Source organism: Streptosporangium sp. NPDC001681 (assembly GCF_040298085.1).
Lineage (GTDB): Bacteria > Actinomycetota > Actinomycetes > Streptosporangiales > Streptosporangiaceae > Streptosporangium.
On sequence record NZ_JBEOZN010000016.1, the window covers coordinates 56,114 to 112,187 of the forward strand.

46 protein-coding genes and 1 pseudogene (1 of these 47 only partly in view) are annotated in these 56,074 nt (G+C 70.5%); 24 read left to right on the plus strand and 23 right to left on the minus strand.

Annotation, left to right across the window (positions count from 1 at the left end; translation table 11 throughout):
- A protein-coding gene (locus ABT130_RS10470; protein ID WP_350954515.1) for a heme o synthase crosses the window boundary here: on the minus strand, nt 1-681 show its 5' portion. 273 nt of this gene lie to the left of the window's left edge; only the first 681 of its 954 coding nucleotides appear in the window; the start codon lies at nt 679-681; its stop codon lies off the left edge, out of view.
- 312 nt (nt 682-993) lie between these two features.
- On the opposite strand from ABT130_RS10470, the gene tkt reads away from it, so the two are divergent.
- From tkt to ABT130_RS10505, 7 genes are all read left to right on the plus strand, one after another.
- Entirely contained in the window at nt 994-3,090 is a 2,097-nt protein-coding gene (gene tkt / locus ABT130_RS10475; RefSeq protein ID WP_350954518.1) for a transketolase, read from the plus strand.
- Between the two features lie 2 nt (nt 3,091-3,092).
- Nucleotides 3,093-4,196 (plus strand): transaldolase, encoded by a 1,104-nt coding sequence (tal, locus tag ABT130_RS10480; protein WP_350918910.1) that lies wholly within the window; start codon nt 3,093-3,095, stop codon nt 4,194-4,196.
- Nucleotides 4,197-4,204: 8 nt separating this feature from the next.
- Entirely contained in the window at nt 4,205-5,836 is a 1,632-nt protein-coding gene (locus tag ABT130_RS10485; protein WP_350954520.1) for a phosphoglucose isomerase-related protein, read from the plus strand.
- 19 nt (nt 5,837-5,855) lie between these two features.
- Nucleotides 5,856-7,508 (plus strand): glucose-6-phosphate dehydrogenase, encoded by a 1,653-nt coding sequence (gene zwf / locus ABT130_RS10490; RefSeq protein WP_350918904.1) that lies wholly within the window; start codon nt 5,856-5,858, stop codon nt 7,506-7,508.
- Nucleotides 7,509-8,420 (plus strand): glucose-6-phosphate dehydrogenase assembly protein OpcA, encoded by a 912-nt coding sequence (locus tag ABT130_RS10495; RefSeq protein WP_350918901.1) that lies wholly within the window; start codon nt 7,509-7,511, stop codon nt 8,418-8,420.
- A gap of 54 nt (nt 8,421-8,474) precedes the next feature.
- A complete protein-coding gene (gene pgl, locus ABT130_RS10500) occupies nt 8,475-9,248 on the plus strand; it encodes a 6-phosphogluconolactonase (protein WP_350954522.1) in 774 nt (257 codons plus the stop codon).
- 131 nt (nt 9,249-9,379) lie between these two features.
- Nucleotides 9,380-9,520 (plus strand): hypothetical protein, encoded by a 141-nt coding sequence (locus ABT130_RS10505; protein WP_350954525.1) that lies wholly within the window; start codon nt 9,380-9,382, stop codon nt 9,518-9,520.
- A gap of 60 nt (nt 9,521-9,580) precedes the next feature.
- On the opposite strand, the gene add is transcribed toward ABT130_RS10505, so the two are convergent.
- Nucleotides 9,581-10,594, minus strand: a complete 1,014-nt coding sequence (add, locus tag ABT130_RS10510; RefSeq protein ID WP_350954528.1) for an adenosine deaminase — start codon at nt 10,592-10,594, stop codon at nt 9,581-9,583.
- A 188-nt stretch (nt 10,595-10,782) separates the two neighbouring features.
- Here add and ABT130_RS10515 point away from each other — a divergent pair.
- A pseudogene (locus ABT130_RS10515) lies at nt 10,783-11,238 on the plus strand (Clp protease N-terminal domain-containing protein); the annotation flags it as partial.
- Between the two features lie 306 nt (nt 11,239-11,544).
- Here the strand turns inward: ABT130_RS10515 and ABT130_RS10520 are convergent.
- A complete protein-coding gene (locus ABT130_RS10520; RefSeq protein WP_350954531.1) occupies nt 11,545-12,576 on the minus strand; it encodes a GNAT family N-acetyltransferase in 1,032 nt (343 codons plus the stop codon).
- A 177-nt stretch (nt 12,577-12,753) separates the two neighbouring features.
- Between ABT130_RS10520 and ABT130_RS10525 the strand changes: the two genes are divergently transcribed.
- The 4 genes from ABT130_RS10525 (at nt 12,754) to ABT130_RS10540 (ending at nt 18,045) form a co-directional block, all read left to right on the plus strand.
- A complete protein-coding gene (locus ABT130_RS10525) occupies nt 12,754-14,154 on the plus strand; it encodes an NAD(P)/FAD-dependent oxidoreductase (protein WP_350954534.1) in 1,401 nt (466 codons plus the stop codon).
- 156 nt (nt 14,155-14,310) lie between these two features.
- Nucleotides 14,311-15,924: an amidohydrolase gene (locus ABT130_RS10530; protein ID WP_350954536.1), complete on the plus strand. Its 1,614-nt coding sequence runs from the start codon at nt 14,311-14,313 to the stop codon at nt 15,922-15,924.
- A gap of 21 nt (nt 15,925-15,945) precedes the next feature.
- Nucleotides 15,946-16,752 carry an MBL fold metallo-hydrolase gene (locus ABT130_RS10535; protein ID WP_350918880.1) on the plus strand — a complete coding sequence of 269 codons (807 nt, stop codon included), beginning with the start codon at nt 15,946-15,948 and terminating at the stop codon, nt 16,750-16,752.
- A gap of 39 nt (nt 16,753-16,791) precedes the next feature.
- Complete coding sequence (locus ABT130_RS10540) at nt 16,792-18,045, plus strand: MFS transporter (protein ID WP_350954539.1); 1,254 nt, start codon at nt 16,792-16,794, stop codon at nt 18,043-18,045.
- A gap of 128 nt (nt 18,046-18,173) precedes the next feature.
- Here ABT130_RS10540 and ABT130_RS10545 read toward each other — a convergent pair whose 3' ends face one another.
- The 3 genes from ABT130_RS10545 to ABT130_RS10555 form a co-directional block, all read right to left on the minus strand.
- Entirely contained in the window at nt 18,174-20,129 is a 1,956-nt protein-coding gene (locus ABT130_RS10545; protein ID WP_350954542.1) for a Xaa-Pro dipeptidyl-peptidase, read from the minus strand.
- A gap of 256 nt (nt 20,130-20,385) precedes the next feature.
- Nucleotides 20,386-21,498 (minus strand): hypothetical protein, encoded by a 1,113-nt coding sequence (locus ABT130_RS10550; protein ID WP_350954545.1) that lies wholly within the window; start codon nt 21,496-21,498, stop codon nt 20,386-20,388.
- A 198-nt stretch (nt 21,499-21,696) separates the two neighbouring features.
- Nucleotides 21,697-22,140 (minus strand): hypothetical protein, encoded by a 444-nt coding sequence (locus ABT130_RS10555; protein ID WP_350918835.1) that lies wholly within the window; start codon nt 22,138-22,140, stop codon nt 21,697-21,699.
- Nucleotides 22,141-22,344: 204 nt separating this feature from the next.
- Between ABT130_RS10555 and ABT130_RS10560 the strand changes: the two genes are divergently transcribed.
- The gene (locus ABT130_RS10560) at nt 22,345-25,209 is read left to right on the plus strand and encodes an AfsR/SARP family transcriptional regulator (protein WP_350954548.1); all 2,865 of its coding nucleotides are present in this window, start codon (nt 22,345-22,347) and stop codon (nt 25,207-25,209) included.
- A 168-nt stretch (nt 25,210-25,377) separates the two neighbouring features.
- On the opposite strand, the gene ABT130_RS10565 is transcribed toward ABT130_RS10560, so the two are convergent.
- A complete protein-coding gene (locus ABT130_RS10565) occupies nt 25,378-26,007 on the minus strand; it encodes a hypothetical protein (protein ID WP_350954551.1) in 630 nt (209 codons plus the stop codon).
- Between the two features lie 317 nt (nt 26,008-26,324).
- On the opposite strand from ABT130_RS10565, the gene ABT130_RS10570 reads away from it, so the two are divergent.
- Complete coding sequence (locus ABT130_RS10570; RefSeq protein WP_350954554.1) at nt 26,325-26,597, plus strand: GlsB/YeaQ/YmgE family stress response membrane protein; 273 nt, start codon at nt 26,325-26,327, stop codon at nt 26,595-26,597.
- A 249-nt stretch (nt 26,598-26,846) separates the two neighbouring features.
- Here ABT130_RS10570 and ABT130_RS10575 read toward each other — a convergent pair whose 3' ends face one another.
- A complete protein-coding gene (locus ABT130_RS10575; RefSeq protein ID WP_350918826.1) occupies nt 26,847-27,587 on the minus strand; it encodes an SDR family oxidoreductase in 741 nt (246 codons plus the stop codon).
- An 86-nt stretch (nt 27,588-27,673) separates the two neighbouring features.
- Between ABT130_RS10575 and ABT130_RS10580 the strand changes: the two genes are divergently transcribed.
- On the plus strand, nt 27,674-28,276 hold the full coding sequence (locus tag ABT130_RS10580; protein ID WP_350918823.1) for a TetR/AcrR family transcriptional regulator: 603 nt from the start codon (nt 27,674-27,676) through the stop codon (nt 28,274-28,276).
- A 62-nt stretch (nt 28,277-28,338) separates the two neighbouring features.
- On the opposite strand, the gene ABT130_RS10585 is transcribed toward ABT130_RS10580, so the two are convergent.
- On the minus strand, nt 28,339-29,481 hold the full coding sequence (locus tag ABT130_RS10585) for an ROK family protein (RefSeq protein ID WP_350954557.1): 1,143 nt from the start codon (nt 29,479-29,481) through the stop codon (nt 28,339-28,341).
- A gap of 105 nt (nt 29,482-29,586) precedes the next feature.
- Between ABT130_RS10585 and ABT130_RS10590 the strand changes: the two genes are divergently transcribed.
- From ABT130_RS10590 to ABT130_RS10620, 7 genes are all read left to right on the plus strand, one after another.
- Nucleotides 29,587-30,315 carry an amino acid ABC transporter ATP-binding protein gene (locus ABT130_RS10590; RefSeq protein ID WP_350954560.1) on the plus strand — a complete coding sequence of 243 codons (729 nt, stop codon included), beginning with the start codon at nt 29,587-29,589 and terminating at the stop codon, nt 30,313-30,315.
- A gap of 31 nt (nt 30,316-30,346) precedes the next feature.
- The gene (locus tag ABT130_RS10595) at nt 30,347-31,264 is read left to right on the plus strand and encodes a glutamate ABC transporter substrate-binding protein (RefSeq protein ID WP_350918815.1); all 918 of its coding nucleotides are present in this window, start codon (nt 30,347-30,349) and stop codon (nt 31,262-31,264) included.
- Complete coding sequence (locus ABT130_RS10600) at nt 31,264-31,908, plus strand: amino acid ABC transporter permease (RefSeq protein ID WP_350954563.1); 645 nt, start codon at nt 31,264-31,266, stop codon at nt 31,906-31,908. The genes ABT130_RS10595 and ABT130_RS10600 overlap by 1 nt, the downstream gene beginning before the upstream one ends.
- A gap of 94 nt (nt 31,909-32,002) precedes the next feature.
- Nucleotides 32,003-32,830: an amino acid ABC transporter permease gene (locus ABT130_RS10605; RefSeq protein ID WP_350918809.1), complete on the plus strand. Its 828-nt coding sequence runs from the start codon at nt 32,003-32,005 to the stop codon at nt 32,828-32,830.
- Nucleotides 32,823-33,773 (plus strand): asparaginase, encoded by a 951-nt coding sequence (locus tag ABT130_RS10610; RefSeq protein WP_350954565.1) that lies wholly within the window; start codon nt 32,823-32,825, stop codon nt 33,771-33,773. The genes ABT130_RS10605 and ABT130_RS10610 overlap by 8 nt, the downstream gene beginning before the upstream one ends.
- A complete protein-coding gene (locus tag ABT130_RS10615) occupies nt 33,770-34,516 on the plus strand; it encodes a copper homeostasis protein CutC (RefSeq protein WP_350954567.1) in 747 nt (248 codons plus the stop codon). Before ABT130_RS10610 ends, ABT130_RS10615 begins: the two co-directional genes overlap by 4 nt.
- A gap of 364 nt (nt 34,517-34,880) precedes the next feature.
- A complete protein-coding gene (locus ABT130_RS10620) occupies nt 34,881-35,405 on the plus strand; it encodes an SPW repeat protein (protein ID WP_350954570.1) in 525 nt (174 codons plus the stop codon).
- Between the two features lie 264 nt (nt 35,406-35,669).
- Here ABT130_RS10620 and ABT130_RS10625 read toward each other — a convergent pair whose 3' ends face one another.
- The 3 genes from ABT130_RS10625 to ABT130_RS10635 are packed head-to-tail and all read right to left on the minus strand — an operon-like array spanning nt 35,670 to nt 36,742.
- Complete coding sequence (locus ABT130_RS10625; RefSeq protein ID WP_350954573.1) at nt 35,670-36,119, minus strand: hypothetical protein; 450 nt, start codon at nt 36,117-36,119, stop codon at nt 35,670-35,672.
- 35 nt (nt 36,120-36,154) lie between these two features.
- On the minus strand, nt 36,155-36,442 hold the full coding sequence (locus ABT130_RS47760; RefSeq protein ID WP_502992115.1) for an NsdA family TPR-like regulatory protein: 288 nt from the start codon (nt 36,440-36,442) through the stop codon (nt 36,155-36,157).
- 57 nt (nt 36,443-36,499) lie between these two features.
- The gene (locus ABT130_RS10635) at nt 36,500-36,742 is read right to left on the minus strand and encodes a DUF6343 family protein (protein WP_350954579.1); all 243 of its coding nucleotides are present in this window, start codon (nt 36,740-36,742) and stop codon (nt 36,500-36,502) included.
- 181 nt (nt 36,743-36,923) lie between these two features.
- Here ABT130_RS10635 and ABT130_RS10640 point away from each other — a divergent pair, with 181 nt between their 5' ends.
- A complete protein-coding gene (locus ABT130_RS10640; protein ID WP_350954582.1) occupies nt 36,924-37,922 on the plus strand; it encodes a dihydroxyacetone kinase subunit DhaK in 999 nt (332 codons plus the stop codon).
- Nucleotides 37,923-38,074: 152 nt separating this feature from the next.
- Nucleotides 38,075-38,692 (plus strand): dihydroxyacetone kinase subunit DhaL, encoded by a 618-nt coding sequence (gene dhaL, locus ABT130_RS10645; RefSeq protein WP_350954585.1) that lies wholly within the window; start codon nt 38,075-38,077, stop codon nt 38,690-38,692.
- 139 nt (nt 38,693-38,831) lie between these two features.
- Here dhaL and ABT130_RS10650 read toward each other — a convergent pair whose 3' ends face one another.
- The 11 genes from ABT130_RS10650 to ABT130_RS10700 all read right to left on the minus strand — a co-directional run.
- The gene (locus tag ABT130_RS10650) at nt 38,832-39,575 is read right to left on the minus strand and encodes a response regulator (protein WP_350954588.1); all 744 of its coding nucleotides are present in this window, start codon (nt 39,573-39,575) and stop codon (nt 38,832-38,834) included.
- Nucleotides 39,576-39,770: 195 nt separating this feature from the next.
- Entirely contained in the window at nt 39,771-39,977 is a 207-nt protein-coding gene (locus ABT130_RS10655; RefSeq protein WP_350954591.1) for an MbtH family protein, read from the minus strand.
- Nucleotides 39,978-39,981: 4 nt separating this feature from the next.
- Nucleotides 39,982-41,094, minus strand: coding sequence for a low-specificity L-threonine aldolase (gene ltaE / locus ABT130_RS10660; RefSeq protein ID WP_350954594.1), 1,113 nt, complete (start codon nt 41,092-41,094; stop codon nt 39,982-39,984).
- Complete coding sequence (gene argH, locus ABT130_RS10665) at nt 41,081-42,613, minus strand: argininosuccinate lyase (protein WP_350954597.1); 1,533 nt, start codon at nt 42,611-42,613, stop codon at nt 41,081-41,083. The genes ltaE and argH overlap by 14 nt, the downstream gene beginning before the upstream one ends.
- Nucleotides 42,603-43,841: an ATP-grasp domain-containing protein gene (locus ABT130_RS10670; protein WP_350954600.1), complete on the minus strand. Its 1,239-nt coding sequence runs from the start codon at nt 43,839-43,841 to the stop codon at nt 42,603-42,605. The genes argH and ABT130_RS10670 overlap by 11 nt, the downstream gene beginning before the upstream one ends.
- Nucleotides 43,838-44,902 (minus strand): cysteine synthase family protein, encoded by a 1,065-nt coding sequence (locus ABT130_RS10675; RefSeq protein ID WP_350954603.1) that lies wholly within the window; start codon nt 44,900-44,902, stop codon nt 43,838-43,840. The genes ABT130_RS10670 and ABT130_RS10675 overlap by 4 nt, the downstream gene beginning before the upstream one ends.
- Nucleotides 44,903-44,907: 5 nt before the next feature.
- Nucleotides 44,908-45,864 carry a GHMP family kinase ATP-binding protein gene (locus ABT130_RS10680; protein WP_350954606.1) on the minus strand — a complete coding sequence of 319 codons (957 nt, stop codon included), beginning with the start codon at nt 45,862-45,864 and terminating at the stop codon, nt 44,908-44,910.
- A gap of 9 nt (nt 45,865-45,873) precedes the next feature.
- Nucleotides 45,874-47,100: an MFS transporter gene (locus ABT130_RS10685; RefSeq protein ID WP_350954609.1), complete on the minus strand. Its 1,227-nt coding sequence runs from the start codon at nt 47,098-47,100 to the stop codon at nt 45,874-45,876.
- On the minus strand, nt 47,088-47,810 hold the full coding sequence (locus ABT130_RS10690; protein ID WP_350954621.1) for an aspartate/glutamate racemase family protein: 723 nt from the start codon (nt 47,808-47,810) through the stop codon (nt 47,088-47,090). The genes ABT130_RS10685 and ABT130_RS10690 overlap by 13 nt, the downstream gene beginning before the upstream one ends.
- A gap of 52 nt (nt 47,811-47,862) precedes the next feature.
- A complete protein-coding gene (locus tag ABT130_RS10695) occupies nt 47,863-55,116 on the minus strand; it encodes a non-ribosomal peptide synthetase (RefSeq protein WP_350954612.1) in 7,254 nt (2,417 codons plus the stop codon).
- 2 nt (nt 55,117-55,118) lie between these two features.
- The coding region (locus ABT130_RS10700; RefSeq protein WP_350954615.1) for a non-ribosomal peptide synthetase at nt 55,119-56,074 on the minus strand (956 nt) is incomplete at its 5' end.

The window sequence follows — 56,074 nt, forward strand, 5'->3', positions numbered from 1 at the left end:
GGTGGCGACCACCGGGAGCATGGGGACCTTCGCCGCGGCGTAGTCCTCCTTGTAGCGCATGGCGAGGGTCCAGGTGTGCGGAGGCGTCCAGAAGAACACCACGCCGAAGAGCACCACGGGGGCCCAGTCGAGGCTGCCGGTGACGCCGGCCCAGCCGATCAGCACCGGCATGCAGCCCGCGATACCCCCCCACACCACGTTCTGCGAGGTCCGCCGCTTGAGGATCATCGAGTAGACGAGCACGTAGAACAGGTTCGCGGCCAGCGACAGGCCGGCGGCGAGCCAGTTCACGGTCAACCCGAGGCCAAGGGTCGACAGCACCCCGAGAATGACTCCGAAGATCAGCGCATTGGTCGGCGGCACCAGGTCGCGGGCGAGCGGGCGGCGCCGGGTGCGGCGCATGGCCGCGTCGATGTCACGGTCGATGTAGCAGTTCAGGGCGTTCGCGCTGCCCGCCGACAGGGTGCCGAACACCAGGGTGTTGACGGCGATCCACAGCGGTGGCAGGCCCTTGGCCGCCAGGAACATCACCGGCAGCGTCGTGATCAGCAGCAGCTCGATGATCCGCGGCTTCGTGAGGGCGACGTAGGCCTTCACGACGTCGCCGAAGGAGCGAGGCACGACGCCTGCGGCCGTGCCCGCCTCGGGCGGGACCGTCGATTGCTTGTCGGTGAGCACCATCTAAGGCGCTTCCAGCACGTGCGGGGTCAACGCGTAACCTCTGATTAGAGCGGATCCGTGAATGCGGGCACCAGCCAGCCTTGAGGACTCACTGTAGTTGCAGGGGAGGCCGGTCCCGGCACGGGGTGCGGAAGCGGCGCGAGACGACAACCGCCGGGGAACCGCCCATGAGTCCCGTGGACCCGCACCAGGTCGACCTACGCCACGGTAGCGCGGCCGAAACCGTTAGGGTCCCATGTGGGCGGGAAATACCAGACCGGCGCCACCATCACACTATTAGATCCGGAGACCGAGCAGTTGAGCAGCGAACTCGTGCCAGCCCTTGAATGGAGCGACCTGGACCGCCGCGCGGTCGATGTCGTACGGGCCCTGGCCATGGATGCGGTAGAGAAGGCGGGCTCGGGCCACCCGGGCACCGCGATGAGCCTGGCGCCCGCCGCGTACCTGCTGTTCCAGCAGGTGATGCGGCATGATCCGGCAGACCCCTCCTGGGTGGGCCGTGACCGGTTCGTCCTTTCGGCCGGTCACACCAGCCTGACCCTCTACATCCAGCTCTACCTGTCGGGCTATGGCCTGAGCCTGGACGACCTCAAGGCGCTGCGCCAGTGGGAGAGCCTGACCCCCGGCCACCCCGAGCACGGCCACACCGTCGGCGTCGAGACCACCACGGGGCCGCTGGGCCAGGGCCTGGGCAACGCGGTCGGCATGGCCATGGCCGCCCGCCGCGAGCGCGGCCTGTTCGACCCGGACGCGGCGCAGGGCGCGAGCCCGTTCGACCACCACATCTGGTGCATCGCCTCCGAGGGGGACATCGAGGAGGGCATCAGCCACGAGGTCAGCGCCCTCGCGGGCCACCAGAGGCTGGGCAACCTGACCGTCGTCTTCGACAGCAACCACATCTCGATCGAGGACGACACCCAGATCGCGCTGAGCGAGGACGTCGTCAAGCGCTACGAGGCGTACGGCTGGCACACCCAGACCGTCGACTGGACGCGGACCGGCGACTACGTCGAGGACGTCGAGGCGCTGCACCAGGCGCTGGAGGCCGCCCGCGCCGAGACCGGCAGGCCGTCGTTCATCCGGCTGCGCACGATCATCGGCTGGCCCGCCCCCAACAAGAAGAACACCGGCAAGATCCACGGCTCGGCGCTGGGCGCCGACGAGGTCGCCGCCACCAAGAAGATCCTGGGCCTTGACGAGACCAAGAGCTTCGACGTCCCCGCCGAGGTCCTCGAGCACGCCCGCGGGGTCGTCGAGCGCGGCCGCGCCGCACGGGCCGAGTGGGACAAGCTCTACCAGAGCTGGCGCGAGGCCAACCCCGAGCGCGCCGCCGAGTTCGACCGCATCTCCGTGCGGCAGCTCCCCGCCGGCTGGAGCGAGGCGCTGCCGATCTTCGAGGCCGGCTCCTCCATCGCCACCCGCAAGGCCTCCGGCGAGGTGCTCAACAGCCTCGCGCCGGTGCTGCCCGAGCTGTGGGGCGGCTCGGCCGACCTGGCCGAGTCCAACAACACCACGATGAAGGGCGAGCCGTCCTTCATCCCCGAGGAGTTCCAGACCAGGGACTTCCCCGGCAACCCCTACGGCCGCACGCTGCACTTCGGCATCCGCGAGCACGGCATGGGGGCGATCCTCAACGGCATCGCGCTGCACAACGGCACCCGCCCCTACGGCGGCACGTTCCTGGTCTTCAGCGACTACATGCGTCCGGCCGTGCGGCTGGCGGCGCTGATGAAGCTGCCGGTCACCTACGTGTGGACGCACGACTCCATCGGCCTGGGCGAGGACGGCCCGACGCACCAGCCCGTCGAGCACCTGTGGGCGCTGCGCGCCATCCCCGGCCTCGACGTGGTCCGCCCCGCCGACGCCAACGAGACCGCCGCCGCCTGGCAGGTCGTGCTCGAGCACAACGACCGCCCGGCCGCGCTGGCGCTGACCCGCCAGAACCTGCCGGTCTACGAGGGCACCCGCGACGCGACGAAGGTCGCCCGCGGCGGCTACATCCTGCAGGAGGCCTCCAACGGGCAGCCCGCGGTGGTCCTGATCGGCACCGGCTCCGAGGTCGAGCTGGCCGTCGAGGCCCGCGGGATCCTGGAGGCGGAGGGCATCGCCACCCGGGTCGTGTCGATGCCGTGTGTGGAGTGGTTCCACGCCCAGGACACGGCCTACCGGCAGACGGTGCTGCCCTCCTCGGTCCGCGCGCGCGTGGCGGTGGAGGCGGGAATCTCACTGGGCTGGCGGGAGTTCGTAGGAGATGACGGGGAAGTGGTCAGCCTGGAGCACTTCGGTGCCTCGGCTCCCTACAAGACCCTCTATGAGCAGTTCGGCCTGACCGCCGAGCGCGTGGTCGCCGCAGCCAAGGCGAGCCTCGCCAAGACCGGAGCCGACAAGGGCGAGACGACAGGAAACTGATCATGAGTGAGATCCTGAGGAAACTCTCCGAGCAGGGCGTCTCCATCTGGCTGGACGACATCAGCCGCGAGCGTCTGCGCACCGGCAATCTCCAGTCGCTGATCCGCGACCGGCAGGTGGTCGGCGTCACCTCCAACCCGACGATCTTCGCCTCCGCGCTGAGCAAGGGCGACGCCTACGACACCCAGCTGCACGATCTGAAGATCCGCGGCGTCGACGTCGAGGAGGCGGTGCGCTCCATCACCACCTACGACATCCGCTGGGCCGCCGACGTGCTGCGCCCCGTCTACGACGCCACCGGCACCGTGGACGGCCGGGTGTCGATCGAGGTCGACCCGCGCCTGGCCAGGGAGACGGAGAAGACCGTCGCCGAGGCGCGCGCGCTGTGGTGGCTGGTCGACCGGCCCAACCTGTTCATCAAGATCCCGGCCACCGTCGAGGGCCTGCCCGCGATCACCCAGGCGATCTCCGAGGGCATCAGCGTCAACGTCACGCTGATCTTCTCCCTGGAACGCTACCGCGCCGTGATGAACGCCTGGCTGAGCGGCCTTGAGCAGGCCAAGGCCAAGGGCCTCGACCTGTCGAACATCGAGTCGGTGGCCTCGTTCTTCGTCAGCCGGCTGGACGGCGAGATCGACAAGCGCCTGGACAAGATCGGCACCCCCGAGGCCCTGGCGCTGAAGGGCAAGGCCGCGCTCGCCAATGCCCGGCTGGCCTTCGCCGCCTTCGAGGAGGTCGTCGCCTCCCCGCGCTGGCAGGCGCTGGCCCTGGCCGGAGCCCGGCCGCAGCGCCCCCTGTGGGCCTCCACCGGCACCAAGAACCCCGAGTACCCCGACACCCTCTACGTCGACGGGCTGGTCACCTCCGGCACCGTCAACACGATGCCGGAGAAGACCCTCGAGGCGGCCGCCGACCATGGCAGGATCACCGGTGACACGGTCCGCTCCTCCTACGAGGAGGCCTGGAACACCATGGCCGCGCTCAAGGAGATCGGCATCGACTACGACGACGTCGTGAGGTTCCTGGAGGAGGACGGCGTGGACAAGTTCGAGGCCTCCTGGACCGACCTGCTGGCGACCGTCGCCGCCGAGCTGAAGAAGGCATGAGGGAACACATGTCAGTGTCCGTAACGTTCGGCGAGGACGACCTCACCGAGCAGGCCTCGGAGACGGCCGGCCGGCTCGTCTCCGAGGGGGTCCCCCAGTCCCTGGCCGCCGGCGACCCCACGCTGTGGGGCCCGGAGGCCGAGCCCGAGGCGGCCGTCCGCCTCGGCTGGCTCAACCTCCCGCTGACGAGCAGGCCACTGCTCGGTGAGATCGGCGAGCTGGTGGAGTGGGCCCGCGCCGAGGGCCTGGACCACGTGGTCCTGGCGGGCATGGGCGGCTCCTCCCTCGCTCCCGAGGTCATCACCGGCTCCGCCGACGTCCCGCTGACCGTCCTCGACACCACCGACCCCGGCCAGGTGCGCCGCGCGCTGGAGGACCGGCTGGAGAGCACGCTCCTGGTCGTCGCCAGCAAGAGCGGCGGCACCGTCGAGACCGACAGCCACCGGCGGATCTACGAGAAGGCCTTCCGCGACGCCGGGATCGACCCGGCGAGAAGGATCGTCGTCATCACCGACCCGGGCTCGCCGCTGGAGCTCAGCGCCCGCGAGGCGGGCTACCGGGTGGTCCTGGCCGACCCGAACGTGGGCGGCCGCTACAGCGCCCTGACGGCGTTCGGGCTGGTGCCCAGCGCGCTGGCGGGCGCCGACGTCGAGCGGCTGCTCGACGACGCCGCCGAGGTGCTGCCGCTGCTGTCGCGCTCAGAGGGCAACCCCGGCCTCGACCTGGGCGCCGCCCTGGGTGCCGCCGCGGTCGCCGGGCGCGACAAGCTCGTGATCGAGGACGGCCTTTCGGAGATCAACGGCCTGCCCGACTGGATCGAGCAGCTGGTCGCCGAGTCCACCGGCAAGTCCGGCAAGGGCATCCTGCCCGTCGTGGGCGCCGACCCCGGCGACGCCGACGACGAGCTGCTCGCCGGGATCGACACCGACGGCGTGGTGACCGTCGCCGGCCCGCTGGGCGCGCAGTTCCTCATCTGGGAGTACGCCACGGCCGTCGCCGGGCGTGTCCTGGGCATCGACCCGTTCAACCAGCCGAACGTGGCCGAGTCCAAGGAGAACACCGCCAAGCTGCTCGACCAGAGCGAGCTGCCGGTCGGCACCCCGATCCTCGTCGACGGCCCGGTGGAGGTCTACGGCGAGCTGCCGCCGGGCGTGGAAGCCCCCAAGAACCTGTCCGACGTGCTCACCGGGCTGTTGGAGGCGATCCCCTCCGACGGCTACCTCGCGGTGATGGCCTACCTCGACAGGGAGGCGGCCTTCGACGCCCCGTACCCCGAGGGCGCCTCGTTCGAGGAGATGACGGATGTGTGGAGCGCGGCCGACCCGGCCACGCTCCGCGGGATGCTCGCGGTCCGCACCGAGCGGCCGGTCACCTTCGGGTGGGGACCCCGCTTCCTGCACTCCACCGGCCAGTACCACAAGGGCGGCCCGCAGAACGGGGTGTTCCTGCAGATCACCGGGGCCGTCGAGAACGACCTGGAGGTTCCCGGCAAGCCCTACACCCTGGGCCGCCTCCAGCTCGCCCAGGCGCTGGGCGACCTGGGTGCCCTGGCCAGCCGGGGGCGCCCCGCCGTGCGACTGCACCTGACCGACCGTGCCGCCGGTGTCGCGCACCTGCTCGCCGCCTCACGGGAGGTCTGATGGGTCGCCGGAGGTTCGAATGAGCAAGGAGAACTCCCCGCCCCAGGCCGACCGGCCTCGGGCCGAGGAGCTCACCACCACGGGCACCGCGCACGAGGGGGCGGTCACCACGGCCACCGCCGCCTCGACCGCCGGCATCACCGAGGCCCTGATCGAGTCCAACCCGCTGCGCGACCCGCGCGACAAGCGCCTGCCGCGCGTGGCGGGGCCGTGCGTGCTGGTGCTGTTCGGCGTGACCGGCGACCTGGCACGCAAGAAGCTGCTACCGGCGATCTACGACCTGGCGAACCGGGGGCTGCTGCCCCCGGGCTTCTCCCTGGTCGGCTTCGCCCGCCGGGACTGGGAGGACCAGGACTTCGCGCAGCTGACCCACGACGCCGTCAAGGAACACGCGCGCACGCCGTTCCGCGAGGAGGTCTGGAAGCAGCTGTCGGAGGGCATCTTCTTCTGCCGCGGTGAGTTCACCGACGACGGCGCCTTCGACGCGCTGGCGATGATGCTCAAGGAGATCGACGAGACCCGGGGCACCGGCGGCAACTACGGCTTCTACCTGTCGGTGCCGCCGAAGTTCTTCCCCGTCGTGGTCCAGCAGCTGAAGCGGACCGACCTGGCGGACGGCCCCAAGGGCTCCTGGCGCCGGGTGGTGATCGAGAAGCCGTTCGGGCACGACCTGCGGAGCGCCCAGGAGCTCAACGCGATCACCAGCGCGGTCTTCCCGGAGAGCTCGGTGTTCCGCATAGACCACTACCTGGGCAAGGAGACCGTCCAGAACATCCTGGCGCTGCGGTTCGCCAACAACCTGTTCGAGCCGATCTGGAACCGGGGTTATGTCGACCACGTGCAGATCACGATGGCCGAGGACATCGGCATCGGCGGCCGGGCCGGCTACTACGACGGCATCGGCGCGGCGCGCGACGTGATCCAGAACCACCTGCTGCAGTTGCTGGCCCTGGTCGGCATGGAGGATCCGACGTCGTTCGGGGCCGACTCGCTGCGCAGGGAGAAGGAGAAGGTCCTCAAGGCGGTGCGGCTGCCGTCGGACCTGTCGCTGACCACCGCGCGCGGCCGTTACGGGGCCGGCTGGCAGGGCGGCGAGCCGGTCATCGGCTACACGCAGGAGGAGGGCATCCCGCCCGACTCGATCACCGAGACCTACGCCGCCATCAAGCTGGAGATCGCCAACCGGCGTTGGGCGGGGGTGCCGTTCTACCTGCGCACCGGCAAAAGGCTCAGCCGCCGGGTCACCGAGGTGGCCGTGGTGTTCCAGCGCGCGCCGCACCTTCCGTTCAGCAAGGACGACACCGAGATACTCGGGCAGAACGCCCTGGTCATCCGGGTACAGCCGGACGAGGGCATCACTGTGCGGTTCGGCTCCAAGGTTCCGGGCACCGCCATGGAGGTCAGGGACGTCTCGATGGACTTCGCCTACGGCGAGTCGTTCATGGAGTCCTCCCCCGAGGCCTACGAGCGGCTGCTGCTCGACGTGCTGATCGGCGACCCGCCGCTCTTCCCGCACCAGCGCGAGGTCGAGCTGTCCTGGAAGATCCTCGACCCGATCGAGGACTTCTGGAGCACCCAGGGCCCGCCGGAGGAGTATCCCGCGGGCACCTGGGGGCCGGCCTCGGCCGACGAGATGATGGCCCGTGACGGGCGCGTCTGGAGGCGGCTTTAGATGACCAGCTTCATGCTCAGCGGCACGACCGCCTCGAAGATCTCCTCCCAGCTCACCCACCTGCGCCACCAGATGGGCACCCCGGCCGTCGGCATGGTGCTGACCCTGGTGGTGGTCTGTGGCGAGAGCGACCAGTACGACGCGGTCCGGGCGGCGACCGAGGCGGCCAGGGAGCACCCCTCCCGGATACTGGTCGTCATTCCCCGCGACCCGCACGAGCCCAACCGGCTCGACGCCGAGATCCGGTTCGGCGAGTCGACCCCGGGCGAGGTGATACTGCTCCGGCTGTACGGGGAGCTGACCAGGCACGCCGACTCGGTGGTCAGCCCGCTGCTGCTCACCGACACCCCGGTGGTCGCCTGGTGGCCCAGCGACTGCCCCGAGGTCCCGGCCGCGGATCCGATCGGCATGCTGGCCCAGCGCCGCATCGTCGACGCGCGGTCCGCACCCGACTCGGTCAAGGCGATCGCCGGCCGGGCCCGCGGGTACGTGCCCGGCGACACCGACCTGGCCTGGACCCGGCTGACGACGTGGCGGAGCCTGCTGGCCGCCGCGTTCGACCAGCCGGTGGCCAAGGTCAAGCGGGGCACCGTGGAGGCCGTGGCCGGCCATGCCAGCGCCCTGCTGCTGGCGGCCTGGCTCGGTGAGCGCCTCGGCGCGCCGGTGAAGGTCTCCGACTCTCCCGGCCCCGGCCTGACCGCCGTCAAGCTGGTCTCGGGCGACGGCGACATCACCATCACCCGGGGCGACGGCCGCCTGGCCATGCTCTCGCGTCCCGGCCAGCCGGACCGCCGGGTCGCGCTGGCCCGGCGCCCGACGTCGGACCTGCTCGCCGAGGAGCTGCGGCGGCTGGACCCCGACGAGATCTACGCGGCCGCGATCCAGCGGCTCGCCCGGACCCGCAAGTCATGAGTCGTGAGCGCCCCGCGGCCTGCCGCGGGGCGCCTTTCCTCGAAAGAGAAGTCCGTGAGCGTTCCCACTGTGATCATCCATCGCGACGCCGACGTGCTCGCCAAGGCCGTCGCCGCCCGGGTGATCATCCGTGCCATCGACGCCCAGGCGGCCAAGGGTTCGGCCCATCTGGTCCTGACCGGCGGCACCGTCGGCCTCGCCACCCTCGCCGAGATCGCCGCCTCCCCGGCCAGGGACGCCGTCGACTGGCGCAAGGTGGACATCTGGTGGGGCGACGAGCGTTTCCTGCCGGCCGGTGACGCCGAGCGCAACGAGACCGGTGCCCGCAAGGCCCTGCTGGACCACATAGACCTCGACCCCGAGCGGGTGCACGTGATGCGCGGCCCCGACTCGGGCATGACCGCCGAGGAGTCGGCCGACGCCTACGCCGAGGAGCTCCGCCGGGCCTCGCGCCCCGAGGACCACGGCCCGGCGCCGTCGTTCGACCTCATGATGCTCGGCATGGGCCCGGACGGCCATGTGGCCTCGCTCTTTCCCGGCATGCCCGCCCTGTACGACACCCGCCCGGTGGTGGCGGTGCACGGCTCGCCCAAGCCGCCGCCCACCCGCACCTCGCTGACGATGCCGGTCATCCAGGGCTCCCGCGACGTGTGGGTGATCGCCGCCGGTGAGGAGAAGGCGAGAGCGGTGCGGCTGGCCCTGTCGGACTCGGGAACGATGCAGGTCCCCGCGGCCGGTGCCCGAGGCAGCCGGCGAACCCTCTTCCTGCTGGACCGAGCCGCCGCCTCCAAGATCCCCTCCTCCCTGGGCCGGATCTCCTCCCCCTGAGCCCGGCCCCTCGCTTTCGCCTTGGTCCGGCCCGCGTCGACCATCGTGGTCACGGTGTGCGATTCACCGATTACCGTTACGGTGGCTTTCGGTCCGCGACGGGGCCGCATGAACACCGCGGAATGGAGGGGATGGTGGCCGAACCATCCGACGTCACACCGATGCCCGCCGAGCAGTTCGACGAGTTGGTCGCCTCGCTCGACGAGCCGGACGAGGCGCCCGTGCTCCGCGAGGCCGCGCGGCGACGGCGCGCCTATCGCGAATCGACATGACCTGACGATCACGACCTTCGAGATGGCCGTCATGGGCGGTCAGGAGGCCGTCCCGGAGGGCTAGGCGGTGAAAGCGTCGATCTCGTCGAGGATCTCCTTCTTGCCCGCCGGGTCCATGGACGAGGCCTCGACGGCGTTGCGGGCCAGGGTGGCGAGGGTGGCACGGTCCAGGCCCAGGTGTTCGGCGGCGACGCGGTACTCGCCGCTCAGGGTGGTGGCGAACATGGGCGGGTCGTCGCTGTTGAGGGTGACGAACAGGCCCTCCTCGATCATGCGGGGCAGCGGGTGCTCCTCGATGCGGGCGACCTGGCCGGTGCAGACGTTGGAGGTGGGGCAGACCTCCAGCGGGATCTGTGTCTCGCGCAGGTGGGCGACCAGGCGGGGGTCCTGCACACAGGCGATGCCATGGCCGATCCGCTCGGCGCCCAGGTGGTCGAGGACCTCCCAGATGGTCTCCGGTCCGCTCATCTCGCCCGCGTGCGGCAGGCTGCGCAGCCCGGCGGCGGTGGCGGCGCGGAAGGCGTCCCGGAAGGCGTCGCGATATTTCGGACGCTCCTGTTCGATCCCGGCCAGCCCGAAACCTACCAGCGCCTGGGGAGGTTCTCCGAGCGCGTGGTCCAGGGTGACCCGGGCCGCCTCGACGCCGTACTCGCCGGGGATGTCGAAGACGTACGCCATCCGCACGCTGTGCTCCTCGCCGGCACGCCGGGCGGCCAGGTCGAGTGCCTCGGTGACCTCCCGCATCGGCATGCCCATGACGTGGTGCGCGTACGGGGTGACGGTCAGCTCGACGTAGCGCCCGTTCTGCCGGGCCAGGTCCGCGGCCAGGCCGAGCACCAAGGTCGCCACGTCCTCGGGCTCCCGGACCAGGGCGTTGATCGCCTGGTAGATCTCGGCGAAGTGCGGGAAGTCGCGGAATTTGTAGAAGGCGAGCAGCTCCTCCTCGGTCGTGGGAACGCCCCCGCCGGGGTGGCGGCGGGCGAGTTCCAGCACGGTGGCGGGCGAGGCGGAGCCGATCAGGTGGACGTGGAGCTCGACCTTGGGGAGGGCGTCGATGAACGTGTCGATCGTCATGCGGGCGACCCTACGCACGCCACCCCCGGGTTTAAAAGTCATTTGCCCTGAATCTAACAGTAAAATGTACGATTACCGCGGCGAATATCGGGCGGCACGAGAATTTCGCCGGAGCTTCTCCTCCCGCTCACCGGACGTCTGGCGCATAGTGGGGGCAAGCACCTCGACACCCCTCACGGAGGCTCCCAGTGTTCGAGCGCTTCACCGACCGTGCCCGCCGCGTCGTGGTCCTGGCCCAGGAGGAGGCCCGGAGACTCGGCCACGACCACATCGGCACCGAGCACATCCTGCTCGGCCTGATCCTTGAGCAGGACGGCGTCGCCGGCCGCGCCCTGCGGGCCCTGGACATCGACGGCGAGCGGGTCAGGAACGACGTGGAGGAGATCATCGGCAGGGGTGACGAGACCCCCGGCAGTCACATCCCCTTCACCCCGCACGCCAAGAAGGTGCTCGAACTGTCGCTGCGGGAGGCACTCGGCCTGCACCACACCTACATCGGCACCGAGCACATCCTGCTCGGTCTGATCCGCGAGGGCGAGGGCGTGGCCGCCCGGGTGCTGGCCGGGCAGGGGGCGCGCCTGGACGCCGTACGCGCCCAGGTGATCACGCTGCTCGGGCAGCGCGGCCCCGACCGCGTGGTGACCGCCGAGGAGGGCTTTCCGGTGATGGGCGCGTCACTCTCGGCCAGACTGGAGCGCATCCAGGAGAGCCTGGACCGGATCGAGCGCAGGCTGGACGCCATCGACGCCGCTGACGCGCCCCGCGAGCCCGGCCCACCAAAGGAGCAGGCTCCCTGAGAACCCTCCCGCAGAACCGGGCGGGGCACACGCCCGCGAGGCGGGGTCGGAGAGGGAACCGCCCGCACCCGCCCTCGTGAGAGGGCATGGAGTGGGCCCTCCCCGCTTCGGGAGCCCTGAGCGATCCCGAAACGGGGAGGCCGAATGATGGGTTCAACTCGGGGATGCCGTCGCCATCACTCCCACGGCCAGCCTGGCTTCCACCACGCCGGGATCCTCGGTGTAACTCAGGGTCGCGCCAAGCGAGACCAGGAGCCTGCGCATGCGCACGTTGTCGGCGAGCAGGGTGGCTCTGACCTCGGCGAAGCCCAGGTCCCGGGCCTGGCCGACGAGCATCTGGGCCAGGGACGCGCCCAGCCCCCTGCCCTGCCAGCGGTCCTCGACCAGGAAGGCCATCTCGGCGATGCCGGGGTCGGAGGTGAACATCAGGTTGGCGAGGCCGACGACCTGGCCGTCGTGCCCGGCGACGATGGAGTGACCCTTCGTGCGGTCGCAGAGCCGGTCGAAGACCTTCGGCGGCAGCAGGGGCATCGCGGTGAAGTAGCGGAACCTGCGGGCCTCGGGCGAGCAGCGGTCGTGCAGGTCGCGTACGGCCTCGCGGTAGAGCCGGGTGAGCGGGCGGACCTGGACCTCGACGCCGTCGGAGAGCGTGATGTCACGGTCGGTGCCGGGCTGCTCGACGGGGGGCTGCGCCAGCCGCACGAAGGAGGCCGCGCGGGCGGCCTCGGTCAGGGTGAAGGGCAGCTCGGCCCGGCGCACCCTGATCGCGCGGCGCGGGGCCACGGGCACGGTGAGCAGCGTGGGGTCCGGGAGATCGCTCATCTCGGCACCGTAGACCCAGCGGGAGTCGTCGGCGCGCAGCAGCTCCCCGAGCAGCTCGGGCAGGCGCCAGGGTGTCGTACGCAGCCGGGAGGCGAGCAGGAGCACGCGGGTGGGCTCGTCCGTCAACTCGTGCGCGGTGGCGGGGACGACCAGGACCTCGCGTCCACCGGCCGCCTCCAGGGCCTCGCGCACCGCCTCGGCACCGGCGGGGATGTCCGTGACGAACTCGTCGACCGTGCCGTCCGCGTCGGTCTGGACGCTCAGGCCCAGGATGTTGCCGCCCTTGGCGGCGAGCGCGGCGGCCAGCGAGGCGAGACGCCCCGGCCGCTCGTCAACGGTAGTACGAATCCTCAGAAACCCCATCAGAATGCTCCCTCTGTCGAGGGATAGCCTTACCTGACCCTGTTACGGGACTGCTACACATGAGTGAGCCTGCCGTTACATCTAGCGGATCACTCATTACGTGGCAGGACTGCTTTTCTGCAACGGTTTCCGTTGACGGGCGCATCACAATAGACGGATATAGCAGGATATGAGGCCATGAGCACGCGTGTTCCCCTGGCTGGGGATTTCGTCAACGGAGACGTCTCCTTCTGGTACCGCTCCCTCGGCATCCCCATGGCCGGCACTCCCCTCGGCGGCGACCTCGACGCCGACGTGGCCATCGTCGGCGCCGGCTACACCGGCCTGTGGACCGCCTACTACCTGAAGAAGGCCAGCCCCACCCTGCGGGTCGTGGTGCTGGAGAAGGAGTTCGCCGGCTACGGCGCCTCAGGGCGCAACGGCGGCTGGCTGGTCGGCGAGCTGGCGGGCACCCCCGAGCGCTACGCCAGGACGCACGGCGCGGACGCGGCCAAGCGGCTGCAGCGAGTGATGTTCGAGGCGATCGACGAGGTCATCACGATCGCCAAGAACGAGAACATCGACGCGGACATCGTCAAGGGCGGCGTCACCACGGTCGCCACCAACGCCGCCCAGGACCGGCGGCTGCACCGGTTGCTCGCCCACGAGCGCCACTGGGGCTGGACCGAGGATGACGTGCGGCTGCTCGATCCGGCGGAGCGGGAGGAGCGCCTGCGGGTGGCCGGCGCGGTCAGCGCGATCTGGAGCCCGCACTGCGCCAGGATCCAGCCCGCCAAGCTGGCCCGCGGCCTGGCCCAGACCGTGCGGGATCTCGGGGTGAAGATCTTCGAGCGCACCCCGGTCACCGAGATCGCCCCGCGCGAGGCCCGCACACCGCACGGCACGGTCCGCGCAGACTACGTCATCCGCGCCACCGAGGGTTTCACCGCCGAGCTGAAGCAGTACCACCGCGCCTGGCTGCCGATGAACAGCTCGATGATCGTCACCGAGCCGCTGGGCGGGCTGTGGGACGAGATCGGCTGGGAGGGCCACGAGCTGCTCGGCGACATGGCGCACTACTACATGTACGCCCAGCGCACCGCCGACGACCGGATCGCGTTCGGCGGTCGCGGCAAGCCCTATCTCTACGGCTCCCGGGTGGACGAGCGGGGCCGCACCCACGAGTGGACGATCGAGGCGCTCTGGGAGTTGCTGACCGGGATGTTCCCCGCGGTCAGGGCCTCGAAGGTGGCGCACGCCTGGTCCGGGGTGCTCGGCGTGCCGCGCGACTGGTGCGCCACCGTGCACGTCGACCACGCCACCGGCATCGGCTGGGCGGGCGGCTACACCGGCCACGGGGTGACCACGACCAACCTCGCCGGCCGTACCCTGCGCGACCTGATCCTGCGCGAGGACACCGAGCTCGCCTCCCTGCCCTGGGTGGACCGCAAGGTGCGGGGCTGGGAGGTGGAACCGCTGCGGTGGATCGGCGTGCACACCATGTACGACCTCTACCGGCGGGCCGACGCCAGGGAGAAGGCGGGACTCGGCCGCACCTCGGTGCTGGCCCGCGTCGCCGACTCCATCACCGGACGCTGAGCGCCGGGGAAGAACGGCCCCGGACGCCGGACGGCGGCGGGCGCCCGGAGAAACTCACCCTGGACCTCGGCCGGTCGAGCGTGCAGTGTAGGTGATCAAGCGGCATCCCGGGGGCGTCAGCGGCCTCCGGGCCACCGACAGAAGGATGGTGCAACAGTGAGCGACCTGCTCTTCCGGGGTGGCCGGGTCTTCCTCGCCACCGACGCCTTCGCCGAGGCGGTGCTGGTCCGTGACGGCCGGATCGCCGCCGTAGGCACGGAGTCCGACGTCGTACGGCTGGCCGCCCCCGGCCACGAGGTCGTCGACCTGGACGGCCGCCTGCTGACCCCCGGGTTCACCGACGCGCACATCCACCCGGTGCAGGCGGGCCTGGAGCGGGCCAGGTGCGACCTGTCCGAGGTCTACGGCCTGCCGGAGTACCTGGAGAAGATCGTCGCCTACGCGGACTCCCACCCCGGCCACGAATGGATCGACGGCGGCGGCTGGGACATGTCGGCCTTTCCCGGCGGCCTCCCGCACCGCTCCCAGCTCGACGTCGTCGACCGCCCGGTCTATCTGATCCAGCGCGACCACCATGCCGCCTGGGTCAACAGCCGGGCGCTGGAGCTGGCCGGGATCACCCGCGACACCCCCGACCCGGCCGACGGCCGGATCGAGCGCGACGCCGACGGCACGCCGAGCGGCGTACTGCACGAGGGCGCGATGGACCTGGTCGGCCTGCTCACCCCCCGTCCCAGCGCCCGGGACATGCACGAGGCGCTGCTGGCGGCCCAGGACCACCTGTTCTCCCTCGGCATCACCGGCTGGCAGGACGCCATCGTCGGCTCCTACGCGGGCTACGACGACCAGCTGTCCACGTACGTCTCGGCGGCGGCCTCCGGCGCGCTGCGGGCCCGCGTCGTGGGCGCGCTGTGGTGGGATCGGACGCGCGGCGCCGAGCAGATCCCCGAGCTGCTGGAGCGGCGCGAGTCGGCCACGGGCCTGGAGCGGTTCCACGCCACCTCGGTGAAGATCATGCAGGACGGCATCACCGAGAACTTCACCGCCGCGGTGATCGAGCCCTACTGCCGCTGCGGCGGCACCGGCCTGTCGTACGTGGAGCCGGCGCTGCTGAAGGAGTGCGTCGCCGAGCTGGACCGGCACGGCTTCCAGGTCCACTTCCACGCCATCGGCGAGCGGGCGGTCCGCGAGGCGCTGGACAGCTTCGAGGGGACCGACCCGGCCAACCGGCACCACATCGCGCACCTGCAGATCGTCGAGCCCTCCGACGTGCCGCGCTTCGCCGAGCTCGGCGTGACCGCCAACCTGCAGCCGCTCTGGGCCACCCACCACGCCCAGATGGACGAGCTGACCCTGCCGTTCCTGGGCGAGAAGCGCTCCGGCTGGCAGTACCCCTTCGCCGACCTGCTGCGCTCGGGCACCCGCTTCTGCGCGGGCAGCGACTGGCCGGTCTCGGTCGCCGACCCGTTCCAGGGCATGCACGTGGCCGTCAACCGCACCGAGCCCGGCGGCTCACTGCACGCGGACTACCCGACGGCGCAGACTCCGTTCCTGCCCGGCCAGCGCCTGGACCTGGCCACCGCGCTGACCGCCTACACCGCCGGCTCGGCCCGGATCAACCACGACGACGACGCCGGCACCATCATCCCCGGCAACCGCGCCGACCTGGCCGTCCTGGACCGCGACCCGTTCACCGAGCCGCAGACCGAGATCTGGCGGACGAGGGTCGCGATGACCTTCGTCGGCGGCGAGCAGGTCTACCGGCGCTGACCCGGTCGAAGGAGTTCCGAAGTGAACGATCTGCCCATCTGCGTCACCTGCGGGGTCCAGTACGCCGCAGTGCGGGATGACTGCCCGATCTGCGAGGACGAGCGGCAGTACGTCGGCTGGGAGGGCCAGCGCTGGACCTCCCTCAACGAGCTCCGCGAGAGCGGGCACAGGGCGCACCTCGCCGAGGAGGGAACCGGGGTCGTCGGCATCGGCACCGACCCCGCCACCGCCATCGGGCAACGCGCCCTGCTGGTCCGCACCCCCGCCGGCAACGTGCTGTGGGACATGGTCACCCACCTCGACGACGAGCTGATCAGGCAGGTCGGCGAGCTCGGCGGGATCGACGCCATCGCGATCAGCCACCCGCACTTCTACGGCTCGATGGTCGAATGGGCGCACGCCTTCGACGCGCCGATCCACCTGCACGCGGCCGACCGCGCCTGGGTGGCCCGCCCCGACGAGTCGGTGCTCTTCTGGGAGGGCGACACCCACGAGATCCTCGAAGGAGTGACGCTGGTCAACGCGGGCGTGCACTTCGACGGCGGCCAGGTCATGCACTGGCGCGACGCCGAGGACGGCCGGGGTGCGCTGTTCTCCGGCGACATCCTCCAGGTGGTGGCCGACCGCCGCTGGGTCGGCTTCATGTACAGCTACCCCAACCTGATCCCCGAACGCCCCGCCACGATCCGCCGCGCCCTGTCGCTCCTGGAGCCGTACGCCTTCGACCGTGTCTACGGCGGCTGGTGGAAGCGGATCGTGCACACCGACGGCGCCGAGGCCGTCCGCCGCTCCGCCGACCGCTACCTGGCCTTTGTTCTGGACGATTAACCACTGGAAAAGATCGCCAAGCTGAGGGATAGTCCCCTGGTGCCGAGACCTGAGGAAGCAGAGAACGCGCGCCCGCTGTGGCGGGACCGGAACTTCAACGTCTTCTGGGTCTCCCAGACGCTCTCCGTCGCCGGGGACTCGTTCGCCTACATCGCCATCCCGTTGCTGGTGCTGAACGTGACCGGGTCTGTCGCGCAGATGGGCCTGCTGACGGGCGTGGCCGGTGCCGCGTCGGTCGGTGCCGGGATCTTCGCCGGGATCCTGGCCGACCGGCTCGACCGGCGGACCCTGCTGATCTGCTGCGACCTCGCCCGCCTGGTGCTGTACGGGCTCATCCCGCTCGTCTGGGCGTTCGGCCCCCAGGTCTGGCTGCTGTACGTGGTGCTGCCGCTCAGCGAGGCGATCGGGATGGTCTTCCAGGTCACCTACGTGACCGCGGTGCGCAACCTGGTCGACGGCGACCGCATCACCGAGGCCAACGGCCGGCTCTACGCGACCGCCGCGGCGGCCGGTGTCGGCGGCCCGCTGCTCGCCGGGGTGGTCTCCGGGCAGTTCGGCCCGACCGCGGCGATCGCCATCAACGCGGCGAGCTTCGCGCTGTCGGCGGCGAGCCTGTACTTCGTCCGGTTCAAGCGACCCGAGGCCGGCGCGCCCGCACCGCCGCGCCAGCGGCCCTGGCAGGAGTTGCTGGCCGGTGCCCGGTTCCTCTGGCGGCACCCGGTGCTGCGCTCCCTGACGATCCTGCTCTCCTTCTTCATCTTCTTCACGCTCGGCATGACCGACGTCCTGATCTACCACCTCAAGCACGATCTGGGCCACTCCGACGGCACCGTCGGCACGGTCCTCGCGGTCGCCGCGGCCGGCACGATCGCCGGAGCCGTGCTCGTCGCGCCCGTCCGCCGCAGGCTCGGTTTCGGCGTCACCTGGATCGGCGCCCTCGCGACCAGCGGGCTCGCCATGGCGGGCGTCGGCCTCTCCGGCCGTGTCCCGGTGATCGCCGCCCTGATGGCCGTCTACCTCTGCGGCGTCAGCGTGGCCGGGATCTGCTCGATGTCCCTGCGTCAGCAGGTGACCCCGGACCATCTGCTCGGCCGCGTCACCTCGGCGTTCTGGACGATCCACTTCTCCCTCGGCCCGGTGGGCGCGGCCGTCCTGACCTGGGGTGCGGGCGGCTACGGCGTCACCGTGATCTGCCTCCTGGCCGGCACCGCCTGCCTGCTGATCGCGACGACCGCGCTCTTCACCCCAATCCGCCGCCCCGCCCCCGAGCACTCCGCGCCCACCACCTCATGAGGCCCGAGCATCCGGCGGTGAAAGGTCGTTCGGTGTGGTCGCCTCGGCGGGCTGATCCATGGTTTCCGGCGCCCGCCGGCTGAGCGGGCCGCCGTCTGGCGGCCCGCTCAGCCGGTGGGGACCCGGGGTCAGCTGTTCGCCGCGGTGAACGCGGCCGCCCCGCCGACGAGCGGCAGCATGACCGTGCTCTTCGTCGTGTCGAGGTGCAGCGTCGCGCCGGGGGTGGGCCGGATGGTGTACTCGTAGTCGCTCGACAGCAGCACGATGCCGATGCGGTGTCCCGCCGCGAACACGTAGTCATGCGGCTGCATGTCGAAGTCGAGGCGGTACGGGCTGCCCGGCTTGACCGGTTCGGTCTTCGAGATCGACTTACGGTTCTGCGGATCCACCCAGCCCCGGGTGATGATCTTCGCCTTACCGTTCTGGTCGTAGTCGACGAGCAGCGCCGTGACGTTCGCGGCCGGCTGGCCGAAGGACATCCGCAGTGATACCTGCGGCGTGCCGCTGAGCCGGACCGCACCGGTCAGCGTCCCCGACTTGTAGGCCAGGCGGTTGGGAGACGTCACGGCGTCGGCGAGGGTCAGCGCCCGCTTCGACGCGTCGTCGACGATCGTCTCGGTCACCGGCTGGCCCAGGCGGGTCTTGTCGCCGGTGAGGACGCCGGCGGTGCCGTCCGTGCCGGGCGCCAGGTTGAGCTCGGTGGCGGCCGCGGCCGGTTCGGGCCACTCGGGGTATTCCACCAGCGTCCTGTCCTCGCGCTGGATCAGCGCCCGCTGGTCGTTCTCCACACCGTTCTCCTGGCCCCACAGGTAGCGGGTGAACCAGCGGTTGAGCACGTTGACGCTCGGGGAACCGCCATGCCCGCCCTGGTGCAGATAGATCTTGTGCGGCACCCCGCGCGCCTTGAGCGCCTCGTACCACTGCGCGGCGTGCTTGGTCTTGACGTTCCAGTCGTTGAGCCCGTGCGCGACCAGCGTCGCGGCGCGGACCTTGTCGACGTCGTTCATGTAGTTACGCTCGTCCCAGAAGGCGCTGTAGTCGCCGGTGACCCGGTCCTGCGCCTTGGCGAGCTCCTCGATGACGCTTCGGCAGATCTGCTTGTTCGCGCGGGTGTAGACGTACTCCGCGAGCACGTCGGCGTCCTCACCCTGGTAGCCGCCCGGGGCGACGACGGCGCCGTTCGCGCGGTAGTAGTCGTACCAGCTCGAGATCGCCGAGATCGGCACGATGGCCTCGAGTCCCTCGACACCGGTGCTCGCGACCGCGTTGGGCAGGGTGCCGTTGTACGACGTGCCGATCATGCCGACCTTGCCGGTCGTCCACGTGGCATTGACCTCCCTGCCGGTGGCGTCGTAGGCCTTCGCGCGCCCGTTCAACCAGTCGACGACCGCTTTCGCGCCGATGGTCTCGTTGCGCCCACCGGTGGTCGGACAGCCGTCGGACTTACCACTGCCCAGCGACTCGGCATGGACCACCGCGAAACCGCGAGGCAGCCAGTTGGACTCGTGACTGGTGCTGATGGCGGGCTGCGGGCCGGTGCCCGTGACGGCCTCGTCACCGTCGGCCACGCCTGCCACGCCGGCGGCGGCCAGCCGCTCGTCGGTCGCCGGATCCTTCACCGAACCACCGCGGTTCATCCAGCCCTTGCCCGGACGGAGTGCCTCGTGGAGCTCGTGATCGACGTTGTGGTTCGTGACCGGGTTGCCGCCGGCGTAGTAGGGGCTGACCTCGTACACGACGGGCGACTTCAAACCGGCCGTCTCCGTCTCCCGGAGCCGGGTGACCTCGGCGTGCACCCGGTCGTTGCGTCCGTCGCCGTCGCTGTCGATCGGGGTCTCGACCCACACCTCCTCGCGGATCCAGTCGTTGCGGTTCGTCGAGAACACCGGCTGGGCCATGCCGTCCGTGAAGACCGGTCCGACGGAGGGGTCGGCGGCCGCGCTGACGGGGGCCGAGGTCGCCGCGACCCCGGCGAAGGTCATGGTGGCGGCGAGACCCAGCGCCGCGGCGCCGCGGCGTGCCGTCCCCGGGCTACGGGGGGCGGTTGGTGCCCCAAGACCCGTCACCAGGCGTGTTATAGACATCGACAAACCTTCCCGAACAATCAGTGCGGGGCGGGAAAAGGCCCCAACCAAGGTTCAAGGGACAGTAAAGGCTGTCCCAAGAAGGCTTGATGTTATGGGCAGGAAGTACGAAATGTCTATGGATGGGCACCCTGTCTCGATCACTACAATTTCGACACATATCGAGCTAGATCTCGGCGGCTCGAACACCACACGTCGAGATCCGGGCCCCGGTGGCGCGCCTGGGACCGTGTACGGCCCGCCTTCCTGTTCGACCTCAGTTGGCACAGGGTGCATCGCTGATGCGGGAGAGATCCAGGACGGTGTAGCGCGTGGCAGAGGCCTCCCAGATCAGGAGTGACATTTCGGGTGTCGCCGCGCCGTACCTGATCTCGTCCCGGGCGGCCTCGGTCTCGGCACGGCCAGGGGGGCCGAGGAGTGCTTTCCGCCGGGTGCAGCGGTCGTACAGCTGGAACGGGGGGCCGAACCTGTTGTCTCCGGTGGCCGAGGGAAGGCCGAAGAGAACGAATCGGTCTCGGATCGGGGGCAGCAGGCCCAGCGCGAATCCCGGGACGATCGTACGCCCGGAGCCGTCCACTCGCTGTATGACAGTCCTGGTGAGTTCACGGGGCGGAGCGTCGGCCCGTCCGACACACCATACGGATCCGCAGTACGGCCCCTCGACATCGTCCAGGCGCCGCGCCTTGTTCTCCTGGTGAGTGACCAGATTGACGATGCTCTGCCGCTGCATGTCGTAGGCCCAGGGCCAGGAGGTGACGCGGAGAGCCCGCCCGGGGAGCACCTGCTTGGGCTCACCTCCGGTAAGGGGGACATGCCATACGCCGTCGACCCCCCACCAGAGTGCGAGATCGTCAGTGATCTGAAAGCCGCTGGAGTAGTCCTGCCCGTTGGCAGGCAGTCGGGTCACCATCTTCATGGGGCCACCCGCTCGGGGCATGACCCACAGTTCCATGTGGCGTTCTCCGTCGTAGCGCGGGTCAGGTTTCTTCTCGCCCTGAACCAGTAAGGCCACCTGTTCCGCGTTGACAGCCGAGCGTTTGATGTCAAAACACTCCTCGCAGGCGGCCCACTCCGGCGCCGTGGCGAGGACAGTCTGCCGTCCTGTTCGGACGTTGAAGCTCAGGAGTGCCGGACGATGCTCAGACGTCGTCAGGAGAGCCGTGTCCTTGCCGAGCATCGCGAGGGGAACCACCGAGCGGCCGTTCTTGAGCTTTCCGGGCACCGTGATGAGCGCTTCCGGCCACACGCCGCCGGCAGGTGCCGCCGGCTCCTCGGGAAGCTCTGCGGACCATTCCGGCGGTTGTTGTGACGTGCAGGCGGTCCCCGCCCCGGCAAGAAGCAGCGACAGAGCCAGAATGAACCGTCTCACACCAGGCTGGGGCTTCACTTGGTGTCAGACGGATCAACGGCGGGGACGGTTCCAGCCAGAACACCCGGACCATCCGCACCCGCCGACTCCAGACCACCCTCACCCCTGATATCCCGAGGCCGTCCGCCACCCCGAGCTCAGACCTGCGGGCGGCACCCCCGACCCGGTGATCGGGAGTGCCGCCCGCAGGCGGGGCGATCAGCCGCGCAGGCCCTTCAGGCAGCCGTAGACGGCCACGGCCAGCACCGCCTCCGGATCGCTCAGGTCTCCGCCGAACTTGTTCCAGACCTCGGTCACGGCGCCGGTGGCGCACTTGCCCGCCTTCCACCACGCCCACTCACCGGCGGCCTTGGCCGCGTCGACGATCTGACGCCAGAACCTCTTGACGAACGCCACGACCGCGCTCCAGGAGCGGGGGGCGTCCTGGAACTCCTCGTCGGGGAAGCGGTACTCGTCCTCCGGATCGCTGTTCACCAGCGACATCGCCATGGAGTAGACGGTCGCCTCCGAGACGCCCGCGGCCTGCGCCGTGGCCGCGAGTTCCCGGGAGAACGAGGCCGCGCCGGCGGGAGCGGGGGCGGCGGTGACCATCACCGCCGCCGCGATCACCGCCGCCACGATCCCGGTTACACGTTTGAACATGAAGTGCCCTTCCTGTGGTGTGAAGATCAGCCGGGCAGGTACGCCCCGCCGTCACCGCACACCGTGCCGCGGGCCACTCACTCGCCGGTCACCTCACGGTCACCCCTCAGGACCTGTCGTCACACCAGGCGCTCGCCACGTATCCGGGGCGCACTTGACGCGCACGTCTGATCACAGAGGGAAATATTGTGCTTACATTAGGTAGTGGAAACGGCGGGATCAGGTTTCGAGTTCAGGGTTCTGGGGCCGTTCGAGGTGCTGCGGGACGGCGTTCCCGTGCCGATCCGGGCGGCCAAGCTGCGGACGTTGCTCGTGTCACTGCTGCTCGACGCCAACAAGACGGTCCCCGTCGAGACGCTGATGGACCACCTGTGGGGAGAGGCCCCGCCCGGCGGTGCCAGGAACACCCTGCAGAACTACGTGCTGCGCTGCCGGCACCTGCTGGGGTGCGCCGGGGATGACGGTCCCCTGCTGACCTGCCCGCGCGGCTACCTGCTCAGGGTGGACGGTGACCGGCTCGACCTGCACCGCTTCGACACCCTGACCAGCCGCGCCAGGGCCGCGGCCGCGGCCGGCTCCATGGTGGCGGCGTCGGCGCTGCTGGGAGAGGCACTGCGATCGTGGCGCGGGGAACCGCTACAGGACATCCCGTCGGAGACGCTGCGACGGGATGTCGCGCCCGTGCTGGCCGAGCGCAGGCTGGACGCGCTCCAGTCCCGCATCGAGGCCGATCTGGCGCTGGACCGCCACGAGGAGGTGCTCCCCGAGCTGCGAAGGCTGACCGTCGCACATCCGCTCCGGGAGCGGTTCTGGGCACAGCGGATGCTGGCGCTGTACCGGTCGGGACGCCAGGCCGAGGCCCTGCGCTGCCACCACTCCGTCAGGGAGATCCTCGCCGAGGAACTCGGCGTCGATCCCGGCGCGGAACTGCGGGAGCTGCACCAGCGGATTCTCAACAACGATCCCGCACTCACCGCCAAGGGCCCCTCCGGCAATCTCCCCAGCGAGATGACGACCTTCGTGGGCAGGGAACGGCAGCTCACCGACGCCGGGCGGCTACTGGAGACCAGCCGCCTGGTCACGCTGACCGGGGTGGGCGGGGTGGGCAAGACCCGGCTGGCGCTGCGGCTGGCCGCACAGGTGTCGCCCGCCTTCCCTGACGGGGTGTGGGTCGCCGACCTCGCCCCGCTGGCCGAGCCCGAACTGCTCGACCGGACGGTGGCGCAGGCTCTCGGAATCCGCGACCAGTCCGCGCGCCCCTGCGTGGACATCCTGATCGAGCATCTGCGTGACAGCAGGACGTTGCTGGTGCTGGACAACTGCGAGCACATGGTGAGGGCGGCGGCGACGTTGGTGACCGTGCTCCTGCGCGCGGTGCCCGGTCTGCGGGTGCTGGCCACCAGCCGGCAGCGGCTCGGCGTTCAGGGCGAGCACGTCCTGCCGGTGCCACCCCTCGCCGTACCGCCCATGACGCCGGTGAGTGAGGACGTCGAGCCACCGCTGACCCGCTACGAGGCGGTGACGCTGCTGGCCGACCGCGCCGCGGCCTCGGCCCCGGACTTCCGGATCACGCGACACAACCGCGGTGTCATCGCGCAGTTGTGCGGGCGGCTGGACGGTGTCCCGCTGGCCATCGAGCTGGCGGCGGTCCGGCTGGGGACGCTCTCGGCAGAGGAGATCCTCGACCGGCTCGACGACCGGTTCCGGCTGCTGGCCGACAACGACGCCGGGAACGCGCCCCGCCATCACCGGACTCTGGGAGGCGTCGTCGGCTGGAGCCACGACCTGTGCACCGAGCACGAGCGGCTGCTCTGGGCACGGCTGTCGGTCTTCTCCGGCGGGTTCGACCTGGAGGCGGCCGAGGCGGTGTGCTCCGGTGCGGGCATCGACCGCCACGACGTCATCGACGTTCTGGCGGCCCTGGCGCACAAGTCGATCCTGGTCGTGAGCACCCGGGGCGGCAGGACGCGTTACAGCCTGCTGGAGACCATCCGCCAGTACGGCAGGCAGCGTCTGGTCGACCTCGGTCAGGAGACCGCGGTGCGGCGACGCCACCGTGACCACTACCGGAGCACCGTCGCACGGGCCGCGGCCGACTGGTGCGGTCCCCGCGAGGTCGAGTGGTTGTCGCGGCTGCGGCAGGAACTGCCGAACCTCCGGACGGCACTGGACTTCTGCGTCACCGAGCCCGGCGAGGCCCGGAGCGGGCTGGAGATCACCGCCAACCTCACCCGGACCCGGTTCTGGTTCTTCAGCAGCACCATCGGCGAGGGCCGCCACTGGCTGGAGCGCGGGCTCGCGCTCTCTCCGCGCCCGCCGGACCCGCTCCAGATCGGCGCGGTGGCCCTGGCCGCCTGGATCGCCCTCTGCCAGGGCGACAAGCGGGGCGCCGAGGAGTTCCTGACCCGCTGCCGCCGCCTGACCTCGCGGTTCCCCGATGGTGACGCCCCCGCCGCCGTCACCTACGTCGAGGGCGCCCACGCGCTGCTCATCCACGGCGATCCGCGGTCCATCCCGCTGCTGGCGAAGGCGAGGGACCGGTTCCTGGCGGACGGCGCGACCGGTGACGCCCACATGGCGACGATGCTCTGGGCCATGGCCTGCGCCTTCCTCGGGGACCGGGATACCGCCGTCGCCGCCGGTGACGCCTACCTGGCCGACGCCGAGGCACACGGCGGGGCCTGGGCCTACTCCTGGGGGCTGTGGGGCCTCGGTCTCGCGGAGTTGCGGCACGGCGACCTGGTACGGGCCGCCGCGCTTTTCCGCGACTCGCTGCGCCGCCAGCACGACATCGACGACCGCTGGGGGCCCGTGTGGGGCCTTGAGACGCTCGCCTGGACCATCGCCGCCGCCGGCCGGCACGACCACGCCGCCGAACTGCTCGGCGCCGCACACCGGTTGCGGCGCACGAGCGGGGTGGCGCTCATCGGGCTGCGACCGTTTCACGACGCCCACGCCGAGGCCGACCACCTGGTACGGCATGCACTCGGTACGCGCGCCTATACCGCGGCCTTCGAGCGGGGGGCCAGGCGTGAGAATGTCATCGACCTCACCTGCGTACCCCCGTGACGAGGTCCCCCCACCCGCTCGGGCCCCCGCCTGATCTGACCGCCGCCGGTTTGAGCTGTCAGCCGTTCGCTGATTCCCGATGTTCGTCGGTGAGGATCGGCGAACCACCGCGTTGCCGGGGTTCCTTTCTCATCGGTGCGTGCGCCGGGTCCTGCTCTCCCGCCCGTTTCAGGATGACCCGTAATACCGCGGGTTGGGAACTGTCAACGTGCCCTTCGTGCAGAAGTCACAGCTGATCCAGGTGTCGGCGTAGGTGACCTTGATATCGGTGATTCCCGCGCGGTGGAATCCGCTGTAGCGAGAAAAAGAACAGTTGCGGCCGGTGTCCTTGAAAGTCCCCAGGCTCACGTAGCCGTTGTCCCCGTAGGTGCCGGCCCTGTGCCCCTGCAGCCGAACCTTGACCCCCCGGCCGTTCCCCCAGGTGTCGGTGACGCAGATGGATCCGGAGACCGAGCCCTTGGAGTTCCAGTCGATCCACAGATGGGTCACACCCGTCTGACCCGACTTGTTCCCGTACCCCGCGCCCGAGTTTCCGTACGTTTTGATCTCACAGTAGGTGGTGTCCGCGTCGGTCGCCTTACAGGTGGCCATGGACCGCGCCTGTGCCGCCGTGCCCGGAATAAGAATGAAGGCCATGGCCGCCCCGATGGCCACGAGCGATCCGCCGATTCTCTTGAAGCCGGTCATTTCTCTCCCCGTGGTTCTGATCTGCGGAAAATGGGTCGCTTCCCGCTCAATACACAGGTTGAGATGCGACGCGCCACAGATTGGTTCACCGTGGATTACCCCAAAATCCATCTTTCGTGATTTTCGTGGGCTGGTTGAACCGTTCGGCGGTGGACCGGGCCGCCGGATTTCAGGAGCCGTGCCGGTCTACCGGAACCGTACGGGAAGCCGGTCGGGGCAGATGTGCCGGCCGTTCTCGTAGTCCAGGTGTCCTGGTCGACCGGCGTCCAGAACCGGAACGTCTCCTCAACGGCGGCAGGCCGCAAGACGCGGTCACCACCTTCGCGTCACGGGCCGGGGGAACCACGGGAGGAGCGGGATCGTTGGACGAGGTGATCGACTCATCGTCTTCGGCCGATACGGCCGGCGGTCCCCCTTGGGAGTGCGACATGGCAGTGACCGGCATCATCTCCGCCCTCATCGTCGGCATCGTGATCGGAGCACTCGGTCGTCTGGTGGTCCCGGGACGCCAGTCCATCCCGATCTGGCTGACCATCGTGATCGGCATCGTCGCCGCGTTCATCGGCACCGCCATCGCCACGGTGCTGGGGGTGGCCGACACCCGGGGAATCGACTGGATCGAGCTGGGCCTCCAGGTCGCGGTGGCCGCCGGCGGCGTGGTGACCGCGGTGAAGATGTACGGCAGGCGGCAGATCCGCTGACCTGTTCCGGGCGCCCCCGCCCCGTCTCTCCCACCGGCTCACGTTCACCGGGCCCGGCAGCAGGGCTCCGCAGCGAGGACCTCGGACCGGTGAGGGGATTCCGCCATCGCACCAGCGGGGGCCGAGCAGGTCCTCCAGGCCGATCCTGCGGTAGACCTCGGCGCGAACCCGGTCACCGACGGCGTTGACCACCTCGGCGCCGTCGTCGACCGGCCCTTCCTCTATCCGAATGCTGCCCGAATGCCGAGTTCAGATGATTCCGCCGTTGACCCGGAGCACCTGGCCGTTGACCCAGCGGGCGGGGCCCGCCAGGAAGGCCACGGCCTCGGCGATGTCGGCGGGCCGGCCCAGCCGCTCCAGTGGCGGCTGGGCGGCCATCCTGGCGACGGTCTCCTCGTCCTTGCCCTTCAGGAAGAGGTCGGTGGCGGTGGGCCCGGGGGCGACGGTGTTGACGGTGATGTCCCTGCCACGCAGTTCGCGGGCCAGGATGAGGGTCAGGCCCTCGACGGCCCCCTTGGACGCGACGTAGGCGCCGTACCCGGGAAGGGCCAGCCCGATGACCGAGGTGGAGAAGGTGATCAGGGCACCCCCTCGGCGCAGCCGCCGTGCGGCCTGCTGGGCGACGGCGAAGGTACCGCGTACGTTGACGCGCAGTATGCGGTCCAGCACGTCCAGGTCGAGCTCGGCGAGCGGGGTGGGCGGGTTCATGATCCCGGCGGCGTGGACCACCACGTCGACGCCGCCGAAGGTCTGTTCTGCTACGTCGAAGAGCGCGGCGACCGCCTCGGTGTCGCCGACGTCGGCGCGGACGGCGAGTGCCTGGCCGCCCTTGCCGACGACCTCCTGGACCGCGGCCTGCCCCTCGGCGTCGTTGCTCACGTAGTTGACCACGACGGCGTATCCGTCGGCGACGAGCCGGTCCACGACCTGGCGTCCGATGCCGCGTGAGCCTCCGGTGACGATGGCGACGCGGGCTGCCGTGCTGCTCATGATCGTTCACTCCCCCAGGAATTTGTGTACACTATGTATATACATGACTGTAGACACAATGTCCATATATTTCCTGGAGGTAGCCGGTGACGCAGTCCCCCGAACCCATCCGGCGCGGACGCGGACGCCGGCCGGCCGCCGAGGTGCGACGTGAGATCCTGCGTGCGGCCGGCGAACTCCTGCTCACCGAGGGGATGGCCGCCTTCACCATCGAGAAGGTCGCGGCGCTGGCGGGGGCGAGCAGGGTGACGCTCTACAAGTGGTGGCCCTCCAAGGGGGCGCTGGCGCTCGACGGCTACTTCGACGCCGTCGGCCCCACCCTGGCCTTCCCCGACACCGGCGACATCGCCGCCGACCTCACCGCGCAGCTGCGGGCCTTCGTCCACCTGATGCGCGACACCCGGGCCGGGCGCGTGATGCCGGAGCTCGTCGGCCACGCCCAGACCGACCCCGAGCTGTCGGCGCTCCTTCGCGAGCGCTACTCGGCACCGCGCAGGGCACTCGCCGTCGAGGCACTGGAGCGCGCCAAGCAGCGCGGGCAGCTACGCGAGGACGTCGACCCCGAGGTGGTCGTCGACCAGCTCTGGGGCGCCTGCTACCACCGCCTCCTCATCCCCGACCAGCCCCTCACCGACGAGTTCGCCGAGGCCCTCGTCAGGAACCTGCTGGCCGGGATCGGCCGCCGATGACCCGTCTCCCCTGCCGGTCCGAAGCTCCTGGCTGAAAGTGGGAGCGCCGTCCGTTCCGCCCCTCAACCGAGGACGGCGTCCAGCAGGAGGGAACCCGCGCCGAGGAGGGCGGCATCGGGGCCGCCACGGGTGACGGCGATCTCCAGGTCGCGGGTGGCCAGCGGGAGGCAGCGTTCGTAGACGGCGGCGCGGATGGAGGAGATCAGCGGCTCGGCGGTGGAGAGGCTGCCGCCGACGACGATGGCGTCGGGATTGAGGAAGTTGACCAGGACGGTGAGCACCTCGCCGATGAGGCGGCCCGCGTTCCTGACCAGGGCGGTGGCCTCGGGCACGCCGTCCTCGACCAGGGCGACGACGTCGCCCGGGCGTCGCGTCGCGATGCCGAGCTCGGACAGGGCGCCCATGAGCGCGGCGCCGCTCGCGTAGGCCTCCAGGCAGTCGGGGTGGCCGCACGAGCACATGGTGGAGGAGTCGGTCCTGACCCGGACGTGGCTGATGTCGCCGGCCGCACCCCTGCCCCGGTGCAGGCGGCCGTCGACGATCACGCCGCACCCTATGCCGCTGCCGGCCTTGAGCACCATGAGGTTGTCGCACCCGGGCCATGAGCGGGCCTCGCCGACGGCCAGGAGGTTGGCGTCGTTCTCGACGAGCACCGGCAGGTCGTAGTGCGCGCCGAGATGCTCGGCGACGGGGAAGTTGTGCCAGCCGGGCATGCGCGAGGGAGACACCACCCGGCCGCTGGCGGGGTCGACGGGGCCGGGTATGCCGGTGCCGACGCCTCGCAGGGGGGCGCCGGGCGGGCCGTGGGTCAGCAGCAGCTCGTCGAACGAGGCGGCCATCCAGTCGAGGGTCGCCTCGGGGCCGAGCGCTATGTCGCAGGCGCGCTCCTCGACGACGAGGGGGGCGCCGCTGAGGTCGAGCAGGCCGAAGCGGGCGTGGTGCGCCCCGAGGTCGGCCACCGCGAGCAGGCCGGCGGTCGGGCTGACCCGCAGCCGCCGGGGCCGCCGCCCGCCCCTGGAGGCGCCCGAGCCCTCCTCGACGAGGAGCCCGGTGTCGATCAGCTCCTCGACGCGCAGGGAGACGCTCGACGCCGCCAGGCCGGAGATGCGGGCCAGCTGGGCACGCGACTCGGCGTGGCCGGTGGCGACAAGACGCAGAAGGTCGCCCTGCGCTCCCCGCACCAGCAGCCGCTCTTTGCCTGACATGGACTAGAGGAATACCACGTCTGTACTTACTACGGCAACATGTTGACTTCCATAAGAATCATCTATTACCTTCCGCTTTGTCTTCGATTTCGAAGGAAGATGGCAATGATTCAGGTCAAAGGGTTGAACAAGTGGTTCGGCGATCATCACGTGCTGCGCGACATCGACCTTGATGTGGCGCGAGGCGAGGTCGTCGTGGTGGTCGGCCCCTCCGGGTCGGGCAAGTCCACGCTGTGCCGCTGCCTCAACCGGCTGGAGCCCGCCGGGTCCGGAGACATCCTCGTCGACGGCGTACCCGCCCCCGTGGAGGGCCGGGAACTGGCCAGGCTCCGGGCCGACGTCGGCATGGTGTTCCAGTCGTTCAACCTCTTCCAGCACAAGACCGTGCTGGAGAACATCGTGCTCGCGCCGATGAAGGTCCGGGGCGACTCCCGCACCGAGGCCGAGGCGTCGGCGCGGGATCTGCTGGCGCGCGTCGGCATCGCCGAGCAGGCGGGAAAGCTGCCAGCGCGGCTGTCCGGTGGGCAGCAGCAGCGGGCCGCCATCGCCCGCGCGCTGGCCATGCGGCCCAAGGTGATGCTCTTCGACGAGCCCACCTCCGCACTCGACCCGGAGATGGTCGGTGAGGTGCTGGACGTGATGGTCCAGCTCGCCGCCGACGGCATGACCATGGTCGTCGTCACCCACGAGATGGGCTTCGCCCGCAGGGCCGCCGACCGCGTGGTCTTCATGGACGCCGGCCAGATCGTCGAGACGGGCGAGCCCGGCGCCTTCTTCGAGGCTCCTCAGACAGACAGGGCCAGGGACTTCCTGGCCAAAGTTCTCACTCACTGATCGAAAACGATCGAAAAGGATGGTGGGCCCGATGGTGTCCATGAAGCGGCTGGCCGCTGTCGCCGCTGTGTCCATGCTCGGCCTCTCGGCCTGTGCCGGTACGGACTCGGGAAGCCCTGCCGTACCAGGTGAGGCCAAGGGCGGCGACCTGATCGCCTCGGCGCCGGTCGCGGCCGCCGCGGACATCCTGCCCGGCTCCACGATGGAGAAGATCAAGCAGCGCGGCGAGCTGATCGTCGGCGGGTCGCTCGACGCGCCACTGCTGTCGCAGCAGAACCCGACGACCGGCGAGGTCGAGGGGTTCGACGCGGACATGGGCAAGGCGCTCGCCAAGTACATCATCGGCGAGCCCAAGGTGAAGATCGTCAACTCCGCCTCGGAGACTCGCGAGGCGCTGCTCGGCAACGGCACCGTGGACGTCGTCTTCCAGACCTACACGATCACCCCGGAGCGGGCCGAGCAGGTCTCCTTCGCCGGACCGTACTACTCCTCCGGGCTGAGCCTCGCGGTCAGGAAGGGCACCACGGGCATCACCAAGCCCGAGGACCTGAACGGCAAGACCGTCATCGCCGGAGCCAACACCCCGGCCATCCCGGCGATCAAGAAGCTCGCCCCGCAGGCCAAGATCGTGACGTTCGGCAGCGACCCCGAGTGCGTGCAGGCCCTCAAGCAGGAACGCGGCGACGCCTACGTCCAGGATGAGACGCTCCTGGTCGCCAACGCGCAGAAGGACTCCTCGATCCAGGTCGTCGGCAGCCCGTTCACCACCGACCCGTACGGCATCGGCCTCAAGCACGGTGACGACCAGTTCAAGAAGTTCGTCAACGACTGGCTGAAGAAGATCCAGGCCGACGGCCTCTGGCAGAAGACCTGGAAGCAGTCTCTCGGCACGGTCGTGCAGGGCGAGGCTCCCACCCCGCCGCAGATCGGATCGGTGCCGGGGTCCTGATGTCCGCCCTCCTGGATCACCTGCCCGAGTTCTGGCAGGGGCTGGTCGTGACCCTTCAGCTGACCGCGGCGTCCTTCGTCGGCGCCGCGGTGGTGGGGCTCGTGATCACCGCCATGCGGGTCAGCCCGGTCGGCGTCCTGCGCGGGATCGGCACGGCCTACGTGGAAACCTTCCAGAACCTGCCACTGCTGGTGCTGCTGGTGCTCGCCGTCTTCGGCCTGCCCGAGATCGGCCTCAAGGCCGACCTGCTGGTGACGGCCATGATCGTCATCGCGCTCTACGAGGCCGCCTACATCGCCGAGGCCCTGCGCTCCGGCGTCAACGCGGTCTCCGCGGGGCAGGGCGAGGCGGCCCGCGCGCTCGGGCTGACCTTCGGCCAGTCCCTGCGCCACGTGGTCCTGCCGCAGGCGCTGCGCACGGTGATCCAGCCGGTCGGCAACATCTTCATCGCGCTGACGATGAACACCTCGCTCGCCGCCGCGGTCGGCGTGGTCGACCTGACCGCCGCGGCCAACCGGGTGAACCTCACGGAGGCGCAGCCCATCCCGATCTTCGTCGGGGCCGGCCTGGCCTACGCGCTGATCGCCGCCTGCGCCGGGTTCGTCACCGGGCGGCTCGAACGACGGCTGGTGGTGGTCCGGTGAGCGTACTGTCTCCCGACGGAGCGGTGAGTGTCCGGGCCCCCGGCGGGCCGGTCGCCGCTCAGGCCGCGGGCTCGGGCGAACCGGCGGTGGTCCGGTGAGCAACCTGCTCTTCGACCAGCCGGGGCCGCGCGCCCGCCGCAGGATACGGATCGCGACCGTGGTGGGGGCGGTCGCGGTGCTGGCTCTGCTGGTGCTGGCGGTGCGCCAGTTCGCCGCCAACGGCCAGCTCGACGCCGACCGCTGGTCGCCGTACGCGACCTGGCCGATGTGGCGCTATCTGCTGAACGGGCTGTGGGCCACCGCGCTCGCCGCCGTCGTCTCGGCCGCGCTGGCGATGGCCGCCGGACTGGCGCTGGCCCTCGGGCGGTTGTCGCGGCGCAGGTGGGTACGCGTGCCCGCCGCGGCGTACGTGGAGGTCGTGCGGACCATCCCGGCGCTGCTGCTGGTATACGTCGTGCTGTTCGCGCTGCCCCGCTACGGGCTGGACCTGCCGCTGTTCTGGAAACTCGTGGTGCCGCTGGCGGTCTCGAACGCCGCGGCGTTCGCGGAGATCTTCCGCGCCGGGGTGCTGTCCGTGGAGCGCGGCCAGGGCGAGGCCGGGCTCGCGGTCGGGCTCACCCAGGGCCAGACCATGCGCCTGATCGTGCTGCCGCAGGCGGCCCGGCGGGTGCTGCCCTCGATCGTCAGCCAGTCGGTCGGCCTGCTGAAGGACACCTCGCTGGGCTTCGTGGTCAGCTACGCCGAACTGCTCTACAGCGGCAAGGTCCTGGCGACCTACAACGGCCTGCTCATTCAGACCTACATCGTCGTCGCGCTGATCTACCTGGTGGTCAACGCGTCGCTGTCCAAGCTCGCCCGTACCCTCGACGCCCGTGACACCCCGGGGGCCCGTCGGCTCAGAAGGAGACCCGCCCGTGCCTGAACTCGTCCCGCTCGCGGAGGTGGTGCGCTCCGGATTCGTGGAGAGCGTGCACTTCGGCAGTGCCGTCGCCCTCGCGCCCGACGGCACCGTGGCCGTCGCCAGGGGAGCGGTCGGCGCGCCGGTGCTGCCGCGCTCCTCGGCCAAGCCGTTCCAGGCGCTGGCCTGCCTGCTGTCCGGGGCGGACCTGCACGGCCCCGGCCTGGCCATCGCCGCGGGCAGCCACACCGGTCAGGACTTCCACGTGCGACTGGTCGCCGAGATACTCGCCGGGGCCGGGCTCGGCTTCGAGGCCCTCGGCTGCCCCGTGGACTGGCCGGAGGACGAGGCCACCCGGCACATGCTGATCCGGGCGGGCCTGACGGCCTCGCGCGAGCGGATGAACTGCTCGGGCAAGCACGCCGCGATGCTCGCCGCGTCCGCCGCCTCCGGTTGGGAGACCGCCTCCTATCTGGACGCCGACCATCCCTTGCAGCGGCGGGTGCGTGCCGTGACCGAGGAGCTGTCTGGGGAGAGGGCGGCCCATGTCGCCGTCGACGGGTGCGGCGCCCCGCTGTTCGGGCTGTCGCTGACCGGGCTGGCCCGGGCCGTACGGGCCCTGGTCGTCGCCGAGCCGGGGACCGCGCCGCGGGCGGTCGCCGACGCGATGCGCGAGCACCCCGAGTACGTCGGCGGGACCGGGCACGTGAACACCTCGCTGATGCGGGCGCTGCCGGGGGCGGTGGCCAAGGGCGGGGCCGAGGGGGTTCTCGTCGTCGCGCTCGCCACCGGGCACGCGGCGGCCGTCAAGGTCATCGACGGGAGCCCGCGGGCCACGAGCGCGATCGCGCTGGCCGCGCTCAGGGCGGCCGGCGGGGACGTCGCGCCGGCGGCCGACTTCACGAGTGTTCCGGTACTGGGCGGGGGCCTACCAGTCGGTGAAATCCATGCTTTGGAGGAAAAATGAGTCTTACCTATGAAATCTGCATTGACAGCACCGCCGGCGCGCTCGCGGCCGAGCAGGCCGAGGCGCACCGCGTCGAGCTGTGCTCGGCCCTCTTCGAAGGGGGCCTGACCCCGACCCTCGGCACCGTCGAGGCGACCCTCGCGGCGGTCTCGACGATCCGGGTCCACGTGATCATCCGCCCCCGGGGCGGCGACTTCATCTACGACGAGTACGAGGTCGCGGCCATGGAGCGCGACGTGGCCACGGTCAGGGACGCGGGCGCGCAGGGCGTGGTGATCGGGGTGCTGACGCCGTCAGGCGAGGTGAACGTCGAGGTGGCCAAGCGCCTCATCGATGCGGCCGGGGGCCTCTCGATCACCTTCCACCGGGCCTTCGACATGACCGCCGACCCGTTCGCCGCCCTGGACACCCTCGCCGCCCTGGGCGTCGACCGGGTTCTCACCTCCGGCCAGGACGTCACCGCCCTGGAGGGCGCGCCACTCATCGCGTCCCTGGTCGAGCGGGCAGGCGACAGCCTGATCGTCATGCCCGGTGGCGGCATCACACCCCGCAACGTGCACCGCGTGGTCGAGGCGACGGGAGCCACCGAGATCCACTTCGCCGCCCTGGTCGACGCGCCCAGCCCCGCCGTCCACCGCAACCCCCACCCGTTCATGGGCGGGGAACTACGCCAGCCCGAGTACAGCCGCCTGATCACCTCGCCGCGCCTGGTCTCCGAGGTGATCGCCGCCTCTGGTACCTGACCTCCACCTCCGCCACCTGGATACCAAGCCACCAAGTTGCTATCCCCGACGCGGTGACCAGAGGTTGGGCACGACGTGCGGATGAGCGCGCTGTGCCCGTTCTGGGCGGTAGGCGGACTGCGGTAGTCGCTCAGCCTGGCGGTGACCGGGTTGTAGCGCATGATGAACGTCCTGGGGCGCCGTGTCTCGGTGGCGGCGGGGTGCGCTGGACGGGGGCGGCCACTGGATCGCCCCTATCCAAAGGATTTCATTAGTTAGATTTGTCATTCTTTGGGCTGTTTGGAGCTTATGTCGGGTATACCGGTAGAAATTCGCTTTCGCATGAAATCGAATTTCGCATGAAAACCGGAAGGGGGCATGGGTCATGATGAGACCCGCAAGCCTGGAGCAACACCCCGATCTCATCGAGATGCGGGCGAGGTACGAACGGGCGGGCTCCAGTTCGGTGGCGCAGGTCATCGACGGACTGGGCCTCCTGGCCGGGCTGTATCTGGCGATCTCTCCATGGGTGGTCGGTTTCAACGGCCTGTCCAGGCTCACCGTCAGCAACCTCGTCACCGGCCTCGCGGTCGCCGCCCTGGCCCTGGGATTCGCGTCCGCCTACGGCCGGACGTACGGGATCAGCTGGATCGTGCCGATCATCGGAATCTGGACCATCATCTCTCCCTGGGTCACCGGCTCGGCGACGACGGCGAACATCTGGAACAACGTCGTCACCGGCGTCGTCATCTTCCTGCTCGGGCTGGGAGCGGTGGCGGTGGGCTCCAAGAGAATGCCCGGCATGGGACAAAAGGGAGACATGTCCCACCGAGGAGACATGCCACACAGGACAGACATGCCCAGCAGGCCGGACATGCCCAACCGGCCGGACTTCCCCAACAGGCCATAGGTGGATGTGGCATCGGTGCGGCGGCGAAGGACCGCCCCGCCGATGCTGTACGGGACCTCCGCCTTCAAGCCGCCCCCGTTCCAACCGCCTCCACGAGGGGCGGCGGGGGTGCACAGTCCAAAGCAGCGGCATCTACCCGAGTCCCGCCAGGGAAACGACCTCACCGCGACAGCGGCCCAGCCTGGCCGGGGATGGCGGTAGCGGTGCTGTATCCAGATGAGCCCGGCCCCGACCGGGCTTCCGTCATCTTCGATCCGGCGGGGGTCAGGAGACGAGCTCGCGGTCCAGGTAGGCACGAAACTCCCTGACCTGGATGGTCGCACTGTACGGCTCCAGCCGGTCGGAGAATTTCTGGATGCGCCCGACCAGCCGAGGCGAGGTCAGTGATCCGGCCATCGGGATGGCCGTCCGCGCCGAGTCGATGGCCTGTTCCAGCTCACCCAACCCCAGACAGGCATCGGCGGCGCTGACCCGGCTGAGCTGGGCCGAGCGGAAGCGACGCTCACCGTACTCACGGAGAAACGGCCTCCACGCAGGCGGCGGACCGCCGATGAGCGACCAGCAGATGCCCGCCTCGGCGACGGGTTCCGTTGGCTCGAACCAGGCGACCCAGGCCGGATCTCGGTCGGTGGCGCCTTGGGCGTACAGCCGCTCAACTTCTGTGAGGAGTTGCTCTACCCGCTTGGCGCCGTGACCGTCGCCCGCGTCACTCATGTGCACCTGCAAGGCTGTCGCCCAGGCTTCCCTGCTCAAAAGCGGGCCATGGCACGCGGCGTGTCCTGGTCCCGTTGAGCGGTGTCCACGGCAGCCCTGGCCAGCCGTACCGCCCAGGCGGGCTGCTCCAGGTAGAGCGCCTGGATCGTCATGGTGGTCAGCACCCAGGCACCCGTCAGCGAGTCGCCGGCGATCTTCGCCAGTTTGAGCGCCTGACCGAAGTAGTGCTGGGCCTGCCCTTTACGCCCCAGATCGAAGGCGGTCCACCCGTTCGGGCATCCGCCTGACCTGCCCGCCGCTGTTGCGCCTGGGCCGCCGTTCAGTCCGTCTCCAACTCACGGACCCCGCCGACACGGCCGAGCGCGGCCAGGACGGATGACCTACTCGAAGAAGGTGTGCCGCTCACCGCGCCGACGTCTCCGTACGATCCGGATCCCGACCACCACGATGTCCACGACGGCGATGGCCGCCAGCACGGCCAGGGCCACGGCGAGCGCGGTGATCCCGGCCTGTGTCGCGAAGACCGCCAGAGCCGTACAGACCACCAGCCCGAAGATCGCCAGAGCGAGCCGCAGGTTCAGCGCGCTCTTCGGATGGTCATGCGTTCCCGGCTGCTCCTTCATGAGACCACCTCCGGGGCAATATCGATCTCCCCACCTGCCCATACCTGTGCAAGGGGGCATCTCCCAGCCCTTACCCAGGACATCCCGGATCACCCATGGGGTCATGCCGACGACGAAGCCTTCGCGTCAAGGAGGTGAAGCCGGGTAGGAAAACAGCGTTCGCGACGCAAGGAGGGGCCAGGTGGCCGCACATCAGCTGGTCAACGACCCGCAGGAGCTCGTCGCCGAGGCGCTCGAAGGGCTGGAGCTCAGCCGGCGGGGGCGGCTGCGCTGGAACCGCGACCCCAGCTTCGTCATCAGGGCCGATGACCGGCGGCCGTACAAGGTGGGCGTGCTGTCCGGCGGCGGCTCCGGGCACGAGCCCCTGCACACCGGTTTCGTGGGGTACGGGATGCTGGACGCCGCGGTGCCGGGAGCCGTCTTCGCCAGCCCCACCGCGATCCAGATCCAGGCGGCCACCGAGGCGGTCGACGACGGCCGGGGCGTCGTCCACGTGGTCAAGAACTACACCGGTGACGTGCTGAACTTCACCATCGCCGCCGAGGTCTCCGGCGGCATCCGGACCGAGACCGTGCTCGTCGACGACGACCTGGCCACCGACACCTCCGTCGAGGGCGGCCCGGGGCGGCGGGGCACCGCCGCCGTCGTCGCCGTCGAGAAGATCTGCGGCGCCGCCGCCGAGCGGGGCGCCGACCTGTCCACGGTGGCCGCGCTCGGCCGCCGCGTCGCGGGCAACGCCCGGACCATGTCCCTGGCCCTGCGGGCCTGCACCCACCCCGGCCAGTCCGTACCCTCGTTCGACCTGGAAGTGGGCCAGGTCGAGTTCGGCGTCGGCATCCACGGCGAGCGGGGAGTCCGGAAGATCCCCGTCGCCCCCGCCGACGAGCTGGTGGCCGCGCTGACCGAGCCGGTCGCCGACGACCTCGGGCTGAGCAGGGGGGACGCGGTCTTCGTGATCGTCAACGGCCTCGGCGCCACCCACCAGCTGGAGCTCCTGACCGCCTACCGGCAGGTGACCCGGCTCCTCGACGCACGAGGTGTCACCATCGCCCGGCAGCTCGTGGGCTCCTACGTCACCGCTCTGGACATGGCGGGCTGCTCGGTCACCCTGATCCGCGCGGACGAGGAGCTCGTCGGCCTGTGGGACGACCCGGTGCGCACCGCGGCCCTCACCTGGTGACCCGCCCACGGCTCCGGCGGTCGGCGACGGTCAGCTGACCGGCCCCACCCCGGCCCGGTTCTCCGCATATGGAGCATCGTCGCAGGTCAGCCACCCTGTGAGAGCGAATCGACCGGCCTCGCGTCCCGTCCCGGTACTCGAAGGAGAAACCCATGAACGACCTCGAACCCCAGGCCGTGTTGTCGTGGATCGAGCGGTTCATCATCCGGATCGACGATCGGGTTCAGGAGTTGACCGAGCTGGACCGCCGCAGCGGGGACGGCGACTTCGGCACCAACATGGTCACCGCGCTCACCAGGGCCAAGGCGAAGCTCTCCCCCGCCCCCGCCGACGCCGGGGCGCCGTTCTCCAGCCTCTCGACGGCCTTCCTCGAACACTCCGGCGGCACCAGCGGGCCGCTGTTCGGCATGTGGTTCCGCGAGTTCGCGCTGGCCGGGCAGGGCAGTCCGGCCTTCACCACGGCCCTGCTCGCCGACGCCGCCAGGAACGGAGTGGCCACGGTCCGCAGGCTGGGCTCCGCCTCCGTGGGCGACAGGACGATGGTCGACGCCATGGCCCCGGCGGCGGACTCCCTGGCCGAGGCGGCGGGGAACGACGTCCCCGCGGTGGAGGCACTGCGGTCGGCGGCGGAGGCGGCCCGCGCCGGAGCCGACTCCACCTCCTCGATCACCGCCCGCCGGGGCCGGGCCAGCTACGTCGGCGAGGCCGCCCTGGGAGCCCCCGACCCCGGGGCCGTCGCGGTCGCCCTGTTCTTCGAGTCCGCGGGCTGACCCCTGCCTCCACACCGGTAGACAAAGGGCGCCTCGACCGAGCCCGAGGCCGTGGTCCGCTGCGCCAGGCTGCGCAGCGCGGTGTCGGACGAGCGACAGCGGCCCCACCGGGCCGGAAGGCGACGTCCCCGGCGGAAGGTCAGCCCTGGTCGAGCACCACGCGGTCGGTGAGACCCGTGGCATCGCACGCGACCTCGGGGAGCGGCACCAGACCGAGCCACCAGGTCAGCGCGGCCATCTGGATGCGGTCGCGCAGGTTCAGCTTGGCAAGTATCCGCGAGACGTGTGACTTCACCGTCGCCTCCGAGACCGAGAGCTCACGGGCGATCTCCCGGTTGGACTTGCCGAGGCCCACCGCGCGGACGACCTGGAGTTCGCGCCCGCTCAGGTCACTCAGTTCGGGCGGGATCGCCTCGGGTGACTGCATCAGGGGAAGGATGAGGAAGTTGTCGATCAAGCGCCGGATGGTGGGCGGGGCGAGGTACGCGGCCCCCCTCGTGACAGCGTAGATGGCGTTGAGCCACTCCCCCGCCCTGCAGTTCCTCACCAGGAACCCGCTCGCCCCCGCCCGGAGGGCGTTCACCAGCACCACGTCGGAGTCGCGGTCGGCGATCACTATCACCGCCACCTCTGAGCAGGTGGCGCTGCCCCGAAGGGCACGCACGACCTCCACCCCGTCCATGTCGGGGAGTTCCGCCGCCGTTATGACGACGTCGGGCCGGGTGCAGGCCGCTATGGGGAGCGCGTCGCGGCCGTTTCGCACCTCGCCGACCACTTCGAGGTCGCTCTCGGATGCGACGATGTCACAGACCCCCCGCCGGGCGATCTCCTGCTCGTCCACCAGCAGGATCCGGGTCTTGACGCCCCCCATGACATCCCCCATCAGGTCATCCAAATATCTAATTAGCGACCAAATAGTAACAAATGCCTACTGGCGAGTAAACCTGTGAGTCAAGTTAAGACTCAATCTTATTTCGGCTCATTCATATCTACATAACGCGCGTTGCGCTATTAGGTAATAATTTCCACCTGGCGGCAGATGTGCAAACACCTCTACCACCAGGTGGTATTTCATGTTTTATATCTCCGCACTCTCCATGTGAATCCGCAGGCTCCTGGGACGCATGTCGGTCCACGCGCGTTCCACGTGGTCGAGGCACTCGGACTTCGAACCGCTGAACCCGGCGGGGTGCCAGCCCTCCGGACGTGGCCGCCGGCAGGGCCATACGGAGTACTGCTCCTCGTCGTTCACGACGACCTCCCACCGCTCGACCGTCTCATTCATACGATCACCTCCATATCGCACTCGATTTCCCGGTCGGGACCGTCGTTCCGGCTGTCCGCAACGCCGCGGCGAAGACCTCCACGGCATACTCGATATCCTTCGAATCGACCCCGGAGTGGGTGACGGCCCGGATCCTTCCATGGCCCAGTTCTGCGATTCGCACCCCCGACGCCTCGGCTCGGGATATGAAAAGCCGCTGCTCCACCCCGGGATGGGTGATCCTGAAGAAGACCATGTTGGTCTCGGGAGGGGAGGCGATCTCCACCCCCTCCAGCTCCGCGAGCCCCTGAGCCAGCTGACGGGCGTTGGCGTTGTCCTCGGCGAGCCGGGTGGGCATCTCCTCCAGCGCGACGAGGCCCGCGGCGGCGAGCACGCCCGCCTGCCGCATACCCCCGCCGAGCATCTTGCGGGCGCGCCGGGCCCGCCGTATCAACGGCCCGGTGCCGACCGCGACGGAGCCGACGGGCGCCCCCAGCCCCTTGGAGAGGCAGAACTGCACTGAGTCCGCATGGGCTGCGATGGTCTCGGGCGGTGTCGCGGCGGCGATCGCGGCGTTGAAGAGGCGGGCTCCGTCCAGGTGCAGCGGAATGCCGCGCTCGCCTACCAGGCGGGCGGCGTCGGCGAGATACGGGAGCGCGAGCACCCGCCCTCCGCAACGGTTGTGCGGATTCTCCAGGCACAGCAGGGCCGGCAGCGCGAACTGGGGATCCTCGGGGTCGTCGGGGAAGGCCGCCGCCACGTCGTCGAGAGCCAGGGTGCCGTCCTCCGCGGTGGGGAGCGGGTAGTAGACCACGCCTCCGCACACCGAGGCACCCCCTGCCTCATAAACGTATATATCCGATTCATCCCCGACGATGACCTTGCTGCCGCGAGGGCAGTGCGCCAGCAGGCACACGAGGTTGGCCATGGTGCCGCTGGGCAGGAAACAGGCCGCCTCCTTGCCCAGCAGTTCGGCGGCCCTGCGCTCCAGCGCCCTGACCGTGGGGTCCTCGCCATAACAGTCATCGCCCACCTCCGCCCGTGCCATGGCTTCGAGCATGTGCGGGCTGGGCGTGGTGAAGGTGTCGCTGCGCAGTTCCACGGTTCTTCCCGTGGGAGCCACGTCAGACGTCGTCATGTGCTTCCCTCTCCTCGGCTGCCTGGTACGGGTGGGTGGCCAGCGGGTCGGCGATCCCGCAGATCTCCGTGACCGCGTGGCTGAGCCGTTTCCCGGCCTCCCGCCGCCACCGCGAACCCTCGCCCAGCTCCGTACGGATGTCCTGCCACCGGGCGCGGAGCTCGCCCAGCCCGTACGCGAACGACCTCGGGCCTGGCCCGGCTCCGTAGTCGGTCTGCGCGCGCACGGCTCCGGGGTCGTCGAGCTGGGCGGAGAGCGGCGTCGCGTCGCCCACCCGCGCCGCCACCGCCTCGACGAGCGAGCCGCCCCGCTCCTCCAGGACCGCGCGGACGGCGGCCCCCACCTCGTGGTGCGCCCGGCGGAAGGGCATCCCGGAGCCGGCGAGCCGCTCCGCGATCGCCGTCGCGGTGGTGAGACCGGCCCTGGCCCTGCGCAGGCCCGCCTCGGAATTGGGTGTCGTGCCGCTGACGGCCATGCGCAAGATGATCACTGCACGGGTGGTCTCGTCGAGCGCCTGCCACACGTGGGAGACGGCCTCGGTCCCCGCGGAGATGGAGTTCGTGAACGAGGTCCCCCGTACCCCTGCCACTGCGGCGACGAACCCGCCGAGCGCCGCCGCCGTCTTGCCCTGGACGTGTTCCAGGACGAAGGCGTTGCGCTTCTGGGGCATCATCGAACTGGAGCCCACCAGGTGGTCGGGGACGGTCACCATGTCGAACTCCGCGGTGGACCAGAGCAGCAGGTCGCGGGCGGCGCGGTCCAGCGTCGTACCCAGCGTCGCCGACGCCGCCAGCAGCCGCAGCACGACGTCCCTGGACGCGACGGCGTCCACGCTGTTCAGCGACGGGGCCGCGAACCCCAGTAGCCGTGCCGTGCGCGCCGGATCGATCGGCAGGGTGGTTCCTCCGACCGCCCCCGCACCGAGCGGGCACTCCCGCAGTGCCTCGGCCGCCTGCAGCAGAGCCCGGGCATCACGGCTCAGCGCGGCACACAGGCCGAGCAGGTAGTGCCCGTATGTGATCGGCACCGCCGCCTGGGAGTGCGTATAGGCGGGCATCACGACCTCCTGGTAGCGGCGCGCCCTGTTGAGCGTCACCACGCCCAGCCTCACCAGGCCGGACAGGAGCGCCTGGCAGGGATCGCGCAGCCGGATCTTCAGGCAGGTGGCGTTGAGATCGTTACGGGAGCGGGCGGTGTGCAGGACCCCGCCCGTCCCCTCTCCCAGACGCTCGATCAGGTGGTGCTCGTAGGCCAGGTAGACGCCGCGCGCCATGGGCCTGCCGTCGAGCGGGGCGTAGTCCCGTCGCCGGAGGTCGACGACCGCCGCGAGGAGTCCGGCACCGGCTGCCCTGTCGACGATCCCGCGCTCGACCAGCATGACCACGTGTGCGAGGTCCACGAGGGAGACGCCGTCGAGTTCGGTCTTCCAGCCCGGACGACCCGGGGGAGGCGGTTCCAGCAGCATGCGGCGTATCTCGGCGGAGACGGGGACCTTCAGCCGCCCGGTGTCATCTTCCACCGTCCTCCTCCTCACCGTCGATCACCGGCCGGATCAGCCGGGCCGCCTCCTCCGCGGCCCCGGCGGCGCGCCGGATGTGGGCCTCGCGGGTCATCACGTGCCCGATGCGATCCCGAAAGTCACCGGCAGGGCACAGCGCGCTTCCCAGCTCCCGGTACAGCGACACCTCCGTGACCTCAGGGACCTGCCGGGCCCGTTCCAGCCCGGTGAACCCCTTCAGCACCCCCGCCCGCTCCATCAGGAGAAACCGGATCGCGGCGGCGCCCGAGGCCTCCGGCCGGATCCGCGGCGTGCCTCCCGCCGCCCCGCGGACGGTTTCCGTGATGAGGTCGACGCCGATGGCCTCGTGGACCAGCCTCGGGATCCAGCCTCCGGCCAGCCTCGGGTTCACCTCGATGAGCCGCGGCCCCGAGGGCCCCAAGCGCAGCTCGACATGTGCGGGCCCGGTGGTGAGGTCGAGGTTTCGCACGGCGGCCGAGGCGGTCGAGCTCAGGCCGTCCGCGACGGGAGCGGGCAGGTCGGCGGGGAAGTCGTGGCCGATCTCGACGAACAGCGGCGGTCGCCCGAGGTGCTTGCGCGTCAGCCCCACGACGTGGCCGTTGAGGAGTTCCACCGAGTACTCGGGGCCGGTGACGTGCTCCTCGACCAGGACGCGGCACGGTACCGGCAAACCCCGCTCGTTCCGGGTCATGGTGAGCAGGCGGCCGGCGTGCCGGGCCACCTCCTCGCCCGTACGGCACAGCCTCACCCCATGGCTGCCGCTTCCCGTGACCGGCTTGACGACGACGGGGAGGCCGATTCCCGCCGCCAGGACCATCGCCTCGTCCGCGGTCGCCGCCTGCTCGAAGCGGGGTTGGGGGACCCCTGCCCCGGCCAGGATCGCGCGCTGGGCCGCCTTGTCCCTGGCCGCCGTCACGGCACCGGGTGGATTGCCGGGCAGGCCGAACCATCCGGCCACCGCGGCGGCCATCGGCACGTAGTGGTCGGAACTCGTCAGGACGCCACACAGCCTCGCACCGCGCAACCACAGCCGCCGGCAGGCGGACACGACCGCGTCGCGGCTGGCGGTGTCAACGACCTCCACCTCGGGCAGGAGATCGGCGAACGGGTACCTGGAGGGATCCGCCGACAGCAGGACGGGACGCAACCCCAGTTTCACCGCGCTGTCGAAGAACAGCCGGCCGGTACCGGAGGTGTTGCTCTCAATGAGGACCAGAACGTCGTTCAAGGACGATGTACCCCCTCCGCGGAACCGGTGACCTGCCACCTGCTGCGCCGCCCCCACCGCAGGTGTGTCCACGGGGGGACGACCTGGCCGGGGTGGTCGATGTCGACGGGACCGGCGAGCGGCTCCGTGGCCGTCAGGCCGTGCCGCCGCAGCCAGCGGTCGTCGTACACGGTGCTCTGGTAGCGGTGCCCCTCGTCCGGCATGAGGGCGAGCACCCTGGCGCCGGGGTTGCGGCTCACCCACCAGCGCGCGACCAGGTAGGCCGCGCCACTGGTCGGACCGCCGTACAGCGAGTGCGTCATGTGCAGCCGGCGCGTCGCCGCGAAGGCATGGGACGCGCCGACCCAGTGGACCTCGTCGAAGAGGGTATGGTCCAGGACCTTGGGGATGATGCCGCTGCCCAGCCCGCGCAGGGGGCGAGGCCCCGGCGGGGCACCGAACAGCACGCTGCCCGGCGTGTCCACCGCGACCAGTCGCAACTCCGGCCAGACCAGCCTGAGGAAGGAGGCGATGCCCGAGGAGGAACCTCCCGACCCCACCGGGCAGACCAGGGTGTCGATCGCCCCCAGACTCTCGGCGAGGAGTTCGGCGACGATGCCGTAGGAGACGGGGTTGAGCGGGTTGTCGTACTGCCCGGGCGTGAAGAAGGAGCGGTGGCGCCGCTGCAGCCGGGCGACCCGGTCCAGCCTCGCCTGCTGCACTCCTCCGTTGTCCAGCGCCCGGCCGGACACGATGCTCACCCTGGCTCCGAGTTCCTCCAGCCGCCGCCTGAGCGCCCGGTCGATGGCCGGGTCACCCACCAGGATGAGAGGGTTGCCGCTCAACCGGCACACCATGGCCAGGCCCAGCCCGAAGGTCCCGGACGTCGTCTCGATCACGGTCGTTCCCGGTTCGAGTTCGCCCCGCTCGGCCGCCCTGCGCAGGATGAAACGGGCCGGAAGCAGCTTCATCAGCGTGAAGGCCGCGCCGTACAGACCTCCGCCGAGGTCGATGACCCTCGGCAGCATGGCGCTGTCGACGGCGTCGCTGAACGGTTCACGGAGCCTGAGCGCCTGAGCCATCGCCATCACCTCCCGAAGTCGTATCGCCAGAACTCCTGGAACCCGTGGTCGAGGAGGTGCCGTTCCGCCTCCCCAAGCCTCGTCTCCACCTCCCGTTCCGCGGGATCGAACAGCAGACCGGCGATGGTGCCGCTGTGCGCCACCTGCACTCCGACGGCCTGCGATCCGGAGGCCGCGGACAGCAGGGCGGCGAAGCCGGGCGTCGCGAGGAAGCGCTGGTTGAGCTTGGCACTGGCCGTGGCGACCCTGCCGATCGCCCGCAGGTCCCCGGTCAGGACCGCGCGGCGAAGGGTTCCTCTCAGCAGGCGGAAGGACTCGATCTCCCGCGGGTCGTAGCGGGCCGGCGACAGTTCGAGCGTGTCGACCGCGCCGTCTCCCAGCGAGACCCCAAGGACCCTCACCGGGCACATCCTCGCCTGGAAGTCCTCCAGGACCGCGCCCTCGCGGTGGGCGAAGAGGATCATGCGATCGAACATCAGCGGATCGGCTGCCACCTCGGCCTCGACCGCGATCCGCGCGACGCGCTCGGACGACATCTCACGCTCCAGTGCGTCGAGCACGGCCCGGATGGTCGCGGTGACGTCGGTGGTGGACGATCCGAACCCCCGTCCGACCTCCACGTTGCTCTCCAGCGTGACGCGCCCGCCGAGAAGGGGCGCCCCACACTCGCGCAGGGTCACCCGGGCGGCCTTCAGCGCCTTGGTCTTCCAGGAGGGCTGCACCGAGAGCTCGGGCTCGCGTGACGTCAGGTCCACCCGCACCCGGGTGGCGAACATCGGGCAGGGCAGGGTGACCAGTCCCCGGTGCAGGCGCGCCCCCTGCTCGAAAACCCCCTGCAGAAGCTCGCCGTGGTGGCCGTGCGCCTGGCCCAGCCCTTCCAGGACCTGGTCCCGGCCTCGCTGCCCGGGGCCGGCGAGATACCCGGTTGCCAGGTCTTCCTCGCTTCTAGCGTTGATCTTCAACTTCGCTCCCTATGTGTTGCGGCAGGCGGCGAACAGTCCCAGGCCGGCGACCGTGCCCAGAGCCGCGATGGCTCCCAGCACCGGCTCCACGCCGAGCGAGGCGAACCCAAGTCCGGCGAGCAGGACGCCGAGTGGTCCCGCGAGGGTGAGCGCGGTGATGTAGGCGGACATGGTGTGTGCCCGGACGGACTCCTCGACGCCCAGGGTCAGCAGAGTGGTCTTGGGGGCGACGGACATTCCGTTGGCGATCCCGGAGAGCGCGAGAACCGTGATCGCGATCCCGGCGGACGAGGTGACGGGCAGCGCCCACAGCGGCAGGCTCTGCGCGAGCGCTCCCCAGGCGACGAGCCGGCGCGCCGGGACCCGCAGGATGGCGGCGGCGGCGAGCAGGCAGCCGGTCAGGGCGCCCGCCCCCCAGGCGGCGAGAAACGCGCCCGTCAAGCCCGGTTCCTCCCCGTACCGGCTGATCACCAGCACCGGCAGCGCGACCTGCAGTGCCTGGAAGGCCAGCTCGCTCAGCACGCCGGTCAGCGTGACCGCACGCAGCAACGGATGCCCGGCTATGGCCGTCAGACCGGCCAGCAAGGGCGTCGCACGCCGGTCCTCCCCCGGCCGGCTCCTCGGGGAGGGCGGCAGGCTCACGGCCACCAGGACGAAGGAGAGCAGGAAGGTAAGCGCGTTGACGTACAGCACCGGCAGCGGCCCGATGAGCCCGATCAACGCTCCGCCGGCGGCCGAGCCGACCAGTACCGGAAGCCTCGCGGCGGCCTGAAGGAACGCGTTCGACACACCGACGCGCCGCTCGTCGGCCCCGGCGACCTGCGCCACGGCCACCCGCTGTGCGGCGTAGTAGGGAGCGAAGAACATGCCGAGCACGAACACCATGCCGAGCAGGATGGGGAAGGACAGCGCCCCCGAGACGTGCAGAAAGGGGATCGCGGCGACCAGTGGCGCCCGCGCCGCCTCGCACAGCAGCAGCGTCCCCCGTGCGCCGAGCCGGTCCACGAGACGCCCCGCCGGGATGCCGAACAGGGCGATCGGCAGCAGTTCGGCCGCCACCACCGCACCGGCCCGCACCGGCGACCCCGTCGTGACCAGGACGAACCAGGGCAGGGCGACCCAGGTCATCTGAGAGCCGGTGGAGGAGATCAGCTGGCCCGCCACCAGCGAGGCGACGATCGAGCCGCGCCCGCGCAGCGCGCCGTCCCGGGAGACTCCGGAGCTCAGCTCGGGCACGGAAGCTCCTCCCCGCCCCGCGGCGCGACCGGTTCCCACTGGGTGACGACCGTCCTGGCCAGCACGTCGGTGACGTCGAGCAGCGGGAGGCAGGCCATCGCCGGGGCCACGACCGACAGCTCGGTGCAGCCGAGGACGACGCAGTCGGCGTCGCCCGGCCAGGGACGTTCGCACAGCAGGTGGCTGAGGTGCTCGCGTAGCGCCTCCAGCGGTTCGCCCCGCTTCACCGCGTCGATGATGCCGTCCACCTGCCGCTGCCCCTGGTCTGTCGGATACCGCGCCTTCATCGGTTCCGGAAGGTGCGGCTCGTACAGCCCGAGCCGCCGGGTCGCCACCGTGGCGAGCAGTACCGGGCGCGCGCAGCCGAGGCCTGTCAATGCCTCTCCCACCCTGGCCAGCAGGTCGAGCACGGGAACCGCCACCTCGTCGGCGAGTCGGCTCCGGTAGGCGTGGGTCGTGGCGGACGGGACCGCGATGGTGTCGGCGCCGCTCAGAACGAGGGCCCGCGCGGCTCTCCGCAGTGCGGGCAGGGGGCTCGGGCCGCCGTGGATCAGGTGCCGCACCCTGCTGGGAATCCGTTCGGAGACCATCACGACCGGCAGGTGATCCTCGTCGCGCACGGCCGGCGAGAGCTGGATGAGCCTCTGGTAGAAGTGGGCTCCGGCCAGCGGCCCGACGCCCCCGATGATGCCCAGTCGTGTGATGGCGATGACGTTGTCCTCTCTGTCGGTTCTGCCGGTCGTACGCGACCGCCGTAGCCGGTCATCGGGGGGCGGTCATCGGAGGACGGTCCTCGGGGGAGGCGACCTCCAGTGCCGACGCGATCCGCTCGGCGAGGGTCTTGGCATAGGGAGGCAGCACGAGATCGTGATGGTTGCCGGGGAGGCCGACGAGGTGGAGGTCTCCGGTCGTGCGCTCGCCCCAGCTGAGGGGGTCGACCCTGGGGTTCGTCAGGGTGGGATGCAGGTCGGAGGCCTTGAACAGGTGGATGTCGGCGGCGATCCTGCCGTCTCGCCGGTACCGGTCGGCCGCCTCGCCGTTGGCCGTGAACACCGCGACCATGCGGCGCATCGTCTCGGTGGTCGCCCTGCGCGGCAGGTGGCCCCTGGCATGGGCGTCACGCAGCAGCACCTCAAGGACCTCGCGCTCGTCGCGGTCCCTGATCTCCTGGCCGGAGATCCCCGCGACGATGCCGTAGCGCGCGATGGCGTTCTCCGCCCGGTACCAGTCGTCGATCTCGTCGACCCCGAAGGCCCGCGCGTCGATGATCCCCAGGAAGCCGACCTCCTCCCCCGCCTCCTCCAACAGGGCGGCCATCTCAAAGGCCACGTTCCCTCCGAACGACCATCCGGCCAGCAGGTACGGACCGTGCGGGGCCAGGGAACGGATCTCCGCCAGGTAACGCGCGGCCATCTCCCCGATGTCGCCCAGCGGGGTATCGGGCGTGTTGTATCCGACCGCCTCGATCCCGTACGCGTTCACCCGTCCCCGTAGTTCCCTGGCCAGGTGGAGGTAGGAGCAGACGTCGCCGGACTGCGGATGGACAAGGAACAGCGCCGGACGCCCCGGCATGCTCTCGTTCAGCGGCACCACCAGCCGCCGTCCGACGGCGGAAAGGTCGCCCTCGTCGGCCATCAGGCCGCAGAGCCGCTCCACGGTCGGACGGGTGAACAGCGTGTTGAGGGGGAGCAGCACTCCGAGATCGCGATGGATCGCGTCGACGAGTTCGACCGCCTTGAGGGAGTGGCCGCCCAGCGCGAAGAAGTCGTCGGTCACGCCGACCGGTTCGCGGCCGAGGACCCGCTCCCAGATCCTGACCATGTTCAGCTCCAGCAGGTCGCGGGGAGGCAGACCTGGCTCGTGGCGCCGCTCCGGAGGTCGCAGCGCGCCCCTGTCGACCTTTCCGGTGCTGGTCAGCGGGAGGCTCTCCATCACCACCATCGTCGAGGGCAGCATCTGGCTGGGCAGCGACAGCGCGAGGTCGTCCCGTACGGCGGCGACGTCGATCGAGGATCCGCCCGGCACGAGGTATCCGACGAGTTCCCGCTCGGCCCCCTCCCCGTGGGCGGTCACCGCGGCCGCGGCGACGGCCGGGTGGCGCAGCAGCGCGGCCTCGACCTCTCCGGGCTCCACCCGGACACCTCTGATCTTGACCTGGTCGTCCTTCCTGCCGTGGAAGATCAGGTCCCCGTCCGGCAGCCACCGCACCAGATCACCGGTACGGAACATCCTGCTGCCCGGCACGCCGTAGGGGTCGGGGACGAAGCGTTCCGCGGTTCGCGACGGATCGCCGGCGTACCCCCTGGCCAGGCCGGGCGAGGCGATGTGGAGCTCGCCCACCGCTCCGGCCGGGAGGGGTTCCAGCTCGGGGCCCAGGACGTAGCAGCGGGTGTTGGCGATGGGGCGGCCCACCGGGATCCGCGATGCCTCCGCGTCGGAGCGGGCGACGTGGTGGAAGGTGGAGGTCATCGTGCACTCGGTCGGCCCGTAGAGGTTCACCAGCCGCAGCCCGCCTCCCAGCCGCCGAGCCTGCGACACGTGGGCGGGGGTGAGCGGCTCACCGCTGACCAGGCCGAGACGGAGGGTACCCGTGTCGGCGTCGGCCGATCGCGCGGCCGTGCTCAGCGCCGAGAGCATCGACGGGACCATGGACAGCAGACTCGTCACGCCGTACCCGGCGATCGCCGACAGGACGGCGTAGGGGTCCTCGGCCACATTGTGGGGCACCAGCACGGTGCGAGCTCCCACCGTCAGCGGTCCCAGGATGTCGCGGATGGAGGCGTCGAAACCCGGGGCCGCGAGTTGCAGGACCACGTCGTCGCCGGTGAGCCCGTAGGCCGTGGCCAGATGGCCCAGGTAGTTGACGACGCCCCTGTGGGTCAGCGCCACCCCCTTTGGCTGCCCGGTGGAACCGGAGGTGTAGTACAGGGCCGCGAGGTTGTCGGGATGGTTGAGCGAGTCCAGCCGCTCAGCGGAAAGTTCCCCGACCGCCTCCCACTCCCTGTCGAGTGCCAGCACCGGTAGTCCCGCTCCTCCGGTGCCGTCGCGCTCGCCCGTCCCGGTGACCAGCACCCGCGCCCCGCTGCTAGCGATCATGAACTCCCGGCGGTGGAGCGGGTGGCCGACGGGCACCGGCACATGGACCCCTCCCGCCTTGAGCACCCCGAGCATGGCGACGGCCAGCCCCGCGGACCGTTCGACGGAGACGGCGACCGCGATCTCGGGGCCGACCCCGTGGTTGCGAAGCCAGCGCGCCACCTGGTTGGAGCGCCGGTCCAGTTCCGCGTATGTGAGGTCACCATGGGGGTCCACGACGGCGACGGCCTCGGGAGAGCGCCTGACCTGCTCGGCGATCAGGTCGTGCGGGCAGGAGGCGACGGTGAACCGCACGTCCGTGTCGTTCCATTCGCGCAGGACCCGCCGCCGCTCGTCCTGCGGCAGGAGCTCCAGGTTTGAGATGGGTTCGTCGGGAGCGGAGGCGACGGCCTCCAGCAACCGAACGTAGCCGTCCATCAGCCGCTGCACCGTGTCGCGTTCGAACAGGTCGGTGGAGAAGACCGCCGACCCGGAGAGCCCGTCCGGGCGGTCGGACATCGTCACGCTCAGGTCGAACTTCGAGGTGCCGCTTCCCACCGAGATCGAGGATGCCTCGATCCCCGGCAGCCGAACGGTGGCCGTGTCATCGTCCTCCACGGCGAACATGATCTGAAAGAGGGGATTGCGGCTCAGATCACGCTCGGGCCGCAACTCCTCCACCAACCGCTCGAACGGAACATCCTGATGCGCGAACGCCTCCACCACCACCCGACGAACCCGCTCCAGCAACCCACCAAAACTCACACCCCCCGACACATCCATCCGCAACACCAACGTATTCACAAAACACCCGATCAACCCCTCCCACTCCGCACGCCCCCGCCCCGCCACCGGACTACCCACCACCACATCCCGCTGCCCCCCATAACGCCCCACCACCGCCTGAAAACCCGCCAGCAACACCATGAACAACGTCACCCCACGCCCCCGCGCCAACCCCCGCAACCGCCCGGCCCCCGCCTCGGAAACCGAGAAACACACCGCCCCACCACGCCCCGGACGCGCCCCCGGCCGCACCCGATCACCCGGCAACCCCCCATCCCCCACCCCCGCCAACCGCTCCCGCCAATACCCCACCTGCGCCCCCACATCCACACCCCCACCACACCGCTGCCACCACGCGTAATCCCCGTACTGCACCCCCAACACCGGCAACACCCCACCCCCATACACCACCGACAACTCCGACCACAACACCCCCAACGACCACCCATCCACCGCGATGTGATGCACCACCACGGCAAGGATGTGGTCGTCGTCTGACAGCCGCACCAGCCGGGCACGGATCGGCGGCGCCTCGGAGAGGTCGAAGGGAAGACCCGCCTCCCGCTCGGCGAGCCGCAACGCCTCGGTCTCGGCGGCCCCGGGGGGCAGCATGGAGAGGTCGGTGAACCCGATCGAGAACGCCGGCTCGGGAACCGGTATCTGCACCGGGCCCGCCTCGGTGGAGACGAACCTGGACCGCAGCACCTCGTGGCGTAGGACCACCTGGGTGAGCGCGCCGGTCAGGGCGTCCCGGTCCAGCGGTCCTCGCAGCCGCAGCACGGAGGGGACGTTGTAGTCGGCCTGGCCGGGACGGAGCCGGTCCAGGAAGAGCAGACGCTCCTGCGCCGACGACAACGGCGCCGGTGTGCTCGCGGGACGCGGCGGGACGGACGGAGCGGCGGGGGCCGCCGAGCGTACGGCCTCCGCCAGGCGGGCCACCGTGCGGTGCCGGAAGACCTCGCGCAGCGGAAGCTCCACACCGGCGGCGATCCGCAGGCGAGCGACGACCTGCGCGGCGCGCAGCGAGTGGCCGCCCAGCGCGAAGAAGTCGTCGTGGACACCGACGCGCTCCCGTCCCAGGACCTCGGCCCACGTCCCGGCGACCACCCGCTCGGTCTCGTCACGGGGTTCCACGAAGGGGGCGTGCCCGGCGGAGTCCGCCCCGCCCGGTTCGGGCAGGGCCCCGCGGTCCACCTTGCCGTTCGGGGTCAGCGGCAGTGCCTCCACCTCGACCAGCACCGAGGGCACCATGTAGTCGGGAAGCGTCTCAGCCAGGTGGTCACGGATCCCACCCGGGTCGGCACCTGCCTGACCGGGCACGAAATAGCCGACCAGCTGGGCCTCCACCCCGCTTCCTCGAACCGCGGCGGCGGCCGCGGCCACACCGGGGTGACCCGCGACGGCCGCCTCCACCTCCCCGATCTCGACCCGATGGCCACGGATCTTCACCTGGTCGTCGGCGCGCCCGACGAACTCCACGGTCCCGTCCGACCGCCATCTCGCGAGATCTCCAGTGCGGTACAGCCGTCCCCCCGCGCCGAACGGATCGGGCACGAACCGCTCGGCGGTGAGCGCCGGGCGCCGCCAGTACCCCCTGGCCACTCCGGAGCCACCGATGAACATCTCCCCCACGGCACCGATCGGGACCGGGCACATCTCCTCGTCCAGGAGGTGGATCCTGGTGTTGGCGATCGGCCTCCCGATGGGGGTCGAACGCTCCCCGGCGACCGGGCCGACGAGGTGCGCGGCCGACCAGATCGTGCTCTCGGTGGGACCGTAGAGGTTCCACAGCACCGGCACCCTGCTCAAGAGCCGCCGGGCGAGCACGGGAGTCAGCGCCTCTCCCCCGCACACCGCGCGCAGCGGGGCTCCCTCCCATCCTGCGGTGAGGAGCAGGTGCCAGGTGGCGGGGGTGGCCTGGAGCAGGGTGACCCCCCGCCGCGCAAGCGCGGCACCGAGCAGGACACCGTCGCCGGCGGTCTCCCGGTCCAGCACGGTGACGGTGGCGCCGCAGGTGAGCGGCACCAGCAGCTCCAGCACGGCTATGTCGAACGACAGCGTGGTGATGGCGCACACGGTGTCGTCGGCCCCCATCCCGAGGCGCTCCACCATGTCCACCGCGAAGTTGGAGACGCCGCCGTGGGGGACCATGACGCCCTTGGGCCTGCCGGTGGAACCCGAGGTGTAGATGAGGTAGGCCAGATCATCCGCCGTGACCGGCCCGGCGGTGTCGGCGAGCGGCTGCTCGGCCTCCTCGGGAAGGGGGCCGCCGCCGTCGAGGAGGATCGTCCTCTCCGGCTCCACGGAGCCGAGACCCGCGGCGAGCGACCGCTGGGTCAGCACCAGCTGCGCCCCGCTGTCGTCGATCATGAATCGTGTCCGGTCGGGCGGGTACGACGGATCCACCGGCACGTAGGCCGCCCCCGATCTGAGCACCCCCAGGAGCGCCACCGGCAGCTCCGCCGAACGCTCCAGGCAGACGGCGACGCGGGTCCCCGCCCGCGCGCCGCGAGCGCGGAGCACGCGCATGAGACGCGTCGAGCGCTCGTCCAGCTCGGCGTAGCTGAGCGAGCGCCGCCCGTCGGTCACCGCCACCCTGCCGGGGGTGCGCAGGGCCTGCCTGCGGATCATGTCGTGCACGGTGTCCGGATGCCCAGCGCCGGTCGTGCCGCTCCACTCCTCCACCAGCAGCCGTCGCTCGTCGGGATCGAGCAACTGGAGTTCGGACAGCGGACGGTCGGGCTCGGCGGACACCGCCTCCAGCAGCGACAGGTAGGAGCGAGTGATCCGTTCCGCAGTCGCGTGGTCGAAGAGATCCGTGGCGTAGACGAGAACGCCCTCCAGCGAGTCCTGCCGTTCGACGAGCGTCATGCTCAGGTCGAACTTCGAGGTGCCGCCGCCGAGCGGGACGTGTTCCGCGGTGGTTCCGGGGAGCCGCAGCGGAGCGGTCTCGTCCTGATCCAGGTTGAACATGATCTGGAAGAGGGGATTGCGACTCAGATCACGCTCGGGCCGCAACTCCTCCACCAACCGCTCGAACGGAACATCCTGATGCGCGAACGCCTCCACCACCACCCGACGAACCCGCTCCAGCAACCCACCAAAACTCACACCCCCCGACATATCCATCCGCAACACCAACGTATTCACAAAACACCCGATCAACCCCTCCCACTCCGCACGCCCCCGCCCCGCCACCGGACTACCCACCACCACATCCCGCTGCCCCCCATAACGCCCCACCACCGCCTGAAAACCCGCCAGCAACACCATGAACAACGTCACCCCACGCCCCCGCGCCAACCCCCGCAACCGCCCGGCCACCACCTCGGAAACCGAGAAACACACCTCCCCACCACGCCCCGAACGCACCCCGGGCCGCCCCCGATCCCCCGGCAACCCCCCATCCCCCACCCCCGCCAACCGCTCCCGCCAATACCCCACCTGCGCCCCCACATCCACACCCCCACCACACCGCTGCCACCACGCGTAATCCCCGTACTGCACCCCCAACACCGGCAACACCCCACCCCCGTACACCACCGACAACTCCGACCACAACACCCCCAACGACCACCCATCCACCGCGATGTGATGCACCACCACGAGCAGCAGGTGGTGGTCCGGGGCGAGCCGGATCAGGGTGACGCGCATGATCGGCCCGTTGGCCAGGTCGATCGGCCGCCGCGCCGCCGCCCGTGCCAGGGCCATCGCCGCCCGCTCCCGATGGGAGGGCGGTTCGGCGTGCAGGTCCTCCGTGGTGATCCGGACGGGCGCGCTGGGCAGCACCCGGGGCCTGAGGGAGCCCTCCTCATCCGCGTACACGGTTCTCAGCACCTCGTGCCGGTCGACGACCGCGGTCAGCCCTCTCTCCAGCGCGTCCAGATCCAGAGCCCCGCGGAGCCGTACGAGCTGGTGGACGTTGTACTCGGTGGAGTCGACGGCGAGCCGGTCGAGCAGCCAGAGGCGTTCCTGGGCGAACGAGGGCACGAGACGTTCCGGCCTCTCCCCGGGCGGCGGGCCTGACGGCGTACCGGCGCCCAGGCGGTTCCGTGCCGCGCGCAGGCGCTGTGACAGCGCGTCCCCGCCAAAGGCGCGCGCCGGCCCGGTGCGGGAGTTCCGGCCGGCACCGTGGAGTTTCCCCTGCTCGGACATGCCTATCTCCTCTCGGGGGTCGCGCCCGTGGTCTCCGCGGCGGCGATGTCGGCCGCCAGCTCGGTTTCGACCGCCTTCGCCAGCGCGGCGAGGCGGGGGTGTTCGAAGATCAGACTCAGTGGGAGTTCGATGTCCAGGGCTCTGCGGAGCCTGGTGACGACGCGGACCGCCGACAGCGAGTGGCCTCCGAGAGCGAAGAAACTGTCATGGACGTCCAGGTCCGCGCGGTCGAGCACCTCCGCCCAGACCTCCGCGACGAGCTGTTCCGCCTCGGTGCGGGGTGGGACGACCTCCCGCGGCGAGGCCTCCCCTGCCGCCGGCGCGGGCAGGGCGCCCCGATCGACCTTCCCGCTCGCGGTGAGCGGTAGTACGTCGAGTACGTCGTAGGAGGCAGGGACCATGGAGAGCGGCAACCGGACGGCGAGAAACTCCCGCAGCGCCTCCGGTTCGGGCCGCCGGTCACCGGCGGGGGTGAGGTAGGCGACCGGCACCCGGTCGTCGGTCCCCCGCTGCCAGACGGTGACGACCGCCTCCGCCACCTCGGGGTGGAGGCGGAGCGTCTGCTCGATCTCGCCCAGCTCGATCCGGATCCCCCGGATCTTGACCTGGTGGTCCTGTCTTCCGAGGAACACGATCTCGTCGTCGGCCCGCCTGAGGCCCCGGTCCCCGGTCCGGTAGAGCCGCCCGCCAAAGGAGAAGGGGTCCGGCACGAAGGATTCGGCGGTCCTGCGGGGATCGCACCAGTAGCACCTGGCCAGCCCCACCCCGCCGAGGTAGAGGTCGCCCGCCACTCCGGCAGGGAGCGGTCGCATGTCGGCGTCCAGCACGTGTACCCGGTTGTTCGAGATCGGCCGCCCCACGGGAACCTCCCGGCGGGCCCCGTCGTCGGACACGCAGGCGTGCTCCGTGGAGTCGATCGAGACCTCGGTCGCCCCCCACTGGTTGTGCAGCCCGCAGC

Bases quoted from the DNA above. Each gene is read 5' to 3' on its own strand.
- ABT130_RS10585 (WP_350954557.1), bottom strand. From the start codon at position 29,481: ATGTCAGGCAAAGAGCGGCTGCTGGTGCGGGGAGCGCAGGGCGACCTT.
- ABT130_RS10555 (WP_350918835.1), bottom strand. From the start codon at position 22,140: ATGTTCAAACGTGTAACCGGGATCGTGGCGGCGGTGATCGCGGCGGCG.
- ABT130_RS10650 (WP_350954588.1), bottom strand. From the start codon at position 39,575: ATGGGGGATGTCATGGGGGGCGTCAAGACCCGGATCCTGCTGGTGGAC.
- tal (WP_350918910.1), top strand. From the start codon at position 3,093: ATGAGTGAGATCCTGAGGAAACTCTCCGAGCAGGGCGTCTCCATCTGG.
- ABT130_RS10570 (WP_350954554.1), top strand. From the start codon at position 26,325: ATGGCAGTGACCGGCATCATCTCCGCCCTCATCGTCGGCATCGTGATC.
- ABT130_RS10620 (WP_350954570.1), top strand. From the start codon at position 34,881: ATGATGAGACCCGCAAGCCTGGAGCAACACCCCGATCTCATCGAGATG.
- ABT130_RS10575 (WP_350918826.1), bottom strand. From the start codon at position 27,587: ATGAGCAGCACGGCAGCCCGCGTCGCCATCGTCACCGGAGGCTCACGC.
- add (WP_350954528.1), bottom strand. From the start codon at position 10,594: ATGACGATCGACACGTTCATCGACGCCCTCCCCAAGGTCGAGCTCCAC.
- ABT130_RS10485 (WP_350954520.1), top strand. From the start codon at position 4,205: ATGTCAGTGTCCGTAACGTTCGGCGAGGACGACCTCACCGAGCAGGCC.
- ABT130_RS10625 (WP_350954573.1), bottom strand. From the start codon at position 36,119: ATGAGTGACGCGGGCGACGGTCACGGCGCCAAGCGGGTAGAGCAACTC.
- ABT130_RS10525 (WP_350954534.1), top strand. From the start codon at position 12,754: ATGAGCACGCGTGTTCCCCTGGCTGGGGATTTCGTCAACGGAGACGTC.
- ABT130_RS10675 (WP_350954603.1), bottom strand. From the start codon at position 44,902: ATGGCTCAGGCGCTCAGGCTCCGTGAACCGTTCAGCGACGCCGTCGAC.
- ABT130_RS10615 (WP_350954567.1), top strand. From the start codon at position 33,770: ATGAGTCTTACCTATGAAATCTGCATTGACAGCACCGCCGGCGCGCTC.
- ABT130_RS10590 (WP_350954560.1), top strand. From the start codon at position 29,587: ATGATTCAGGTCAAAGGGTTGAACAAGTGGTTCGGCGATCATCACGTG.
- ABT130_RS10595 (WP_350918815.1), top strand. From the start codon at position 30,347: ATGGTGTCCATGAAGCGGCTGGCCGCTGTCGCCGCTGTGTCCATGCTC.
- ltaE (WP_350954594.1), bottom strand. From the start codon at position 41,094: ATGACGACGTCTGACGTGGCTCCCACGGGAAGAACCGTGGAACTGCGC.
- ABT130_RS10655 (WP_350954591.1), bottom strand. From the start codon at position 39,977: ATGAATGAGACGGTCGAGCGGTGGGAGGTCGTCGTGAACGACGAGGAG.
- ABT130_RS10545 (WP_350954542.1), bottom strand. From the start codon at position 20,129: ATGTCTATAACACGCCTGGTGACGGGTCTTGGGGCACCAACCGCCCCC.
- ABT130_RS10495 (WP_350918901.1), top strand. From the start codon at position 7,509: ATGACCAGCTTCATGCTCAGCGGCACGACCGCCTCGAAGATCTCCTCC.
- ABT130_RS10600 (WP_350954563.1), top strand. From the start codon at position 31,264: ATGTCCGCCCTCCTGGATCACCTGCCCGAGTTCTGGCAGGGGCTGGTC.
- ABT130_RS10505 (WP_350954525.1), top strand. From the start codon at position 9,380: ATGGTGGCCGAACCATCCGACGTCACACCGATGCCCGCCGAGCAGTTC.
- zwf (WP_350918904.1), top strand. From the start codon at position 5,856: ATGAGCAAGGAGAACTCCCCGCCCCAGGCCGACCGGCCTCGGGCCGAG.
- ABT130_RS10520 (WP_350954531.1), bottom strand. From the start codon at position 12,576: ATGGGGTTTCTGAGGATTCGTACTACCGTTGACGAGCGGCCGGGGCGT.
- ABT130_RS10695 (WP_350954612.1), bottom strand. From the start codon at position 55,116: ATGTCCGAGCAGGGGAAACTCCACGGTGCCGGCCGGAACTCCCGCACC.
- dhaL (WP_350954585.1), top strand. From the start codon at position 38,075: ATGAACGACCTCGAACCCCAGGCCGTGTTGTCGTGGATCGAGCGGTTC.
- ABT130_RS10565 (WP_350954551.1), bottom strand. From the start codon at position 26,007: ATGGATTTTGGGGTAATCCACGGTGAACCAATCTGTGGCGCGTCGCAT.
- ABT130_RS10635 (WP_350954579.1), bottom strand. From the start codon at position 36,742: ATGAAGGAGCAGCCGGGAACGCATGACCATCCGAAGAGCGCGCTGAAC.